Raw genomic sequence first — 48002 nt, forward strand, 5'->3', positions numbered from 1 at the left:
AAACTCAAGAGAAACTATGAAAGCGTCATAGCAATGGCCTGCGCTTTTCTGTGGCTACCAATGTGAAACGGGAACAGACCCTAGGCCTCCATGTGCCTGGCCCAATGAAAAACCCCGCCGAAGCGGGGTTTGGGGTGGGTTCGATTGGTCGGTTGGCGCTGCTGAACAGCCTGCGTTCGGCTGCAGCCCTGAGGCGCAAATCGCATATCGTGGGACATTTTTACCCCCCTCCGGAAAGCCTGGGAAGGGGCAGTTTCGGGGTGGGTCGAGTTTGACCGGAGTTCAACACGAGTTCGACCACAGCTGTGCAATCGACCCGGATAAACGGTGCCGGGCACCGTGTTCATGAGCACTTATCCGGCCTTGCTCGCGGTGGCTTTATTGCTTCTGGAAGCACTGCGCTCGGCAAGAATGGCCAGCACTTGCTGGTGAAGCTTGTTGATCCAGTTGCGATAGGTGCGGTCTGCGCCTTCATTGATGCCCACCAGACGCATCTGCTCGCGCACCGGCAACGACTCGACATAACGCAACGTCGCCAGTTGAGCCAATTCAGGCCCACGGCCTTTCGCAGGGCTGCGGGCCATTTGCGCAATGGCCGCTTCCACTTCGCTGCTTATATAGTCCATGCCGCTGCCATTGCCGATCAGCGCCCGCGAACCCGGTGTACGACGCGGAATGTAAGCGCCCCATTCCATGATCACGGCCATCGGACTGCTCAACCCACCGCCCAGACCTACCCGCATGCGCTGCTCGCCCCAATGCTGCATTACCGCTTCCACTTTCTCGATCATCGTGTGTCTCCTGTCAGACCTTTCTGAAAATGCCGTGCGACTCTTGCGATCGCACCGCTCAAGGCCGAACAATACATTATGTATATTTTCAGCACAACGACGCTTTACATTATGTATATTGATCCACACCCTACAGCCTGTATGATTCGACGCATGAACAGAAAATGGTATGAAGTCGCAAGACAGGTCATGGAAACCCAGGAAATCAGCCAGGAAGAAATGGCTGAGCGCATGGGCGTTACACCCGGCGCGGTGGGGCATTGGCTGAACGGCAAACGTGAACCGAAGATCGAGGTCATCAATCGATTGCTGGGCGAGCTGGGCCTGCCAATCCTCGCGACCTCGATCCCGTCGAGCGAGCCGGGCATGCACAACGTGGCGCCTACGGTGCAGCCTTCGCGTTTCTATCGATACCCGGTAATCAGCTGGGTCGAGGCCGGCGGCTGGAGCGAGGCGGTCGAGCCCTACCCTGCCGGTTATTCCGACACCTTCGAGATCAGCGACTATAAAGCCAAGGGCCGCGCCTTCTGGCTGGTGGTGCGTGGCGACTCGATGACTGCGCCCGCAGGCCAGAGCATTCCTGAAGGCATGCTGATCCTGGTCGACACCGGTATCGAGCCCACGGCCGGCAAGCTGGTGATCGCCAAACTCCCGGAAAGCAACGAGGCCACCTTCAAAAAACTGGTCGAAGACGCCGGGCGCTATTTTCTCAAGCCGCTGAATCCGGCTTATCCGACCCTCCCGGTGACCGAGGACTGCAAGCTGATCGGCGTCATCAGGCAAATGACGATGCGCTTGTGATGCCCGCCACATCTGCCCAAGCCCCGACCATCGGGGCTTTTTTATGCGTCCTGTCTGAGCAAAGATCCACATACCGGTAGGAAACATTTGTCGCTTGCGTGAGAAACACCCCTCAATTACTGTATGCACACACAGTAAAAAGGAGTTAACGCATGCTCAATCAGTCCCCCGGCAATTCGCAACACGACGCTTACCTCGCTCTGGCACAGCGTATTCAGGACGCCATCGCCAGCGACAAGGCGCAGATCGAGCATCAAGTGCTGCTGATCAGAGAGCCTGGCGAATCCGCTGCCCATTGGGAGCACATCGTGGATCAGATCAGCGAAGCCGAGGGCATCGTCGTGACCCGCAGCCCTGAAAATGGCACCGCGCACGTGTCCTGGTACATCGACTCCCTGTAAAGCAAACAAGACAAATTGTATTTAAAATACAAACTGTATTGTAACGCAGCCCTACATATCGTATTGTTTGTCTGCACCTCATCTCGGGAGTGCCTACATGCAAACCACAGGGAGTCATGGAATGAACGAAATACTCGATCAACTTCGCAAAGAATTCGCCACGCCGTGCCCTTCGTTGAGCGCCGTCAGAGAGCGATATTTTTCGCACCTGTCGAATGATCGCAATCTGCTGCGCAAGATCAACGCAGGCCGTATCGCCTTGAAAGTCAGCCGCACAGGCGGCACTCGCCAGGGCCACCCGTTCGTCTATTTGCACGATCTGGCCAATTACCTGAGCGACATCGTGACCAGCAGGGCCGCATGAGTTCAAAAAAGCGCCGCAGCCGAGCAAAAAGTCTCGGCTGACCTTTGCAGTCATGACAAATCTTGGTACGTTTCCGCTACAAAATAACAACAATCAGGACTATTTCATGACCAAGACATCAAGGCGCTGGCCCTTCGCGGCCTGTCTGCTATCGCTGGCCTGTGGCACTGCCACTGCGGGGCCCTATTCGACCATGGTGGTGTTCGGCGACAGCCTGGCAGATGCCGGACAGTTCCCGGACACCGCTGGCCCCAGAGGCTCTACGTTGCGCTTTACCAATCGGGTCGGCCCGACGTATCAGGATGGCAGCGGTGAAGTGTTCAACCTGAACTCATCGACGCTGATCGGCAGAATGCTCAATGTCTCGGCGGGCGATCTGGCAGCCTCCACCTCCCCCGTCAACGCCGCGCTGGGTCTGGCGGATGGCAACAATTGGGCTGTCGGCGGTTACCGAACGGACCAGATCCTTGATTCGATCAACTCGCAATCCACTGTGGTCGATCCGAACTCAGGCACGCTGTTGCGCAGCCGGACCGGATATTTGCCCGCCAACAGCTTTCGCGCCGATCCCAATGCGCTGTATTACCTGACCGGCGGCGGCAACGACTTTCTGCAAGGTCGCGTGTTGAGCGCCAGCAGCGCGGGACAAGCCGCCAACCGCCTGGCTGACAGTGCACTGGCACTGCAACAGGCCGGGGCGCGCTACATCATGGTCTGGCTGTTACCCGACATCGGCCAGACGCCAGCCTTGAGCGGTACGCCTCTGGCGTCAGCGACCTCAGCCCTCAGCGCCGTGTTCAATCAGCAACTGATCAGCCGCCTGGCGCAGATAGATGCACAGGTCATTCCGCTCAACGTGCCACTGCTTATATCTGAAACGCTGGCGGCTCCGGCACGCTTCGGTTTCGACCCCAACGAGAATCTGGTCGCCACGTGCTTCAGTGGCGACAGTTGCAGAGAAAGTGCAGCCAACGGTCGGTCCAGCGCGACGCCTGATCCGAGCCGGGTGTTTTTCAATGACCGCGTCCACCCTACCGAAGCCGGACAGCGACTGCTGGCCGACTACGCCTATTCGCTGCTCTCGGCCCCCTGGGAAATCAGCCTGCTGCCGGAAATGGCCAATGGCACGCTGCGCATGCATCAGGACGAACTGCGCGCGCAATGGCTCAGCGACTGGGGCAACTGGCAGGGCGTCGGCCAATGGCAGAGCATTATTGCGGCGGGTGGTCAGAAAATGGACTTCGACGCGCAGGACAGCTCGGCCGATGCTGACGGCCGGGGCTACAACCTGACCATTGGCGGCAGCTACCGTTTTGCCGAACACTGGCGCACGGGCGTCGTTGCGGGTGCTTATCGACAAAACCTTGAGGCCGGTGCCAGAGACTCGGACTACAAACTCAACAGCTATATCGCTACGGCCTTTCTGCAATATCAGGCCAACCACTGGTGGGGTGACCTTGCGATGTCAGGCGGCAAGCTGGATTACGAAAACGCCGAGCGCAAGTTCGCGCTGGGCGTGAGCGAAGGTCAGGAAAAAGGCGACACCGACGGCAAGATGTGGGCCGTCAGCGGGCGCGTCGGTTTTGATATCGCAGGGGCTGCCAGTCGCTGGCACCTGTCGCCTTTCGTCAGCGCCGACTACGCGCATATCGATGTGGATGGCTACTCGGAAAAAGGCAACCGCTCGACTGCGCTGACGTTCAGTGATCAGACGCGCAAGTCGCGTCGTGCAGGCGTTGGTTTGCAGGGCAAATTCGAGGTGACGCCCGCCACGCAACTGTGGGCAGAAGTGGCACGGGAGCGGGAGTTCGAGACCGATCAGCAGGACGTGACCATGGCCCTCAACAGCGTGCAGTCCGTCGACTTCACACTCGAAGGCTACACCCCGCAACGCGACCTGAACCGGGCGACTTTCGGCGTCAGCCAGAAACTCACCCAAGACTTGACGCTGCGCGGCAACTACAACTGGCGCAAGAACGACGACGTGACTCAGCAAGGGGTCAATGTGGCGTTGAGTATGAGTTTCTAGATAGAAGCGGCGCAGGTTTGTGACTTGTGGGAGTGAGCTTGCTCACGAAAGCAATAGCCCAAACACCCTATTTCCGGGGCTGTGCCTGCCTCTTCGCGAGCAAGCTCCCACAAGACTTACGTATAACGTTCTGCGTCCGCTATGGGACGCAGGGCATCCAACCCGCTCAGTCCTCGGCAGTCTGCGAGGCCAGGGCCACGGCGCGGAACATGGCGCGGCGTTTGTTGAGGGTTTCTTCCCACTCCAGTGCTGGCACCGAGTCAGCGACGATACCGCCGCCAGCCTGCACGTGCAGCTCACCGTTCTTGATCACCGCCGTCCGAATCGCGATGGCGGTGTCCATGTTGCCGTTCCATGCCATGTAGCCCACCGCCCCGCCGTAGACGCCACGCTTGACCGGCTCCAGTTCGTCGATGATTTCCATGGCGCGAATTTTCGGCGCACCGGACAAGGTGCCTGCCGGCAAAATCGCGCGCAGTGCATCCATCGCCGTCAGGCCGTTTTTCAGCTCGCCGGTGACGTTGGAAACGATGTGCATCACGTTGGAATAACGCTCGATAACCATCTTCTCGGTGAGCTTGACCGTACCGATCTCGGACACCCGCCCGACGTCATTGCGACCCAGGTCAATCAGCATCAAGTGCTCGGCGATCTCCTTGTGATCGGACAGCAGATCCTCTTCAAGCGCACGATCCGCTTCTTCAGTGGCCCCGCGCGGACGCGTACCGGCGATTGGCCGAACCGTGATCAGGTTGTCCTCGACGCGCACCAGCACTTCCGGCGAACTACCGACAACGTGGAAGTCGCCGAAGTTGAAGAAGTACATGTAAGGCGTCGGGTTGAAACAGCGCAGCGCACGGTACAGGTCGATGGGCGCGGCAGCAAAATCAATGGACATACGTTGCGATGGCACGACCTGCATCACGTCGCCCGCCAGGATGTACTGCTTGATTGTGTCGACTGCGGCTTCGTAATCATTTTGCGTGAAGCTTGAGCGAAACACCGGGTCGGCAGCCGGAGGCCGGTCCAGATCCAGGCCACGACGCGGTGTGATCGGCTGACGCAGCTTGTGCATCAGCTCATCAAGCAGTGCAGCGCCACTTTCGTAAGCGTCCTGCTGCGCCGGATCGGCCAATACGATGGCGTGCATCTTGCCCGCCAGATTGTCGAATACCACCACGGCATCGGACACCATCAACAGGATATCCGGTACGCCCAGCGGATCAGGGTTTGGGCAGTTGGCCAGACGCTTCTCGACGTAACGTACGCAGTCATAACCGAAGTAACCGACCAGCCCGCCATTGAAACGCGGCAGACCGGCGATGGTCGGCACGTTGTAACGCGCCTTGAAGGTCTCGACGAAGTCCAGCGGGTCTTCTACATCCAGACTTTCGATCTCGACGCCATCGTGGGTCACGCTGACGTGATGGCCATGTACGCGCATCACGGTGCGGCAGGGCAGGCCGATGATCGAATAACGCCCCCATTTCTCGCCGCCCTGCACCGACTCCAGCAAGTAGGAGTTCGGCTGATCGGCAAGCTTGAGGTAGATCGACAGCGGCGTGTCGAAGTCAGCCAGGGTTTCGCGGGCAAGCGGGATGCGGTTGTAGCCATCAGCAGCCAAACGCAGGAATTCTTCACGGTTCATGAGCAACCTCGTGGTTTGAGGGTAAACGGTCAGGTAGGCAAACGTGCCGGCAGGCCGGCCAGAATCAAGTCAGGCGCGCCAACGCCAGCGGGCCAGGGCCTTGATGACTTTCATCCAGAGTTTGCGAGTGACCACCACGATGGATTCTCTTGAGGAGGGACGTTTGATGTCGGGCAACAGTATCTCAGCGTCCAGATCCAGGCAACCGGGAATCAGCCTGCGCAGATCATCTATTACCATCGCCGGATTTTCCTCGGCAATCGGCCTGCCGTGGTTGTAGCCATAACTCAGCGCAACGCAGGCCACACCGGCAGCCTTGGCGGCCTGCACGTCACTGCGCGAGTCACCGACAAACAGCGATTGCGAGGCCGGAACACCGGCCATTTTCATCACGAAAAACAGCGCGGCAGGGTCAGGCTTTTTCTGCGGCATGGTGTCGCCACCGATGATCCAGCGAAAAAAGCGGCCCAGCTTCATTTCATCGAGCAGCGGCGCAACGAAGCGTTCCGGCTTGTTGGTGATGAGGGCCATTTCGACACCCATCTTCTGCAGCCACTTGAGGGTTTCACGCACGCCGGGGTAGACCACGGTGAACTCGTGCTTTTCAGCGTAGGCGCGCATGAAAATGTCCAGCCCCTGCTCGGCAAGGGCTTCATCGACACCGCTGTGGTCGAGGTTGTTGGCCAGCGCACGACGCACCAGCACCGGCGCACCGTTGCCGACCCAGGCGCGGACCGATTCCAGCCCGGCTGCCGGCCGGCCGAGTTCAGCCAGCATGGTGTCCACGGCGACGGCAAGATCGGGGACCGAGTCCACCAGCGTGCCGTCCAGATCGAACATGATCAGCTTGGGCAGCTTGCCGGCAAACAATTGCTCGAAGCCGCTCATGCGCGGGATAACGCCAGTTCTGCGCGCATCTTCTCGATCACTTCACGGTAGTCCGGGGCGTTGAAAATGGCCGAGCCGGCGACGAAGGTGTCAGCCCCAGCGGCGGCGATTTCGCGGATATTGTTGACGTTGACGCCACCGTCGATTTCCAGACGGATATCACGGCCCGAGGCATCAATCAGCGCCCGCGCTTCGCGCAGCTTGTTGAGTGTACCGGGGATGAACTTCTGCCCGCCAAAGCCTGGGTTGACGCTCATGAGCAGGATCATGTCGACCTTGTCCATCACGTATTCCAGCAGGTTCAGGGGCGTGGCCGGGTTAAACACCAGACCCGCCTTGCAGCCGCCCTCACGGATCAACTGCAACGAGCGATCGATGTGCTGGGTTGCTTCGGGGTGGAAGGTGATGTACGTGGCACCGGCCTCAATGAAATCGCCAATAATGCGATCCACCGGGCTGACCATCAGGTGCACATCAATCGGGGCAGTCACGCCGTACTTGCGCAGTGCGCTGCACACCATCGGACCGATGGTCAGGTTCGGGACGTAATGGTTGTCCATCACGTCGAAGTGAACGAAGTCGGTGCCGCTGGACAGCACGTTGTCGACTTCCTCGCCCAGGCGGGCGAAGTCCGCGGAAAGAATCGATGGGGCAATAACGAAGGGCTGCATGACGCACCTGTTTGAGCAGAATCACGGTGGTGCGCATTGTACGCCAAGCTTCGCCTGGAGCGTTAAGGGGCAAGCTTCAAGCTTCAAGCATTTGATCTGCTTGTGCTTGTAGCTTGCCGCTTGAAACTTGCAGCTCTCAGCTCACTGAGCCGTTCTGAGTTTCTCGCTACGCCCTCTCAGCCATTCCAGCACCAGCAGTAACAGCACCGAGAAGCCGATCAGTAGCGTTGCGGCCGCTGCGATGGTCGGGCTGAGGTTTTCGCGGATGCCGCTGAACATCTGCCGAGGCAAGGTTGCCTGTTCCGGGCCGGCGAGAAACAGCGTCACGACCACTTCGTCGAACGACGTCGCAAACGCGAACAGCGCGCCGGATATCACTCCCGGCGCAATCAGCGGCAGGGTCACACGGCGGAACGCGGTCAGCGGCGATGCGCCCAGGCTTGCCGCAGCGCGCACCAGGTTGTGATTGAAGCCCTGCAAGGTCGCCGACACGGTAATGATCACGAACGGCACACCCAGCACGGCATGGACCAGAATCAGCGAGGTGTAGCTGTTACCCAGGCCCAGTGGCGCGAAGAACAGGTAACTGGCCACGCCGACGATCACTACCGGCACCACCATCGGCGAAATCACCAGCGCCATGACCAGCGCCTTGCCGGGGAAGTTGCCACGGGTCAGGCCGATCGCCGCCAGCGTGCCGAAGCCCATTGCCAACAGGGTCGCGGCCGGGGCGACGATCATGCTGTTCTTCAGTGCGCGCATCCACTCGGCGGAATTGAAGAAGTCCTGATACCACTGCAACGAAAAGCCTTGCAGCGGATAAACCAGAAAGCTCCCCGAATTGAACGACAACGGCACGATGACCAGCACCGGCAGCACGAGAAAGAGCAGGATCAGCGCGCAGAGGATGCGCAACGCGTAATACCAGATGCGCTCGATCGGCGATGTGTAGGAATTCAACATGGTGACGCTCCTCAGCTCAGTCGCAGGCGGCTGGCGCCGACCAGCCAGCTATAAATCAGGTACAGCACGATGGTCGCCAACAGCAGCAGCCCGCCGAGCGCCGTTGCCATGCCCCAGTTGATGCTGGTGTTGGTATAGAACGCGACAAAATAGCTGACCATCTGGTCGTTCGGGCTGCCCAGCAACGCCGGGGTGATGTAGTAGCCGATTGACAGAATGAACACCAGCAGACAGCCCGCCCCGATGCCGGCGTAGGTCTGCGGGAAGTACACGCGCCAGAAGCTGGCGAACGGGTGGCAGCCCAGCGAAATGGCGGCGCGCATGTAGGTCGGGGAGATGTTCTTCATCACGCTGTAGATCGGCAGAATCATGAACGGCAGCATGATATGCACCATCGAGATGTACACACCGACCCGGTTGAAGACCAGCTCCAGCGGCTTGTCGATGATGCCCATCGCCAGCAGCGCACTGTTGATCAGGCCGCTCGACTGCAACAGCACGATCCAGGCGGCGACACGTACCAGAATCGAGGTCCAGAACGGCAGCAGCACCAGAATCATCAGCAGGTTGCTCTGCCGTGCCGGCAGGTTGGCCAACAGGTAAGCCAGTGGATACGCCAGCACCAGGCAGACAGCGGTGATCACCAGGCCCATCCAGAAGGTGCGGGCGAAGATATCCAGGTAAATCGCCTGATCCGGCGTTGCAGGGGCAACTTCCCCCAGGTCATCGACGCGATGGTCAACCGCCGCCAACAGGTAATACGGTGTGACACTGCTGGTGTTGCGGCGCACCGCCTGCCAGTAAGCCGGGTCGCCCCAGCGTTCATCCAGCGCTTCGAGCGCTTCTTTATAAGAGGCCGGCTCGGTCTTGAACGGCAGCGCGCGAGCGGTCTTGCTCAGCAGGCTGCGATAACCGGCCAGTTCCATGTTCAAACGCTTGGACAGGTCGCCCAGCGTGGAATTCTTGCGCGTTTCAGCCAGGTCCAGGCTTAACGCCTTATAGACCGACTCGGGCGGCAGCCCTTTACCGTCCCATTTCTGCACTTCGACCACGGTGGTCGGCAGCGCGGTAACAACTTCGGGGTTGCCGACGCTCTTGTAGAGCAGCGCGGCGATGGGCACCAGAAACACCAACAGCAGGAAAATCACCAACGGCGCGATCAATGCCTGAGCCTTCCAGCGGTTGACCCGCTCGGCACGAGCGAGACGTTGCTTCAAGGTAGGGCTGGCGCCTTCAGTCAAGGGCACGGCGATGGCCATAGTGAACTCCGAAATCTTTCAACAAGGGGGCGCTCCCCTACACAGGGAGCGCCCGGATCTGACTCAACGCAAACGGCTTACTTGGCAGCCCAGGCAGTGAAACGCTGCTCCAGGGATTCGCCATTGTCGGTCCAGAACGCCACATCCATCTGCACCTGATCCTTGATGTTTTCAGGCGTGGTCGGCATGTTCTGCAGCGTTTCCTTGTCCAGCAGCTTGACCGCCTGGGTGTTGGCCGGGCCGTAGGCGATGTTCTGCGAGTAGGTCTTCTGTTGCTCGGGGCTCAGCATGAAGGCGATGAATTTCTTCGCCGCATCGGCGTTTTTCGAGCCCTTTGGAATTGCCCAGGCATCGAAGTCATACACGCCGCCGGTCCAGACCACTTTCAGGTTGCTTTCTTTCTGCACGGCAGCGATCCGGCCGTTGTAGGCCGAGCTCATCACCACGTCACCGGAAGCGAGGTACTGCGGCGGCTGTGCGCCGGCTTCCCACCACTGGATGTTTGGCTTGAGTTCATCGAGCTTCTTGAACGCGCGGTCCTGACCCTCTTTGCTGGCCAGCACTTTGTAGACGTCTTTCGGCGCAACGCCGTCGGCCATCAACGCGAATTCCAGGGTGTACTTGGCGCCTTTGCGCAGGCCGCGCTTGCCAGGGAATTTCTTGGTGTCCCAGAAATCGACCCAGCCGCTTGGCGCGCTGGCAACCTTGTCGGCGTTGTAGGCCAGCACGGTGGACCAGACGAAGAAGCCCGCACCGCAGGTGGTGATGGCGCCAGGCACGAAGTCAGCGGCATTGCCGAGCAGTTTCGGGTCCAGCTCTTCGAACATGTCTTCATCGCAGCCGCGAGCCAGCTCTGGCGATTCAACTTCTACCAGATCCCAGGAAACGCTCTTGGTGTCGACCATGGTTTTGACCTTGGCCATTTCACCGTTGTACTCACCGGCAATGATCTTGCCGTTGCCGGCCTTTTCCCACGGCGCATAGAACGCTTTTTCCTGAGCGGCCTTGTTGGCACCGCCGAAGGAAATGACGGTCAGGTCGGTGGCGGCCATGGCTTGCGCGGCGCACATCAGGCCCAACGTGATGGCGGTGAACTTCAAAGACTTCAACATAGATTCTTTTCTCCACGAGCAGTGTTGGTAAGCGATTGGGATGGGCGATCAATTCGCCTCTGTTGTTGCTTTTATGTATAGATCAACGCTCTTGCTGCAGGGGATCGAGCGCACGTACGTGCTCGACTTGCCAACCGATGGGTACAACGTCACCCACGCTCAGCGTCGGGTCCAGTTCGGCAATCGGCTGCTTGACGAAGAAGTCGGTCTTACCGGCAACTTCCAGACGCACACGGACGTGGTCGCCGAGGTAAATGAACTCGGCCACTCGGCCGGAGAAACGGTTCACACAGCTTTCGCTGCGGCCATTTAGGTTGATGCGTTCGGGGCGAATGGACAGCGTCACCGGGCCGCCCGGCTGACCGACGTTGACCGCCAGCGCGTGCACTTTCTCGCCGCGCTCCAGCTCGACCACACAGCGGTCGCCGTCCTGGCTGACCAAGCGTCCGTTGAGCCGATTGTTCTCGCCGATGAAGTTGGCCACGAAGGTGTTCTTTGGCTCTTCATACAGGCTGCGTGGCGGCGCGATCTGCTGGATCTCACCCTGATGGAAGACGGCGACCCGGTCGGACATGGTCAGGGCTTCGCCCTGGTCGTGGGTCACGTAGACCACGGTCACACCCAGGCGCTGGTGCAGGTGTTTGATCTCCATCTGCATGTGTTCGCGCAGTTGTTTGTCGAGCGCGCCGAGCGGCTCATCCATCAGCACCAGTTGTGGCTCGAAGACCAACGCGCGCGCCAGCGCTACACGTTGCTGCTGGCCACCGGACAACTGCGCCGGGTAACGGTGCGCGAAGGTGTCGAGCTGGACCATGCCCAGCGCCTTTTTGACTTTCTCGCCGACGTCGGTTTTGCTCATGCCACGCACCGACAGCGGGAACGCGAGGTTCTCGGCAACCGTCATGTGCGGGAACAAAGCGTAGTTCTGGAACACCATGCCGATGTCACGCTTGTGCGGCGGCACGTTGTTGATGGCGCGACCACCGAGCAGGATTTCGCCAGCGGTCGGTGTTTCGAAGCCGGCCAGCATCATCAGGCTGGTGGTCTTGCCGGAGCCGGAAGGCCCGAGCAGGGTGAGGAATTCGCCTTTGCGAATGTCCAGGTTGAGGTCTTTGACGATCAGTGCTTCGCCGTCGTAGCTCTTCTGCACACCACGAAAGCTGACCAGAACATCACTCGCTCCAGCGCTTGTATCGACGTCGCTCATTACCCACACCCTTGTTTTGTCTGCGTGGGCTCAAGACTAGAGCAGCGTGATTGCCCCGCAAATCGGGGGCCGGGAGAGAATGGCCTAGGCGGGCTGGAAGGCTGGGGGTAGGGATTGCCCTACAGAGATGGCGCGATTGAGTATGTGAGCGAGCCTGATCGTTCCGCACGCTCCAGCGTCGCACGATAGTGATGAGCAGAGTGTCGTTTTCAGACTCAGAGCAGTTTGTGCTCCATCGCGTATTTGACGAGATCGGCCAGTGAGTTGAGTTTCATTTTCTGCATCAACCGCGCTTTGTGGGTGCTGATGGTCTTGCTGCTCAGGGCCAGTTGCTGGGCAATGTCATTGACGTTGGCGCCCTGCGCCAGGCGCTCGAACACCGAGAACTCGCGCTCAGACAGCAATGAGTGCAACGGCCGGCTATCGGTGAGACCTACTTCAAAAACCATGCGGTCGGCCAGGTCCGGGTCGATGTAACGCCCGCCCGCCGCAACCCGACGAATTGCAGTCAGCAGCAGTGCCGGGTCGCTGTCTTTTGTCGCATAGCCCGCCGCCCCGACTTTCAAGGCGCGTGCAGCCATCTGCGCTTCGTTGTGCATCGACAACACCAGAATCGCAGGCGGGTTGGTCAGTGCGCGAATCCGCGGGATCGCCTCAAGGCCATTCACGCCGGGCATGGAAATATCCAGCAACACCACTTCGCAGGCCACATGGCGCAGGGTCTCGAGCAGTTGCTCGCCGTTGCTGGCCTCACCCACCACTTGCAGGTCTCTGGCCAGACCAATCAACTGCTTGATCCCCTCACGCACGATGGTGTGGTCTTCGGCTACCAAAACACGAATCACTGGCGTCGCTCCTGTGCGGTGGGGTCCAACGGAATGTAGGCGCGCAAGGTTGTGCCCTCACCGGCCTCGCTGTCCAGTTCCAGTCTGCCGCCCAGCATCAACACCCGCTCGCGCATTCCGACCAGACCGAATGAAACCGCCCTGCCCGACTCGACGACAAAACCCTGGCCGTCATCGGCGACGGTCATGCACATCATGCCGTCTTGCAGCGTCAGGCTGATCTCTACCGTGTGCGCCTGAGCATGGCGCATGACGTTGGTCAGCGCCTCCTGAAGAATCCGGAACATGCCTGTGGCCCTGGCATCGCTAAGCGCCGGGAGGTTGTCCGGCACCTGCACCAGACAAGGAATCTGCGTACGCGCCTCGAAACGGCGCGCCTGCCACTCGATAGCGGAAGCGATACCAGCGTCGAGAATCGGCGGCCGCAACGCGGTGGCGACGTCTCGCACCAGTTGAAACAATTGAGAAATAAGGCGCTTCATGCTGTCCAGACGTTCACTCAAGCCTGGGTCAAGATCGGCATACGCCAGCTCGCACATCGATGTTTCCAGCTTCAAGACGGTCAGCATCTGACCCAGCTCGTCATGAACTTCCCTGGCAATACGCGCCTTCTCTTCTTCACGCACGCTTTCCAGGTGCGCCGACAGTTCACGCAACTGATCGTGAGCGCGGCGTCGTTCGCTGACATCACTGAGAAACACCACCAGGTATTCCGCCTCACAAAAACGCAGGAAGCTCAGCGAGACATCGGCAGGCAGAAGACTGCCATCGGCGCGCAGGCAGTGGGTCTCGAACACCTGCGCACTGTCCTCACTGGAGCGCGCGTTCTTCCACAGATTAAGCCAACGGTCCATGTGCAGGTCAGGCTCGAAGTCGATCAGTGGACGCTCGACCACTTGCCCCGGCGCATAGCCCAGCATGGACTCCGCCGCCCGGTTGGCATAGCGCACGCGACTGTCCCAATTGACCCAGAGAATACCGACGGTGCTCTGATCAATAGAGAATTGTGCCAGTCGCAGCGCCTCTTCGCTTTCAACGCGACGGGCCAGATCTTCACGCCCGGCCAGCAGTTCCTGCTCCAGCGCCTGCTGCTGACGACGCTGCCAGATCACGATGGCGAAACAGGCCAGCAGCATCACCAACAGTAAAATGCACAGGTTTTTCCAGAGCTTGGTCGACTCGCTGAAGTGCGACGGGGTCAGTGGCATCCAGCGCGCATGCAGTTGCTCCAGTTCCTTGGCAGGAATCGCCCGCAAGGCTTCACTGACGATTGTCGCCAGCTCTGGCGCGTCACGGCGCGAAGCCACCCGTAACAACTGTGGCAGGCCGGTATCACCGACCACCGCCAGGCCTGCAAATTCCGGCTCACGCAGCAAGCGACTGAGTTGTGCTTCATCCACCACGGCATAGCGTGCCTGCTGGCTGATCAGCAATTGCAGCGCCTGACGCTCCAGCGGCACGCCTTGCAGGTTCAGGTGCGGAAAATTGCTGCGCAGGTAATCGGCAGTCGCGCTTGGCATACGCACCGCGACCCGGGAAAGGCTGTCGAGTTTTTCCAGGTCCACGGCGGTGCTGCCGTCACGTTCACCGATCAACAGTTGCGATACGCGCAGATACGGATCGGAAAACAACCACAGGCGCAAACCCGCCGGGGTCTGCATCAAGCCGGGAGCAACGTCGATTTCCCCGTTGCTCAGGGCTTTTTCCAGTGAGGCCTGATCGACAAAGTTTCGCCACAGCAACTCGACCGGCAGCGTTGCCGCCAACGCGTTCATCAGGTCGACGTTAGCGCCGGACAGTTGCTGCAAACGCTGATCGAACTGGGCGTAAGGCGCACGCAACACCAGGCCAACCCGCAACGGCCCATGCTGATCGAGCCAGCCACGCTGTGCCGGGTTCAGTTGTGCAAGCGCGGGCGATTGCGGCTCATCGGCCTGTGTATTCGCCATGTGGGCCATCAAGAGCAAAGCCATGCAGCCGATAAAACCGGTGCGCAGAAGACGAATGATCACTGTGTCGCTCTCGTGTGTTTGCATGGCAGCCATGTGCCACTCAGGCTCAGGACTGACAAAAGCCGATCAACCCATTAGGCTGCCGGTATAGTTTCCGGCTTGGAATATCCGATGTCCTACACCTTTCGCGCAACGTTTCCTGCACTGTTTTTGTCATTGATACTGCCTTGTGCCCTGCCCGCGCTGGCAGCCGACCCGGCGCCGGCCAAGGATGCCGCTGCCCAGGCACCCGTCGAACGGGCACCGCTGCTCAGCCGCTCGCAGGAAGACGCCATAGCACTGGAACGTCATCTGCCTCGCGAGGATCAGCAGCAACTGCAGGCCGGAGACGAAAGCTTTCTCGCGCTCTGGAAGCCGGCAAACACTGACGCGCCACAAGGCGCGGTCATTATCCTGCCGGGCGACGCCGAATCACCGGACTGGCCGGACACCGTTGGCCCGCTGCGCCGCAAGTTTCCCGATGTCGGCTGGTCCAGCCTGAGCATCACCCTGCCGGACGCGCAGGACAACACACTATTGCCCCGCGAACCTGATGCCGCTGCGGGCGATGCGAACGCAGCCAAACCTAAAGAAGCGCCAAAGGACGTCGCCGCAAAAGCGCCAGACCCTGCTGCTGAAGCTGAAGCTCTGGCGGCAGCAGCAACCGCAAAGGCAGCGGCTGACGAAGAGCGCAACAAGGCCCAGGCCGAGCTGATTTTTGCGCGAATTGAAAGCGCGATCAGCTTTGCGCAACAGAACAAGGCACGCAACATTGTGTTGCTCGGCCATAGCAGCGGCGCGTATTGGGCGGCCAGGTTCCTCAATGAACGCCCCTCGCCCGCCGTGCAGAAACTGGTCATGGTCGCTGCCCGCGAGCCCGTCGATGCGGCGCCGTCATTGCTGGCGATGGTGCCCAGCCTGAAAATCAAGACTGCCGACTTCATCTACAAGAATCCGGAGGACCAGGCAGCCAAAGCACGTTTGCAGGCCAGCAAGCGCGCCAAAGGGCCAGGTTTCACGCAGATAGGGCTGATCAACATCGTAGGTAATGAAGAAACCGAACAGGAACAGATGTTTCGCCGCATTCGTGGCTGGGTAGAGGCTAAAGAGGAGAAGTAAGCGCCGGCATGTGGGCCGGCGCGCAGTCAGTCATGCAAAGCCGCGCCGGGCCTTCACCACCAGATAGGCATTGTGCAGCTCGCTGGTTTTCTCGGTCGCCACCCGCACTTGCTGCGCGTTGGCACCCGAGCCTGCGATCTTGTCCGGGTGATGCCGACTGAGCAGCCGCCGATAAGCGCGCTTGATGCTCAACGGGTCGGTGTCCGGTTTTATCCCCAACAAGGCCATCGCCCCTTTGTAGTCATCGCCGCTGCTGATGGGCGCACGCTTCATGGGGTCATGATCGGCCGCCAGCGCTTCAATCTGCTGTTGCGACCAGCCCAGCCACATGCCCCACACCCCGATCAGTTCACGCTTGACCCGCGAGGCCTTGCCATCCGCCCAGGCCATGCGCCAGCAGGCGCGCAACATATCCTCGGCAATGTCCGATTGACCCTGCAAGCCACGCAGGTAACTGCGCAAGCCATCGGCGCCATCCCGGCCTCGCTTGAACGCATTGATGGCGCGCAACTGGTCGGCTTCTTTCAGATTGATGCGGCGCATCTCGGCACGTGCCTGTTGGATATGACTGGCCACAACCCGCCCGTCACTCTTGGCCAGACGACCCAGCAGCACGAACAACAGCTCGTCCTCAGGTATCGCCGCCTGCCCGCCGAGACGTTCGCGCAGGTGCGCCCAGCTCTGCAGCTTGAGCCGCCGATCCAGCGCCTGCCCCAGTAGCGCCCCGAGCATGGCGCCCGGAATACTGGCGATCGCATAACCAACGCCAGCGCCAATCAGTGTGCCGGTCCAGAGCATTCAGCGCGTCTCCGCAAGCAACTGCTCGACTTCTGCCAGGCGTTCGTGGGTGCCGACATCGACCCAGCGCCCTTTGAAGTGCTCACCCGTTACCAACCCTTGGTGCATGGCCTCGCGCAATAACGGCGCAAGCTTGAACGCACCGGGTTCGCAGTCGGCAAACAGTTGCGGATGCAGGATGGCGATGCCGCTGTAGGTCAGGCGCAGGCCAGCCGAATCGTCATCGCGCACCTGGCCGTCGACCAGCGAAAAATCGCCGGTAGGGTGGTGTGCAGGGTTGTCGATCAGCACCAGATGCGCCAGGCCGGCAAGCGGCATGCGCAATGCGCCGAAATCGTAATCGGTCCAGACATCACCGTTGACCACCACAAAAGGCTCGGTGCCCAGCAGTGGCAGCGCCCGCTGGATACCGCCGCCGGTTTCCAGCGGCTGACCTTCGGCGGAATAGCGGATGCTCAGGTCGAAACGCTGACCGTCCCCCAGGTAATCCTCGATCTGCTGGCCCAGCCACGCATGGTTGATCACCAATTGGTGAAACCCTGCTGCACGCAAGGCGTTCAGATGGTATTCGATCAACGGAATGCCGCCCGCACGCACCAACGGCTTGGGTGTATGCAGGGTCAACGGGCGCATTCGCTCGCCTTTACCGGCGGCGAGAATCATCGCTTTCATGCAGTCCTCTTCAAACAATCAATCTCTCATTCAACCTGACAGTCTTTAAAAGCGGCCGCTTTGCAAAACGGCCAGCCTCTCAGACAGCTGTTTCTGCCGGCTGCTGCAAACTGGTCAGCAATTGACCCAGTTGGGCCAGCTCCGGGCACTTCGACAACACCGCCTCTATATAGGCAAAGAAGCGCGGGACGTCTGCCAGATAGCGGGGCTTGCCGTCTCGATGACAGATCCGCGCAAAAATCCCGATCACCTTCAGATGACGCTGCACACCCATCAGATCACTGGCGCGCTCGAAGGCTGCAAAATCTTCCTGCACCGGGATCCCCAGCGTACGCGCCTGATCCCAGTAAGTCCTGAGCCAGTCGCTGACGCGCTCTTGTGGCCAGCTCAAAAATGCATCTTTGAACAGGCACGTCACGTCGTAGGTGACCGGCCCGTACACAGCGTCCTGAAAATCCAGAACGCCCGGGTTGGGTTCGCTGATCATCAGGTTGCGGGGCATGTAATCACGGTGCACCAGCACTTTGGGCTGCGCCAGGGCGCTGTTGATCAGCAACTGGCTGACCTGCTGCCAGTCGGCCAGCTGCGCCTCGTCCATCTCGACACCCAGATGGCGCTTCACGTACCACTCAGGGAACAGCTCCAGCTCACGGCGCAGCAAGGCTTCGTTGTAGCTGGGCAGTGGCGCATCCATCGGCAATTGCTGGAAAGCCAGCAGCGCCTCGATTGCTTCGGCAAACAACCCATCGGCGTTGTCCGCATCTATCACATCCAGATAGGTCTGACGGCCCAGATCGTTGAGCAGCAAAAAGCCTTGCGTCAGGTCTTCGGCATAAATTTTTGGAACATTAATGCCCGACTTTTCCAATAAATGAGCGATATCCACAAACGGTTTGCAGTTTTCCTGCGGTGGAGGGGCGTCCATGACAATAAAAGTTCGGGCCCCACCCTCCCAGCGAAAATAACGACGAAAACTTGCGTCACTGCTGGCCGCAGTCAACGTGGCCGGGGGCACAGCGCCCCAATTTTGCGCTGCAAACAGCGCTGGCAACTGCTCATCGAGCCAAACTTTCAGGGATTGCAGGCGTATATCTTGATCTGACATTACAAGGGTCTCCGACGGCGCTAGCCGTCAAGCGGGTCATGCTTTATTATCCGGAATCTTCTTCAGCCCATCGAGAGGCGTGCGGCCCCCCCGCGGGCAGATGGCGCGCAGGAAGCCCGGACTAATAAGATGGCATTGAAATCCCCCGCGTTTCGTAAAAAATTTCCGTTGCTCGTAACCGGCAGTCTGCTGGCGATGCAACCTCTGGCCACTCAGTTCGTGGTCGCCGCGGAACAGTATGACTGCTCAGTCTCTGCTTCGGGTGCCTGGAACTGTGCGCCGAAATCCACTGCCGCTGCTGTAGAGCTGCCTCCACGCCCCGTGCACAGCACAGCGTCGGTCAGTTCCAACGGTACGGTGACGTCCGAAAGCAGCTCTTCGGGTGAGCAGGTTGCGGGTACGCAACTGGTTACCGAAGCCAAGGGCAAAGGCTTGAAGTCGCGTAGTGCTGACTACAGCCACCTCGATTGGGTTCCTCGCGAAAAGCTCACCGCAGCGCAACTGGCCGAGACCGGCCCGTATTGCTCGGGTGCCTACGTCGAGCCGATTCGTCCTGGCATGGACGACAAGACGCCGATGAAAGACGCGCCAATGTTCGTGGGAGCCAAGGCTTCGCGTTACGAGCAGGAAGCGCAGGTCGCGACGCTGGCTGGCGATGTGGTACTGCGTCAGGGCAGCATGCAGGTGCAGGCCCAGGAGGCCGCACTGCATCAGGCCGAGAACCGTGGCGAGCTGAACGGCGACGTCCGTCTGCGCGACAACGGTGCGCTGATCGTCGGTGACAAGGCCGAACTGCAACTCGACACCGGTGAAGCCCGTGTCGACAACGCCGAGTACGTCCTGCACAAGTCGAACATTCGCGGTAACGCCCTGTACGCCAAACGTGCAGAAAACGCGATCATCCGGCTCAAGGACGGCACGTACACCACGTGCGAACCGAACAGCAACGCCTGGACGCTCAAAGGCAACAACATCACGCTGAACCCGGCCACCGGTTTCGGCACAGCGACCAACGTTACCCTGCGGGTCAAGGACATTCCGGTCCTTTACACGCCGTATATTTACTTCCCGATCGACGACCGTCGCCAGTCCGGCTTCCTGCCGCCGACCATTGCGGCAGGCGGCGATAACGGTTTCACGCTCGTTACCCCGTACTACTTCAACCTGGCGCCGAACTACGACGCCACGTTGTACCCGCGCTACATGGCTGATCGCGGCTTGCTGATGGAAGGCGAGTTCCGCTACCTGACCAAAGGCAGTGAAGGCCAGTTCGGCGGCGCGTACCTGAACGACGAGAATGACGACCGCAAGCTGCAGTCCGATTATGACAAGACCCGCTGGATGATCAACTGGCAGCACAAGGGCGGCCTGGATACACGCTGGCTGACCCAGGTTGATTACACCGACATCAGCGATCCGTATTACTTCCAGGACCTGGAAACCGATCAGATCGGCGTTAAACGCACTGACTTCCTCAACCAGCAGGGCTCTTTGACCTACCGTGGCGACAGCTACTCGGCAGTGTTCAACGCTCAGGCTTACAAGCTGGCGACGGTTGCGAACGTCACGCCTTATAACCGTCTGCCACAGCTGACGCTCAACGGTACATTGCCTTACAACCCGGGCGGCCTGAAGTTCGATTACCAGACCGAAGCTGTCCGCTTTGAACGTGATCTGCGCAGCGGCTCGTTCATTGATGAAAACGGCAACTCGGAAACACGCCTGGACAACAACATCACGGGCCTTGCCCGGGCAAACGGTGACCGCCTGAACCTGGCGCCCTCCGTGAGTCTGCCGATGAACTGGTCCTATGGTTTCCTGACGCCGAAGCTCAAGTACGTCTACACCCAGTACGCACTGGATCTGGACAGTCAGGGCAAGTCTTCGTTGCTGGCTGGCGAAGAGTACAACAGCAGTCAAAGCCGCAGCGTACCGATCTTCAGCGTCGACAGCGGCCTGTACTTCGACCGTGACACCAACTGGTTCGGCAAGGACTATCGTCAGACCCTGGAACCCCGCCTGTTCTATCTCTATGTTCCCGAGAAAGACCAGACCGACATTCCGGTCTTCGACACCAGCGAGAGCACATTCAGCTACTCGTCGCTGTTCCGCGACAACCGCTTCACCGGCTCCGATCGTATCGGTGACGAGAACAAACTGTCGCTGGGCATCACCAACCGCTGGATCGAAGACAACGGCTTTGAGCGTCAACGCTTCAGCATTGGTCAGGCGCTGTACTTCGAAGACCGCAAGGTGCAACTGCCAGGCGTCGCCTTCGCAGATCGTGATGATGCGCGCGCCAACGTTTCGCCTTATGCACTGGAATACGAGTACCGCTTCAACCGCGACTGGCGCTTCAACTCCGATTTCAACTGGGATCCGGACAGCAAGAGCACCCGTTCGGGCAGCGCGATGTTCCATTACCAGCCTGAAGCCGAACCCAACAAGATCGTTAACTTCGGCTACCGCTATCGCAACGACCAGATTCGTTACGACGAAAGTACCGGTCGCTGGGTCGTGGGTGGTGGTGACTACGGACGTCCGGGCGATGCCAACTACGTGAAGGACTACTACAAGATTCAGCAACACGATTTCTCGGTCATCTGGCCAATCGTGCCGCAGTGGAGCCTGATCAGCCGCTGGCAGTATGACTACAACCGTGAACGCACCATCGAAGCTTTCGGCGGGTTCGAGTACGACAACTGCTGCTGGAAAATGCGTCTGGTCAACCGTTACTGGATCGACTACGACGAATTCAGCCAGGCAGCGCCTCAGAACGAGAAAGGCGACCGCGGCATATTCCTACAAATCGTGTTGAAGGGGCTTGGCGGTGTTACTGGCGCCAAAGTAGACAGCTTCCTCGACAAAGGCATCCAAGGTTATCGTGAACGTGAAGACCAAGCTTTCTGATTGTCTGCGCCCGCTGATGCTGGGCGCGTTACTCCTGAGCGGCGCAGTGCATGCAGCGGTTCAACCTCTGGACAGTGTCGTGGCCATCGTCGACAACGACGTGATCATGAAAAGCCAGATGGACCAGCGTGTTCGTGAAGTTCAGCAAACCATCGCCAAACGTGGTTCTGGCGTGCCTCCTGCAGCCGATCTTCAACCACAGGTTCTGGATCGTCTGATTCTGGAAAACCTGCAGTTGCAGATGGGCGAACGGTCCGGCATTCGTGTCTCCGATGACGAGCTGAACCAGGCGATCGGCACCATTGCCCAGCGTAACAACATGAGCGTGGATCAGTTCCGCGCCGCGCTGGCTCATGACGGCTTGTCCTATAACGATGCGCGCGAGCAGGTTCGCCGGGAAATGATCATCAGCCGGGTGCGTCAGCGCCGGGTGGCCGAACGTATCCAGGTGTCCGAGCAGGAAGTGAAGAACTTCCTCGCGTCCGATCAGGGCAAGGCTCAGTTGTCTGAAGAGTTTCACCTGGCCAATATCCTGATCGCCACGCCTGACAGCGCTTCTTCGGATGCCATTCAGGCCGCAGCCGTCAAGGCCAAGAGCATTTATGACCAACTGAAGAAAGGTGCGGACTTCGCCAAGATCGCCGCCACCACGTCTTCCAGCGAAAACGCACTGGAAGGTGGCGACATGGGCTGGCGTAAAGCGGCTCAACTGCCGCCGCCATTCGGTGACATGCTCAGCTCGATGCCAATCGGTGACGTGACGCCTCCGGCACGCACACCCGGCGGTTTCATTATCCTCAAGCTGCTGGAAAAACGTGGCGGTCAGGGCCAGGCACAGATGCGTGATGAAGTGCATGTGCGTCATATCCTGATCAAGCCAAGTGAAATCCGCAGCGAAGAAGCCACCAAGCTTCTGGCGCAGAAAATCTACGAGCGTATCGAGAATGGCGAAGACTTCGCCACGCTGGCCAAGAGCTTCTCGGAAGATCCTGGCTCCGCGCTCAACGGCGGCGACCTGAACTGGGTTGATCCCAATTCGCTGGTTCCGGAGTTCCGCGACGTCATGAGCAGCACACCGCAGGATGAACTGTCCAAACCGTTCAAGACCGCCTACGGCTGGCATGTTCTGGAAGTCCTTGGCCGTCGTGCCACCGACGCAACCGGTCAGGCCCGCGACCAGCAGGCGTTGAGCGTACTGCGTAACCGCAAGTACGACGAAGAGCTGCAAACCTGGCTGCGTCAGATCCGTGACGAAGCCTACGTTGAAATCAAACTCCCTGGCGCGACCCAGGCTGCACAGTGAAACCAAAGCGTTTCGCACTGACACCCGGCGAGCCGGCCGGCATTGGTCCTGACCTTTGCCTGCTGCTCGCCACGCAGCCTCAGCCCTACCCCCTGATCGCCATCACCAGCCGCGACCTGCTTACCGAGCGGGCCGCGCAACTGGGTGTGGCGGTCAGTCTGCTCGACGTCACGCCCGACACCCTTCCCGATCACCCCGCGCCTGCCGGCAGCCTGTACGTCTGGCACACCCCGCTGGCGGCTCCGGTAGAAACCGGCGTGCTGAACAAGGCCAACGCCGCCTTCGTTCTGCAGACCCTGACGCGCGCCGGGCAAGGCTGCCTGGACGGGCTGTTCAGCGGCATGATCACCGCGCCGGTGCACAAGGGCGTCATCAATGACGGCGGCATCGCCTTTTCCGGGCACACCGAATTCCTCGCCGAGCTGACTCACACCGAACAGGTGGTGATGATGCTGGCCACTGGCGACCTGCGTGTGGCGCTGGTTACCACTCACCTGCCGCTGCGCGAGGTGGCCGACGCCATCACGGCGGATCGACTGGAGCGCGTGACACGCATTCTGCACGCCGATCTTGTGAACAAGTTCGGCATTGCGCACCCACGCATTCTGGTCTGCGGCCTCAACCCTCATGCTGGCGAAAGCGGGCATCTGGGGCGTGAGGAAATCGACATCATCGAACCGACTCTGGAGCGTCTGCGCAGCGAAGGGCTGGATTTACGCGGCCCGCTGCCTGCGGACACTCTGTTTACCCCCAAATATCTGGAGCACTGCGACGCAGTGCTGGCGATGTACCACGATCAGGGCTTGCCCGTGCTGAAATACAAAGGTTTCGGCGCAGCAGTCAATGTGACGCTCGGCCTGCCGATCATCCGCACCTCTGTCGATCACGGCACGGCGCTGGATCTGGCCGGCAGCGCGAACATTGACACCGGCAGCCTGCGCGTCGCACTGCAAACCGCCTACCAGATGGCCGAGACCCATTCATGACCGAGCAATTCCAACACCGGGCGCGCAAGCGTTTCGGGCAGAACTTCCTGCACGATGCAGGCGTTATCGACAAGATCCTGCGCGCCATCCGCGCCAAGCCTGAAGACCGCCTGCTGGAAATCGGACCGGGCCAGGGCGCATTGACCGAAGGGCTGCTCGGCAGCGGCGCGCAGCTGGACGTGGTCGAGCTGGACAAGGACCTTATTCCGATCCTCAACAGCCAATTCGCCAGCAAGCCGAACTTCAACCTGCATCAGGGTGATGCACTGAAATTCGACTTCAACACCTTGGGTGCCGAGCCCCGCAGCCTGCGTGTCGTCGGCAACCTGCCGTATAACATCTCTACCCCGCTGATTTTCCATCTGCTGCAGAACGCCAGCCTGATTCGCGACATGCACTTCATGCTGCAGAAAGAAGTCGTCGAGCGCATGGCCGCAGGGCCTGGTGGTGGTGACTGGGGCCGTCTGTCGATCATGGTTCAGTACCATTGCCGCGTGGAACACCTGTTCAACGTCGGACCAGGAGCGTTCAATCCGCCGCCGAAAGTGGACTCGGCCATCGTGCGGCTTGTGCCTTACGAAACGCTGCCACACCCTGCCAAGGACCACCGCGTGCTTGAGCGGGTGGTACGCGAAGCGTTCAATCAGCGCCGCAAGACCCTGCGCAATACGCTCAAGCTGCTGCTGAGCAGCGACGAAATCACAGCGTCCGGGGTAGACGGCAGCCTGCGTCCCGAGCAGCTCGATCTGGCCGCATTCGTTCGTCTGGCAGACACTCTCAGCGAAAAAGTTGTGACAGAGTGACCCCCTTGGGCAAGTAAACGGCGCGATCAGCCGCCATTTTCCGTTTACTTGTCCTAGACTGATCTACCTGCCGCACACGCCCTTTTTTTGCTACGGATTTCAAGGCCTACTGCATGTCCGATTCTCGTTACAAGGTCGACGTCAGCGTCGTCACGCGCTTCCTCGCAGAACAATCGCAACCCGAGCAGAACCGCTTCGCTTTCGCCTACACCATCACCGTGCACAATAACGGCGAGTTGCCTGCCAAGCTGCTGTCACGGCACTGGGTCATCACCGATGGCGACGGTCATGTCGAAGAAGTGCGTGGCGAAGGGGTGGTCGGCCAACAACCGTTGATCAAGGTCGGGCAAAGCCATACCTACAGCAGCGGTACGGTCATGACCACCCAGGTGGGCAATATGCAGGGCAGCTACCAGATGCTGGCTGAGGACGGCAAACGCTTCGATGCGGTGATAGAACCCTTCCGTCTCGCCGTTCCGGGCTCACTGCACTGATGGCGGTGTACGCCGTCGGTGACCTGCAAGGTTGCCTCGAACCTCTGGAGTGCCTGCTTGAACACGTCCGTTTCGACCCGGCCAAGGATCGACTCTGGCTGGTGGGCGATCTGGTCAACCGGGGTCCGCAGTCATTGCAAACACTTCGTTACCTGTACAGCATCCGCGAGTCCCTGGTGTGCGTGCTCGGCAACCATGACCTGCACCTGTTGGCCGTCGCGCGCAAGAACGAACTGCTCAAGAAAGGCGACACACTGCGCGAAATTCTTGAAGCCCCGGATCGCGACGAACTGTTGCGCTGGGTGCGCCAGCAAAAGCTCATGCATTACGATGCCGAGCGCAACATCGCCATGGTTCATGCGGGCATCGCGCCACAGTGGTCAGTGAAAAAAGCCCTGAAACAGGCTGCTGAAGTTGAACACGCGCTTCAGGACGACTCGTTGTATGGGGATTTCCTCGACGGTATGTATGGCAATGAGCCCGCCAAGTGGAACAACGACCTGCAAGGCGTCACACGCCTGCGGGTCATCACCAACTATTTCACGCGTATGCGCTTCTGCACCAGCGATGGCAAACTCGACCTCAAGAGCAAAGAAGGCGTCGGCACCGCAATACCCGGTTACGCCCCCTGGTTCAGCCACCAGAATCGCAAGGCGCGCGATGTGAAAATCATCTTCGGCCACTGGGCAGCGCTTGAAGGCCGTTGCGACGAGCCGGGGGTGTTTGCGCTGGACAGCGGGTGTGTCTGGGGCGGCGCCATGACGCTGCTCAATGTCGATACGCTTGAACGTCATCAGTGCAATTGCGATGCTGTCGGCAACGCAGCCACCGGGATCATCGCCAGTGCGCAGCCCGGTAGCGCCCATACTCAGCAAACCCCGGCTCAGGAGCCCAAGCAATGACCGAATTCAAACGTATTCCGCCTGAACAGGCTCAGGCATTGCGCACTCAGGGTGCCGTGCTGGTCGATGTTCGTGATGCGCAGGCGTTTCAGAGCAATCACATTCCTGACTCTCAGCACCTGGACAATCACTCGATTGCCGACTTCATCGCCAACGCCGACCTGGACAAGCCGCTGGTGGTGGTCTGCTACCATGGCAACTCCAGCCAGAGCGCTGCCGCCTACCTGGTGGGCCAGGGTTTCTCGGACGTCTACAGCGTGGACGGCGGTTTTGAACTGTGGCGCAGCACTTTTCCGGAAGAAACCGCGCAAGGCTGATAGAAAATATTTTTATGACAGCTGATCCCGCGTTCTACGCGGGCTCGCGCGCGATCTGACGAACGGTCAGCCCCTCTTCTCGCGCAACCCTTCTTTATCTTTCCGAATCCGAACTATCCTAAGACCAGGCCATCCGTATTCAGGGGAGAGCCGGTACACCGGCGCGTGGGTCATCGGTAGTTACTTTTAAGGTGTTCTGGGGGGTAAACAGCAGCCGGGCAATCGGTTGTTGCCAGCATCGACTGAGATCCGCCGCCGGCTCTACGTATCGAGCGAGGTGACGTCATGAGTATATTCAGCCACTTCAAAGACCGCTTTGAAAGCACACGCCAGGAAGAGCTTTCGCTACAGGAGTATCTTGAGCTCTGCAAACAGGATCGCAGCGCCTACGCTTCTGCCGCAGAACGTCTGCTGCTGGCCATTGGTGAACCCGAACTGGTGGACACTTCCGCCAATTCACGGTTGTCGCGAATTTTCTCCAACAAGGTCATACGCCGCTATCCAGCCTTTGCTGATTTCCACGGGATGGAAGAATGCATCGACCAGATCGTTTCGTATTTCCGCCATGCCGCCCAAGGCCTGGAAGAGAAGAAACAAATCCTTTATCTGCTCGGCCCGGTAGGTGGCGGTAAATCGTCTCTGGCGGAAAAACTCAAGCAACTGATTGAAAAAGTACCGTTCTACGCCATCAAGGGCTCACCCGTTTTCGAGTCGCCCCTGGGCCTGTTCAACGCCAGTGAAGACGGTGCGATTCTGGAAGAAGACTTCGGGATCCCGCGGCGCTACCTGAGCACTATCATGTCGCCCTGGGCGACCAAGCGTCTGGCTGAGTTCGGGGGCGACATCAGCCAGTTCAAGGTCGTCAAGCTTTACCCTTCAGTGCTCAACCAGATTGCCGTGGCCAAGACCGAGCCAGGTGACGAGAACAACCAGGATATTTCCGCGCTGGTCGGCAAGGTCGATATCCGCAAGCTGGAAGAATTCCCACAGAACGACGCCGATGCCTACAGCTACTCTGGCGCGCTGTGCCGGGCCAACCAGGGCCTGATGGAATTCGTCGAGATGTTCAAGGCGCCGATCAAGGTTCTTCACCCGTTACTGACCGCCACGCAAGAAGGTAACTACAACAGTACCGAAGGGCTGGGCGCGATTCCGTTCACCGGTATTCTGCTCGCCCACTCCAACGAATCGGAATGGCACAGCTTCCGCAACAACAAGAACAACGAAGCTTTCATCGACCGTATCTACATCGTCAAGGTGCCTTACTGCCTGCGAGTCAGTGACGAGATCAAGATTTACGACAAGCTGTTGTTCAACAGCTCGCTGGCCAAGGCGCATTGCGCCCCCGACACCCTGAAAATGCTCGCGCAGTTCACCACACTGTCGCGCCTCAAAGAGCCGGACAACTCCAACATCTACTCCAAGATGCGTGTGTACGACGGCGAGAACCTGAAGGATACCGATCCAAAGGCCAAGTCGATTCAGGAGTACCGCGACAGCGCAGGCGTCGACGAAGGCATGAACGGCCTGTCCACCCGCTTTGCGTTCAAGATTCTGTCCAAGGTCTTCAACTTCGACCCGCACGAAATCGCTGCCAACCCGGTGCACTTGCTCTATGTGCTTGAGCAGCAGATCGAACAGGAGCAATTCCCTGCTGAAACGCGCGAACGCTATCTGCGCTTCATCAAGGAATACCTGGCACCGCGCTACATCGAGTTCATCGGCAAGGAAATCCAGACCGCGTACCTGGAGTCCTACAGCGAATATGGTCAGAACATCTTCGACCGCTACGTGCTGTATGCAGACTTCTGGATTCAGGACCAGGAATACCGCGACCCTGAAACCGGCGAGATTCTCAATCGCGTCGCCTTGAACGAGGAACTGGAGAAGATCGAAAAACCGGCCGGCATCAGCAACCCGAAAGATTTCCGCAACGAAATCGTCAATTTCGTGCTGCGCGCCCGCGCCAACAACAACGGCAAAAACCCGACCTGGCTCAGCTACGAGAAGCTGCGGGTGGTGATCGAGAAGAAAATGTTCTCCAACACCGAGGACCTGCTGCCGGTCATCAGCTTCAACGCCAAGGCCAGCAAAGAGGATCAGCAGAAGCACAACGACTTCGTCACACGAATGGTCGAGAGGGGCTATACGGACAAGCAGGTACGTCTGCTTTCCGAATGGTATCTGCGCGTGCGGAAATCGCAGTAAAGCAGGTGCAAGCTTCAAGCTATCAGCTGCACGCGAGCAGCGGTCCAGCCTTGGATAACAGGCTGACAGAGCACTCGCATGCAGCTTGAAGCTTTCAACTTGAAGCTCCCCGGAGGGGCCTATGAGTTATGTGATCGACCGACGTCTCAACGGCAAGAACAAGAGCACGGTAAACCGGCAGCGGTTTCTGCGGCGCTACCGTGACCACATCAAGAAGGCAGTGGAGGAAGCCGTCAGCCGGCGCTCCATTACCGACATGGAGCACGGGGAACAGATCAGCATTCCCGGACGCGACATCGACGAGCCGGTGTTGCACCATGGCCGTGGCGGCAAGCAGACGGTGGTTCACCCCGGCAACAAGGAATTCACGCCTGGCGAGCACATTGCCCGTCCTCAAGGCGGTGCGGGCGGTAAAGGGCCTGGCAAGGCGGGCAATTCCGGCGAGGGCATGGACGAGTTCTCGTTTCAGATCACTCAGGAAGAGTTTCTCGAGTTCATGTTCGAAGACCTCGAACTGCCGAATCTGGTCAAACGCAACCTGACAGGTACGGACACCTTCAAAACCGTGCGCGCCGGCATCAGCAACGAAGGTAATCCTTCGCGCATCAACATTATCCGCACCTTGCGCTCCGCCCATGCGCGGCGCATTGCCTTGTCGGGCAGCAGCCGCGCGAAACTCAGGGAAGCGACCGGTGAGCTTGAGCGCATGAAGCGCGAAGAACCCGACAACTTTGGCGACATTCAGGAGCTGGAAGTCGAGATCGACAGGCTCAAAGCACGTATTCGTCGTGTGCCCTACCTCGATACGTTCGACCTCAAGTACAACCTGCTGGTCAAACAGCCCAACCCCAGCTCCAAGGCGGTGATGTTCTGCCTGATGGACGTTTCCGGCTCCATGACCCAGGCAACCAAGGACATCGCCAAGCGTTTCTTCATCCTGTTGTACCTGTTCCTCAAGCGTAACTACGACAAGATCGACGTCGTGTTCATTCGCCACCACACCAGCGCCCGCGAAGTGGACGAAGAAGAGTTCTTTTATTCACGTGAAACCGGCGGCACCATCGTTTCCAGCGCCTTGAAACTGATGCAGGAAATCATGGCTGCGCGCTACCCCAGCAGCGACTGGAACATCTACGCGGCCCAGGCCTCGGACGGTGACAACTGGAATGATGACTCGCCTATCTGCCGGGAAATCCTCACCAAACAAATCATGCCTTTCGTGCAGTACTACACGTACGTGGAAATCACGCCGCGTGAACATCAGGCTCTGTGGTACGAATACGAGCGCATCGGTGATGACTTCGCCGACACGTTCGCCCAGCAGCAGCTGGTCTCTGCCGGTGATATCTATCCGGTATTCCGCAAACTCTTCCAGCGAAGGTTAGTGTCATGACCGCCAGAGAGCAGAAGCGCCAACCCCTTTCCACGGGTTCAGAGTGGACGTTTGAACTGATCCGGGCCTACGACCGCGAAATCGGCAGAATTGCCGAGCGGTACGCTCTGGATACGTACCCCAACCAGATCGAAGTGATCACCGCCGAGCAGATGATGGACGCCTACGCCTCGGTGGGCATGCCACTGGGCTACCACCATTGGTCCTACGGCAAGCACTTCCTCAGCACCGAAAAATCCTACTCGCGAGGTCAGATGGGCCTGGCCTACGAGATCGTCATCAACTCGGACCCTTGCATCGCCTACCTGATGGAAGAAAACACCATCTGCATGCAGGCGCTGGTTGTCGCCCATGCGTGCTATGGGCACAACAGCTTCTTCAAGGGCAACTACCTGTTCCGCACCTGGACCGACGCCAGCTCGATCATCGATTACCTGGTGTTCGCCAAGCAGTACATCATGCAGTGCGAGGAACGCCACGGCATCGATGCCGTGGAAGACTTGCTCGATTCCTGCCATGCGCTGATGAACTATGGCGTGGATCGCTACAAGCGCCCGTATCCGATCTCTGCCGAAGAAGAGCGGCGCAGGCAGAAAGATCGCGAGGAACACCTGCAGCGGCAGATCAACGACCTTTGGCGCACGATTCCGAAGAATGCCGATAAAAGCAGCAAGGAGGACAACGCGCGCTTCCCCGCTGAACCGCAGGAAAACATCCTCTATTTCATCGAAAAACACGCGCCGTTACTGGAACCCTGGCAGCGCGAAGTGGTGCGAATCGTACGCAAGATCGCCCAGTACTTTTATCCACAGCGCCAGACTCAGGTGATGAACGAAGGCTGGGCGACGTTCTGGCACTACACGCTGATGAACGACCTGTATGACGAAGGCCTGGTCACCGACGGCTTCATGATGGAGTTCCTGCAGTCGCACACCAGCGTTATCTATCAGCCTGGCTTCGACAGCCCGTATTACAGCGGCATCAACCCCTACACGCTTGGCTTCGCGATGTATCAGGACATCAGAAGGATGTGCGAACGCCCGACTGATGAGGACCGCCAGTGGTTTCCGGAAATCGCCGGGACCGACTGGCTGACTGCGGTCAAGTTTGCGATGAGCAGCTTCAAGGATGAGAGCTTCATCCTCCAGTACCTGTCGCCCAAGGTCATTCGTGATCTCAAACTGTTCAGCATCATGGACGACGACCAGAAAGAAGACCTGCTGGTACCTGCCATTCATGATGAGAACGGCTACCGGACCATTCGGGAAATTCTGGCTGCGCAGTACAACCTCGGCAATCGGGAGCCCAACGTACAGATCTACAGCATCGACCGCCGTGGGGATCGCTCGCTGACCCTGCGCCACCAACAGCACAACCGCAAACCGCTGGGCGACTCGACCGACGAGGTGCTCAAGCACCTGCACAGGTTGTGGGGTTTTGATATTCATCTGGAAACCTTGCAGGGCGACCAGTTGATCAAGACCCATCACGTCCCTCCCAAAGGCGAGCATGCCGATGGGGAATATCCCCGGCTTGATATGGCGGTCGTCCACCTTTAAGCCCTAGGGGCAAGCGGACCTGAAAGGATGTTCATGCAGTTTTAGCCTCCGCAAGCGCGACGCAAGGTTTATCCTGTCGCGCTTACGGAGGTTTTTTATGCAGATTTATAAAGTTGGTGGCGCTGTACGCGACCGCCTGCTGGGTCAACCTGTCACTGATATCGATTGGGTGGTGGTCGGTGCAAGTACCGAGGACATGCTGGTCAAGGGCTATCGCCCGGTCGGCACAGACTTCCCGGTGTTCCTGCACCCGCTGACCAACGAGGAATACGCGCTGGCGCGCACCGAGCGCAAGAGTGGCGTGGGCTACGGAGGCTTTGTGTTTCATGCAAGCCCAGACGTCACACTGGAGCAGGACCTGATTCGCCGCGACCTGACGATCAATGCCATGGCCGAAGACAAGGACGGTAATCTCACCGATCCCTACAACGGCCAGCAGGATCTTGAAGCACGAATATTACGTCACGTTTCGCCCGCTTTCGCCGAAGATCCGCTCAGGGTTTTACGTGTACCCCGGTTCGCCGCGCGCTATGCCAGCCATGGTTTCACCATCGCGCCCGAAACCCTCGAGCTGATGCGCCAGCTCAGCGAATCCGGCGAACTCAAGGCGCTGACGGCCGAGCGAAGCTGGAAGGAAATCTCTCGTGCCCTGATGGAAGACCAGCCGCAGGTGTTCATTCAAGTGCTGCATGACTGTGGCGCCCTGAGTGAGCTGATGCCCGAGGTCGAAGCGCTGTTTGGCGTGCCGCAGCCGGCTGCACACCACCCGGAAATCGACACCGGCGTGCATGTGCTCAGCGTGCTTGAGCAGTCTGCCGTCCACAAATACCCACTGACCGTGCGCTGGGCCTGCCTGCTGCATGATCTGGGCAAGGGCCTGACGCCAGAATCCGAATGGCCCAGGCACATTGCCCACGAACACACCGGCCTGCGCCTGATAAAAGCGGTCAACGAACGTTTTCGGGCGCCAAGAGACTGCCAGGAACTGGCCCTGCTGGTGGGCCAATACCACACGCATGGCCACCGGGCGCTGGAACTGAAACCATCGACCTTGCTGGAGCTGCTGCACAGTTTCGACGTCTACCGCCGACCGCAACGCTTCGAGGAGTTTCTTGCAGCCTGTGAGATGGACGCACGCGGCCGCAATGGCTTCGAGCAACGCAGTTATCCACAGGCCGACTACCTGCGCGGCGCGGCACACGCCGCCCGAACCGTGCCAGTGCAGCCATTGCTGGAACAGGGCCTGAAGGGCAAGGAACTGGGTGACGCGCTGAAGAACGAGCGCTTGAAGGCACTGAAAACCTACAAGGCGGGGCACGCCGCCTGACAGGCTCGCGCACCAATTATGCTTTTGATTCTGGCCGCAGGCCGTGGGAGCGCAGCTCTGGAAGCTCTGCGCTCGAGCTGAAAGGCGAGGATGATCTCAGCTGCGCAGCAAATCCTCAGGTGTCAGTGCCACCCCACGCCACTCAAAAGCAACCGGCCAAAGCTGTTGGTCAATCTGCGCATCCGCCCACAATTTACTGAACGACACGCCCACCCCCGGATGCAGACGTTCAGGGGCGATCAGCGCCAATGGCCGCAAAACGAAGGCATTCTTGAGAATTTCCGCCCTGGGCAAAATCAGCCCGTCGAAGTTGCCGACCTGCTCGCCATACAGCAGCACATCGATGTCCAGCGGCAGACCGACTCGATCAGGCGCGTAGCGGCCATTGTCCGCTTCGATGAATTTCAGGCGGCGGTCCAGCTCTGTCAGCGGCAGGTCGGTCAGCGCCGAGACCACCAGATTGAAAAACGGCCCGCTCTTGATGCCCACCGCATGGCTTTCAAAAACCGGCGAGCAGCTCATGTCCGTCAGAAAGCCATCCAGCGCATCAAGCCCCGCATTCAGGTGCCGCTCGCGCTCGATATTGCTCCCCAGGCCGAGGAAAATCCGCGTCAGCGACATCCGCGCTCGATCTCCACGCCGACACCGGCAGCGGCGGCCACAGCACCCGGCTTGGTCAGTTTCAGATGCAGCCAGGGGATATTGAATTCGCTCATCAGCACTTCGGCAAGACGCTCGGCAAACGTCTCCACCAACTGAAACTGCGCCTGCTCGGCAAACGCCTGAATACGTGTGGAAACGCTGGCATAGTCAAGCGCCTTGCTCAGGTCATCACCCGCCGCGGCAGGCCGATTGTCCCAGGCAAAACTGAGGTCCAGACGCAGGCACTGGCGAATGCCACGCTCCCAGTCATAGGCGCCGATGACCGTATCGACCTCAAGGCCCTCGATGAAAACTCTGTCCAAGCACTACTCTCCACTGCACGACAAGGGCGCGATGCGCCGTTAGAATCAGGGCATCCTCGCCCGGAATGGTTAGCATGTTTTGGTTACTGGCGACTTTCGCCTACCTGCTCGGCTCGCTGTCCTTCGCCATCCTGCTCAGTCGCCTGAGCGGCAGCCCGGACCCGCGCGCCAGTGGTTCGGGCAATGCCGGTGCGACCAACATGTTGCGTCTGGCCGGAAAGAAACTGGCCGTCCTGACCCTGCTCGGCGACCTCTGCAAAGGCCTTATTCCGGTAGTGCTTGCCGGCGCCTGGGGCCTTGACCCATCGCAACAAGGCTGGATCGGCGTCTGCGCAGTGCTGGGCCATCTGTTTCCGCTGTACTTTCGCTTCCGTGGCGGCAAAGGTGTCGCGACCGCCGCCGGCGTGCTGCTGGGGCTTTACCCGCCCGCAGCGGCCCTGGCGATAGCGGCCTGGCTGCTGACACTCTACCTGACCCGCACCAGCTCGCTCGCCGCCCTGATCGCCACACCCCTGACGCTGCCATTACTGGCCTGGCAGGAACCGCACGCCTTGTTGCCGATGAGCGTGCTGACCCTGCTCATCGTCTGGCGCCATCGCGGCAATCTACGCGACCTGCTGGCCGGGCGCGAACGGCATTTCTGATACACAACCTGAAATCCGCTCAACAGCAGCACAGCCCACACCGCCCCGATAACTAGAGCCCCGACAACTGCTCCATGGGCCAGCGCGCCTGCACGCTGATGCTCAAATCTTCTTTCTGCCCGGCCTGCAAACGCTGGCAACCGGCAAAGGCGATCATCGCGCCGTTGTCAGTACAGAATTCCGGCCGCGCGTAGTAAACGTGCCCGCGCAGCTCTCCGAGCATGCTTTCCAGTGACACCCGCAGCGCCTTGTTGGCGCTGACACCGCCTGCGATGACCAGACTCTTGAGCCCGGTCTGCTTGAGCGCGCGCTTGCACTTGATGGTCAAAGTCTCCACTACCGCCTGCTGGAAGGCCAGAGCGATGTCGCAGCGGGTTTGCTCACTGTCGTCCCCGGCACTCTGGCACTGCTGCCAGGTGTTGAGCGCCGAGGTCTTCAAGCCGCTGAAACTGAACGCCAACCCGGGGCGATCGGTCATCGGCCGAGGAAAGACAAAACGCCCCGGCACGCCCTGCAGGGCCGCTTTCGAGATCTCCGGGCCGCCCGGATACTGCATACCCATCATCTTGGCGGTCTTGTCGAACGCCTCGCCTGCGGCATCATCCAGCGTCTCGCCCAGCAGCTCGTACTGACCAATGCCATCGACGCGCACCAGTTGCGTGTGCCCACCGGATACCAACAAAGCGACGAACGGGAACTGCGGCGGGTTTTCTTCCAGCATCGGGGCCAGCAAATGGCCTTCCATGTGGTGAACACCCAGCGCCGGAATATCCCAGGCAAACGCCAGCGCCTGCGCACACGACGCCCCGACCAGCAACGCACCCACAAGGCCCGGCCCTGCGGTGTAGGCGATGGCGTCGATGTCAGTTGCGACGCAGTCGGCTTCGGCCAGCGTCTGGCGGATCAGGGGCAGCATGCGCTTGACGTGATCACGCGAAGCCAGCTCCGGCACCACACCGCCATACGCGCGGTGCAGGTCGATCTGACTGAATAAAGCGTCCGCCAGCAAACCGCGTTCGCTGTCGTACAACGCGACGCCGGTTTCGTCGCAGGAGGTTTCTAATCCCAGTACTAGCATGGGGTTGCGCCTTGTAGGGGGCAGATTTGAAGGCGCGCATAATAGTCGTCGACCGAGGTGCCGACCAGCGGTTTTCGATCAGAGGCTTTGCATTCCTCTCAATGAGGGGTTAACATCCGCAACCCTTAAAAACCGACGTACTTTGTGCAGTGTTTGTACAGAGCGTTGACCCCGGTAATGAATGAAGGTAGCTCTGGATGCCAGCCGTCAAAGTTAAAGAGAACGAACCCTTCGACGTAGCTCTGCGTCGTTTCAAGCGCTCCTGCGAAAAAGCCGGTGTTCTGGCTGAAGTTCGTAGCCGCGAATTTTACGAGAAGCCGACTTCGGAGCGTAAGCGCAAGGCAGCAGCTGCTGTCAAACGCCACGCCAAGAAAGTCCAGCGCGAACAGCGCCGCGCCGTTCGTCTGTATTAATTTACAGACCTTCGTCGCAAGCTTCTGCCTTGCCCGGCCACACAGCCGGGCTGTCGGCAGTTACAGCTTTGCTGTTTTGCGTTAGCTAGATTGATTGACCTGTCCAAGCCGCAGATGCGACTCAGACAACCAGTCAAGCACGTCCCGCCTGTTTACAGGCAGCGTCTGCCATGCCCACTCGGGCAGCAATTGGTTGATGACAAGACGAGTATGCCTTGATGACTTCGCAAGAAGCTCAGCCAAGGCAGCGTCTCTCGCCCTATTCGAATGAGTATCGTCAACGCCCACGGCCTGATGATCGATTCGCAAAAACCATGCACCCGCTTTTTCAGCTTTCAGCACCGACCTTCGGATGCAAAGACGTGCCCGCTTATTGCTGTCGTCATACCAAAAGACGGCTGACAGGCTGACGGAACGCTCGTAGAGTCACTCGATATTTTCGCGACACGCTTGATGATGAGAACGCCATGGCCGGGCTGATCCCCCAGAGCTTTATCGACGACCTTCTGAACCGCACCGACATTGTCGATGTCGTCAGCTCGCGCGTGCAGCTCAAGAAAGCCGGCAAAAATTACAGCGCGTGCTGCCCGTTCCACAAAGAGAAAACACCCTCTTTCAGCGTCAGCCCGGACAAACAGTTCTATTACTGCTTTGGCTGCGGCGCAGGCGGCAACGCGCTGGGTTTCATCATGGACCACGACAACCTGGATTTCCCCCAGGCCGTCGAGGACCTTGCCAAAGCCGCCGGCATGGAAGTGCCTCGCGAGCAAGGCGTCAAGGGCCAGAAGCCGCGTCAGCCGACCGACTCACCGCTTTACCCGCTGCTGAACGCCGCCTCCGAGTTTTACCGCCAGGCCCTGAAAAGCCATCCGTCGCGCAAAGCCGCAGTGGATTACCTCAAGGGCCGCGGCCTGTCCGGTGAAATCGCCCGGGACTTCGGCCTGGGCTTTGCGCCACCCGGCTGGGACAACCTGTACAAGCACCTGAGCAGCGACTCGCTACAGCAAAAGGTCATGATCGATGCCGGCCTGCTGATCGAAAACGCTGAAACCGGCAAGCGCTACGACCGCTTCCGTGACCGGGTGATGTTTCCGATCCGTGACTCGCGCGGGCGCATCATCGCCTTCGGCGGTCGCGTATTGGGTGACGACAAGCCCAAGTACCTGAACTCGCCGGAAACGCCGGTTTTCCACAAGGGTCAGGAGCTGTACGGGCTGTTCGAAGCGCGCAAATTCAATCGCAACCTCGATGAAATCATCGTCGTTGAAGGCTACATGGACGTCATCGCCCTGGCCCAGCAAGGCTTGCGCAATGCCGTGGCCACGCTGGGTACGGCCACCAGCGAAGAACACTTGAAACGCTTGTTCAGGGTCGTGCCGAACGTGTTGTTCTGCTTCGACGGCGATCAGGCCGGACGCAACGCCGCATGGCGAGCGCTGGAGGCCGCGCTGCCAAACCTGCAGGACGGAAGGCGGGCGCTCTTCCTGTTTCTGCCCGAAGGTGAAGACCCGGACACACTGGTGCGCTCGGAAGGCACCGACGCCTTCAAGGCGCGCATCAATCAGCACGCCCAGCCGCTGGCCGATTATTTTTTCGAGCAACTGACCAAAGAATCCGACCCGCGCTCGCTGGAAGGCAAAGCGCACATGGCCACCCTTGCCGCGCCACTGATCGACAAAGTGCCCGGCGCGAACCTGCGGATTCTGATGCGTCAGCGCCTCAGTGAAATTACCGGGCTCACCGGCGAGGCCGTCAGCCAACTGGTGCAGAGCGCACCCGCGGACGCGCCGCCGAGCTACGACCCGTATGTCGATTACGACGCCATGCCCGACTTCGCCGATTACCAGCCACAAGGCGGGTACGAGGCGCAGCAGGAATGGACGCCAAAGAAAGCCGGCGGTCCGAATCAGAAAAAATGGGACAACACGTTCTCGGGCAAAAAAGGCAAGCGGCAGGATTTCAGACAGCGCGCGCCGCGCATACCGACCGCCGTCGAGCCTCCGATGCAGACTGCACTGAGAACACTGCTGCACCACCCGGAACTGGCCGAAAAGGTCGAAAATGCAAGCAACTTCGCGGCAGAAGACCACCCCAACGCTCAATTATTGATCGCGTTGATTGAAGCCAGGCAAAAGAATCCCAAACTGCGGTCGTTACAGTTGATAGCACGCTGGCACGGGACCGAACAGGGCAATTTGCTGCGAGCCTTGGCCGAAAAGGAATGGCTGATTGAGGCCGACAACCTTGAACAACAGTTTTTCGACACTATAACTAAGCTATCGGCAGGCCAAAGCTTGCGAAAAATTGATGAGCTGGTCAGAAAAAGCAGTGAAACCGGCCTGACGGCCGAAGAGAAAGCGCAGTTGGTAAAGCTGCACAGCCTTAATCATTCTGCACAAAACCCGACCTCAACTGGCGCGTGAGGTCATAGCTCGGGTATAATCCTCGGCTTGTTTTTTGCCCGCCAAGACCTTCAGTGGATAGGGTGTTATGTCCGGAAAAGCGCAACAGCAGTCTCGTATCAAAGAGTTGATCACCCTGGGTCGTGAGCAGAAGTATCTGACTTACGCAGAGGTCAACGACCACCTGCCCGAGGATATTTCAGATCCCGAGCAGGTGGAAGACATCATCCGCATGATCAACGACATGGGGATCCCGGTACACGAGAGTGCTCCGGATGCGGACGCCTTGATGCTGGCCGACGCCGATACCGACGAGGCAGCCGCAGAAGAAGCGGCTGCAGCGTTGGCAGCGGTCGAGACCGATATCGGGCGTACCACCGATCCCGTTCGTATGTACATGCGTGAAATGGGCACCGTTGAACTTCTGACCCGTGAAGGCGAAATCGAAATCGCCAAACGTATCGAAGAAGGCATCCGTGAAGTGATGGGCGCAATTGCGCACTTCCCAGGCACGGTTGACCATATTCTCTCCGAATACACACGTGTCACCAGCGAAGGCGGTCGTCTCTCCGACGTTCTCAGCGGCTATATCGACCCGGACGACGGCATCGCGCCGCCTGCCGAAGTCCCTCCGCCCGTCGATCCCAAAGCCGTCAAGGCCGAAGGTGCTGACGATGATGAGGAAGAGTCAGCAGACTCGAGCGACGAAGAAGACGAAGTCGAAAGCGGTCCGGATCCGGTCATCGCCCAGCAGCGTTTCGGCGCGGTTTCCGATCAAATGGAAATCACCCGCAAGGCGCTGAAGAAGTTCGGTCGCGACGACAAGCACGCCATCGCTGAACTGGTTGCCCTTGCCGAATTGTTCATGCCGATCAAACTGGTTCCAAAGCAGTTTGAAGGTCTGGTCGAGCGCGTCCGTGGTGCCCTCGAGCGTCTTCGTGCTCAGGAACGCGCCATCATGCAGTTGTGCGTACGTGATGCACGTATGCCGCGCGCCGACTTCCTGCGCCAGTTCCCCGGCCACGAAGTTGACGAAAGCTGGACCGATGGGCTCGCCAAAGGCAAAGGCAAATACGCCGAAGCCATTGGTCGCCTGCAGCCTGACATCCAGCGTTGCCAGCAGAAGCTGTCTGCACTGGAAGAAGAGACCGGCCTGAAAATCGCCGAGATCAAGGACATCAACCGTCGCATGTCGATCGGTGAGGCCAAGGCCCGCCGCGCGAAGAAAGAGATGGTTGAAGCCAACTTGCGTCTGGTGATCTCCATCGCCAAGAAGTACACCAACCGTGGCCTGCAATTCCTCGATCTGATCCAGGAAGGCAACATCGGCTTGATGAAGGCTGTGGACAAGTTCGAATACCGTCGTGGCTACAAGTTCTCGACGTATGCGACCTGGTGGATCCGTCAGGCGATCACTCGCTCGATTGCCGACCAGGCCCGCACCATTCGTATTCCGGTGCACATGATCGAGACGATCAACAAGCTCAACCGTATTTCCCGGCAGATGTTGCAGGAAATGGGTCGCGAACCGACCCCGGAAGAGCTGGGCGAGCGCATGGAAATGCCTGAGGATAAAATCCGCAAGGTATTGAAGATCGCCAAAGAGCCGATCTCCATGGAAACCCCGATCGGTGACGACGAAGATTCGCACCTGGGTGACTTCATCGAAGACTCGACCATGCAGTCGCCAATCGATGTCGCCACTGTTGAAAGCCTGAAAGAAGCGACACGCGAAGTGCTGTCGGGCCTCACCGCCCGTGAAGCCAAGGTTCTGCGCATGCGTTTCGGTATCGACATGAATACCGACCACACGCTTGAAGAAGTCGGTAAACAGTTTGACGTAACCCGCGAGCGGATTCGTCAGATCGAAGCCAAGGCACTTCGCAAGCTGCGTCACCCGACAAGAAGCGAGCACTTGCGCTCGTTCCTCGACGAGTAATCGCACCCGCGAGTCAACAAAACCCCCGGCCTGCCGGGGGTTTTGCGTTTCCGGCCCGGCAAAACCGAGACCTGCACCGAAAACGTGAAGCAGATCAAGTTACAAACTTTCAGACATTGGTCTGGTTGCGGCCACCCGCTAATTGACCTACACCTATGTATCACCCCCGGACACACGTTGTCGGGGCAAACCTTGGCTCGGCATGTGTTACCAAGGTCATATCAGCAGCAGCGGTCAAACACGGACGTGAGCCACTTATGACTGGATTAATGATCGATATCAGCGACCGGGAAGCGTTGCGACTGTCAGATGGCCGGTTCGCCTCGGTCTTCGCGCAATGCCCGGACGCCATGATCATAGCCAGCCTTATTGATGGGCACATCATGGATGCCAATCAGGCATTTGTTGAACACACCGGACTCTCCATCGAAGAAGTCATTGGCAAAACACCCACCGAGCTGGACCTATGGGCGGTGCCGGGCATTGGCCCGAAAGTGCTGAAGCAGTTACAAACAGGCAACATCCATAATCTCGAGATCCCCTTCCGCCGCAAGAACGGGCAAACCTTTTCAGGGCTGATGTCCGCCCAGCCTTTCGAGCAAGGTTCTACGCCAGCAGTGCTGGTCATAGTGCGTGACATTACCCGGCTCAAACTGGCACAGCAGCAACTGCAACTTTCAGAGGAGAAATTCGCCAAAGCCTTTCATGCCACGCCTGACGGGCTCGCCATTACTCGCCAACAGGACGGCATGCTTCTGGAGGTCAACGAAGGGTTCTGCCGGATTACGGGATACAGCGAACTGCACTGCCTTGAACATTCCACGTTCGACTTGGGCATCTGGGCTGATTTAAGCGAGCGCTCCAGACTTATCGAGCAGTTGAAGCAGCACGGCGTTGTGCATGGTTTCCGGGCACGACTTCGCAATGTCAACGGCAGCATCCGGGTATGCGAACTGTCTTCGCACCCGCTTCTCATCTCGGGTGACGCGTGCCTGCTGACGATTTCGCGGGACATAACCGAAAGCCAGTTGATGCAGGAAAAACTGCACCTGGCCGCCACCGTCTTCGAGAGCACCGCCGAGGGCGTGCTTATCACCGACACTGACCAACGTATCAGCGCTGTAAACCGCGCGTTCACTGAAATTACCGGCTACAGCGAGAGCGAAGCCATAGGCCAGACACCTCGCCTGCTCGCCTCCGGCCAGCATGACAGCGCGTTCTACGCCTCAATGTGGCATCAACTGACAGCCGAAGGCCACTGGCAAGGCGAGATCAGCAACCGACGCAAGAACGGCGAGCTTTATCCGAGCTGGCTGACCGTCAGCGCCGTACGCAACAAAGAGAACCTTCTGACGCACTTTGTCGCGGTATTCGCAGACATCTCCAGCCTCAAACACGCTCAGGCGCGTCTCGACTACCAGGCCCACCACGACCCGCTGACCGGCCTGCCCAATCGCACCCTGTTCGAGAGCCGCTTGCAGTCCGCCTTGCTGCACAGCGAAGAGTCCGGCAGCCTTGGCGCAGTGCTGTTTCTTGATCTGGATCGCTTCAAGCACATCAACGACAGCCTGGGCCATCCGATCGGCGATTTGCTGCTCAAGGGGATTGCTCACCGCCTCAAGGAAACCCTGCGCGACATCGACACTGTGGCGCGCCTCGGCGGTGACGAGTTCATCGTCCTGCTGCCCGGCCTGCTGCAGCCCAGCGATGCCAAAGCCATCGCCAACAAACTGCTGGCCTGCTTCAGTACGCCGTTTGAAGCCGGCGAGCACGAGCTGTACATAAGCCCCAGCATCGGAAGCTGCGTGTTCCCCACCGACGGCACCGACGTGGCAACGCTGGTCAAAAATGCCGACGCCGCCATGTACCGCTCCAAGGCTCAGGGCCGCAATCGGGTTGAAAGTTACACCCGCGACCTGACCGAGCAGGCCAGCGAGCGCATTGCGCTTGAGCAGGAGCTGAGAAGAGCACTGGACCGCAACCAGTTGAGCCTGGCTTACCAGCCCAAGATCAGCATTCTGACCCACACGCTGGTCGGCGCAGAGGCGCTGATACGCTGGAGCCACACGACCTTTGGCGAAGTGCCGCCTGAACACTTCATCCCCTTGGCAGAAGAAAACGGCATGATCCTGCAGATCGGCGAATGGGTGCTGGAACAGGCCTGCCGCCAAATGGGCGCATGGCGGAAAACCTGCACGCCATTCGGGCCGATGTCAGTCAACCTGGCCGGCGCCCAACTGCGCCAGCCCAATCTGGTCGAGCGCATCGAACATCTGCTCACCGACAACGGCCTGGTGCCTGATTGCCTGCAACTGGAGATCACTGAAAACTTCATCATGAGCCAGACACAGGATGCGCTGGCCGTGCTGCACAAGCTGAAGCAACTCGGCGTACAACTGGCCATCGACGACTTTGGAACGGGCTATTCCTCACTGAGCTACCTCAAGCGCCTGCCACTGGACATCCTCAAGATCGACCAGTCCTTCATCCGCGGCCTGCCCGAAGACACCCACGACGCCGCCATCGTCCGCGCCATCATCGCACTGGGCCGCAGCATGCAACTGACCGTGATCGCCGAAGGCGTCGAGACCCGCGAACAGCAGCAATTCCTCAGCGAAGAAGGCTGCGAACAGATCCAGGGCTACATCATCAGCCTGCCCCTCCAGCCCGATGAATTCAGCGAGAGATTCCTTCTTACGAATCTTTCGGACGTTTCGGATAGCACAGCCGCGAAACCGCCGTTATAATCCGCAGCCTACTGAGGGCCCATAGCTCAGTTGGTTAGAGCAGAGGACTCATAATCCTTTGGTCCACGGTTCTTATGTGGTATGGATCACAGTGTGGTATTTGAACTGTGGATTTGATAGCTTTACGCGGCAAATTCGGGCCTCTAGCTCATGTTGGTTAGAGCAGCGGACTTAACGGCTCAGAACCTCCCCCCTTCGCAGGGCACGGTGATGAGCAAATGGGTTGCCCTGGGATAAGTTGACTCTGTCCCTTGGTAGAATCGCTCAAATTCGGGGAAGCCTCTGCGTCAGCGTGGTAATCCCGAGCCAAGCCTTGAGATTTCAAGGAAGGTGTAGAGACTGTACGGGCGAGCCGAAAGGTAAGAGACAGTCCAGACCACGAACTCGAAAGAGGCAGTGAAAACTGAAGTGGTACGCATAATCCGTTGGTGCCCGGTTCGACTCCGGGGGGGCCCACCAATTCAAAAGCCGCATTCCATGAGTGCGGCTTTTCATTCAAAAATTCCCTTTCTATCCCACGCTCCCTAGGCTAGTGCTCGCTCATCGGTGAACGGCGCCATTAGGGCTGCGGTCAGTTCGCATCATTCTCGTCCGAGGCTGTTTTGGAGCGATCTCTTATCTAGTTGAGGTTCTTGCCTCAACGGCATCCAGGCTCCCGGTTGTCGTCTCTACTCGGCTACGCCACATTTCGCCAAGCCCTCGCGGATAACGGGCGATTTGAGACTCTCACACCGCGATGTTTGCGAAAGCAACAGGAAGAATCTTGCATGGCGTAAATGTTTTAGGCGCGCGATCCTCCCACTGCATTGAAGGGTATGCGCGACGCGAGCTCCCTGATGGGATAGACACCTCATCGCCGATACACTTCTCACAATCCTTCACCTGCCTAGAGTGCCCACGCCCAGGTACGTCCAAGCCCATATAAATACCAGAAACTTTTTCTCCGCTAATAGCAAGCGAAGCTAAGTCCTATCAAAACCACCCTTAATCTAAAAAGAATGATCACTGAGAACCGACTGCAGAGAATAAGATACACCTGCAACTTATTGGAAGGGTCAAGACTTTCGCGCTGCGCTCGAACCTCTATTACTCCTGCAAGGAGACCGATTTCGTATCTGAAAGCCGAGTTAGTTGCGAGCAAAGAAAAAGCCGAATGTGAACTATCCTGCACAATCCAGACGCCATGAGAACTACGGCCCGGCAAGCTCTGGGATCTAAAGGCCGCGTCAATATGAGCGAAGCGTCAAGTTGCAATATACGTTATAATCGATCATACATACGATAAGTATTTGATTTATAACGATATTTCATATCCATACCGTTGATAATAATGAGCGAATTTCACCTGTGATAAATAGTCCTTGAAACTAATTGGCCCATGATTTAGCTTCAATAGAAATTATTCACGTCTGGAACGGTGGAAATGAAAAACTTCATTTTGGTCGAGGCTCCCCTGACGACCGAGGAAAACTATCTTCTGCTTCAGCTCGACCCATACTTGCCGGATGAGTGCAGGGAATTCAAACCGTTTTCCCACTACAGCCTATGGCTAGCACGGAGGGGTTACGCTCCGAACACTGTGAAACTATACGCAGAGCACGTTGGCCGGTTTATTGACTATGTGTACGAAGCAGCACACACCCAATTCCCGGTTGATGTCGAGCTCACGACTGAGACCATCATTTACAGCTACCAGGCTTACCTCCTATTCGGCAAAGGAGCCTCAAACCCCATTGCCAGCACGCTGGCTGAGAGCCTTAGAAAAGAGAAACTCACCAGCCATAACTCCCTCGCACAGACTGTCGAATCATCGATCTACTGGTTCCTCAAAGTGTTAGAGGCCAAGAACAACATTGCTCCCGACCAATTATTCAGCCCGTTCTATCTCAATCGTGCCGAATACCGAAGCCAATTGGAAGTTTCTGCCCACAAGGCCAAATCTTGGCTGGCTGCAGTCATCAGTGACTCACTCAAATCCGTCCTGCCAAAGGAAAAAAAAGGCAGACTATTTCCGCAGGCGAAGCGCAGGGACAGGAAGAACGACAAGCAGGGATTCAAGACTATCGCCTACCCCATTGAGCGATCCGTTGATTTGGTTAAGCAGGCGAAGCCAAGGAGGTCGAAAACTTTTTATCGAGATATGACTTGCTACGCCCTGCTCGCTGCGACCGGTGCTCGTACCAGCGAGGCGCTCCAGATCAGAATGCCCGACATCGATGCTGATACGTTTGCAGTCTTCCTTCGAGACCCATTTGCCAGGAAGACCCCCGGCATTACTGAAAGCGAATATAAGCTTCTCTCATGGAAAGGCCGTGACACGGAGCTGACTTACATGATTGAACCATTCGCCAAGATCTTTTGGGAAAGTTTGGAAAAGTATTTGGCTCTGGAATACAACTCTAGCGTAGACCATGATTTTGTGTTTCAGAATTCTGACGCCAGGCCTTTTTTCGCTAGCGATAGAAGCAGCCGCGACAAAACCTTCAAGAAATACGCCCAGAGAGCAGGTTTGATGGACGTGTCTGGTATCAGTCCCCATTCACTTAGGCATATGTACGGAACGTACACCCTTAACTACATGCCAGTACCGGGCCAGAGCACTCCAGGCTTCCCACTTACATATGTGAAAATTCTCATGGGGCACTCCAGCGTCACCTCTACAATGAAGTATGCCAAACATGACACCGACATTATCGAGGCTTACTTGCAGCACGCAAACCAGTATGTAACTCAGCGGGGGGAGGACTCCCTTAGAACAATCCGCGAAGAGTTTCATGCTCGTCAGTTAGAGCTATTGAGAGACGAAGCACAACGTATCAAAGGAACCACAAATGATTAATCTTACCAAGGACATTATCATCGTTCAATCGGGAGATGACCTGGCGAGATCAATCAAGTCAGCTATCACTAAGGCTAAGGAATGCATCTGCCGAGAGCTTTTCCAAGCTAAGCATGTACCTCCTAGCAAGGTTACAAGCTCGCCTCGCAACGAGTTCTATACCGCGTCTACCATGCGATTGTTCGATGGCCATCTCAGCACGGTAAACGTCCCAGTATACGACGAAACTTGGGTACAGAATGCCTATACATGCTCAAAGAAAACACCCGAGCCTGAAATTGCAAAGGAAGTAATTCCAAAAGCCTCTCATAACTGGCTAACCAAAGCTTCGCTGGAAAGGCTGAGCAGAGACTGTGTGCTAATTCTTCACTTCCTCTGGCAGGAAAAAGCGGTACTTCTCCCGGTGGACATGAAGAAACCTATCGTTGGCAACCCTAGAACTGGGAAAAACCATTTCGAGGTCGCAGCAGCTTATTATCCTGAAGTGCTAGCACTAGTTAGGTTGCCTTTTGTGTCTCACGTTTCTTACACAGGCATACCAGACATTACCCTCGTAATGAACCCCACTGCCGTGAGCAATTTCGAATGGAATGCGTGGAGGATGATTCGCTCCACAGACTGGCACCGGATCGAGGATATCGATCCTGTCGACATTTCGGCCTTGGTGGGTCACTTGGTTTCATCACGAAATGGTGGTGTGAGCTGGTTCAAGTACCCTATCGCCCCTGCCGCATTTTGGGGCTATATACAACGTCTGTATCCTGATCGCTGCAGGCAGGGCGACTTAGAGAGACCAATCAAGAATTCAAGTCATGCAAACAGAAAGGCTCTCATTTCTGGTGAGTTCGCATATCCTCCGGCGCACAAAATGGTGGTTGAAACATGGTTAAAGCACCAGGACAAATTCATCAACCTGCTTAAGACTCGCGGGTTGAAAAAATATGGTGAGTATGCGAAGAGCTTTTCTATCCTCAATACATATTTGTTTAGCGAATTGTACGAATCGACAAAAAAAGCTCCACCAGCTCCGAAGGATTTTACTCGTCGGCATATTGAAGGTGACGGATTCGAGGGCTTAATTTCTTATCTGCATCGGGGGAGGACGAAGGGAACAGTTAAGAACACCCTGTACAGAATAGACGCACTTTTTAATTACTTCGTAGTAAACTCCAACATCGACAACGACCTTAACGGGTTCATAAATCCGATTTCCGACATTGACTACCCGGTAGTCAAAAGGAAAGCCGCATCCACCAAGCCGGCTTTCGGATCTGAACATTTCCCATACCTGCTGCAGTATTGCTATGCGATTGAATCCTTTTCAACATACCTTTCCGACAAAGTTTTTGAAGAGAAAGAAAGCTTGTATGATCCAAAATACAGGGCAGACATCGAAACAAAAAACTGGAACGATGCCCATAGGGTGGTACAAACTGAAAAACATGGCTACGTCCCACTAGTTTTTTATCGCAATCCTAATTTTGACACTTCGCAGCCAAAATCGGTATCAAACTCGCCGATTATGTACGAAGCCCTACGCCTTCTCCCCAGAGTCCTATTTCCACATGTTGAGCGCAATGACGACTGGACTCACTATCCCCAGTTAAACCATATTCGGCACAACATAGTTGCTCTGGAAACAGGCGTCCGAAGCTTACACATTCGTTGGCTGGATAAACGCACATATGATAAGCATATAGATCGGTCAAGGCCGCTGCCCCCACTGTGCAAGTTACATATCAACACAGATAAGGCCAACGGGCCATGGGATGCTACTGTTTCACGAAATGTCATTGAGGTGCTAGATCGGCAGAAAAAGATGATACTGCAAATCGGCGACGCCTCAATGGAAAGTGCCGTATGGTATGACAATCACGAGGACAGCCCATTTGAAAAAGTCGTTAGCATTTTCTCAAAAGGTGGCACCCCTGGAGTACTGGCTGCAGACTCGTATGCGAAATATTTCAGGAGACTCATTTACTCCTTCGACTTGTTCTGCAGATTCCAGCTAGTGTACTGTTTTCGAAATAAGTTACCCATAACCTGCAAGCTAAGCTATTGATAAGATTTGAATTTTCCGTTAGTTGGTGGCTGATTTTTTCGAAAACA

At 58.1% G+C, this 48002-nt stretch carries 39 protein-coding genes; 23 read left to right on the top strand and 16 right to left on the bottom strand.

From position 1 onward, the window contains the following. Positions 1 to 353 precede the first annotated feature (353 nt). A complete protein-coding gene (locus DW49_RS0114440; RefSeq protein ID WP_005614152.1) occupies positions 354 to 791 on the bottom strand; it encodes a hypothetical protein in 438 nt (145 codons plus the stop codon). 189 nt (positions 792 to 980) lie between these two features. On the opposite strand from DW49_RS0114440, the gene DW49_RS0114445 reads away from it, so the two are divergent. From DW49_RS0114445 to estP, 4 genes are all read left to right on the top strand, one after another. Beyond that, a complete protein-coding gene (locus tag DW49_RS0114445) occupies positions 981 to 1592 on the top strand; it encodes a LexA family protein (protein WP_003377329.1) in 612 nt (203 codons plus the stop codon). 152 nt (positions 1593 to 1744) lie between these two features. Next, the gene (locus DW49_RS0114450; protein ID WP_003377328.1) at positions 1745 to 1993 is read left to right on the top strand and encodes a DUF1654 domain-containing protein; all 249 of its coding nucleotides are present in this window, start codon (positions 1745 to 1747) and stop codon (positions 1991 to 1993) included. Positions 1994 to 2114: 121 nt separating this feature from the next. Next, positions 2115 to 2357 carry a pyocin activator PrtN family protein gene (locus DW49_RS0114455; protein ID WP_003377326.1) on the top strand — a complete coding sequence of 81 codons (243 nt, stop codon included), beginning with the start codon at positions 2115 to 2117 and terminating at the stop codon, positions 2355 to 2357. Positions 2358 to 2463: 106 nt separating this feature from the next. Then, on the top strand, positions 2464 to 4386 hold the full coding sequence (gene estP / locus DW49_RS0114460) for an esterase EstP (protein ID WP_005614150.1): 1923 nt from the start codon (positions 2464 to 2466) through the stop codon (positions 4384 to 4386). A gap of 166 nt (positions 4387 to 4552) precedes the next feature. Here estP and trpE read toward each other — a convergent pair whose 3' ends face one another. From trpE to DW49_RS0114505, 9 genes are all read right to left on the bottom strand, one after another. Continuing rightward, complete coding sequence (gene trpE / locus DW49_RS0114465) at positions 4553 to 6034, bottom strand: anthranilate synthase component I (protein ID WP_005614149.1); 1482 nt, start codon at positions 6032 to 6034, stop codon at positions 4553 to 4555. Between the two features lie 69 nt (positions 6035 to 6103). Then, on the bottom strand, positions 6104 to 6922 hold the full coding sequence (locus DW49_RS0114470; RefSeq protein WP_005614148.1) for a phosphoglycolate phosphatase: 819 nt from the start codon (positions 6920 to 6922) through the stop codon (positions 6104 to 6106). After that, the gene (rpe, locus tag DW49_RS0114475; RefSeq protein ID WP_024421300.1) at positions 6919 to 7593 is read right to left on the bottom strand and encodes a ribulose-phosphate 3-epimerase; all 675 of its coding nucleotides are present in this window, start codon (positions 7591 to 7593) and stop codon (positions 6919 to 6921) included. Before rpe ends, DW49_RS0114470 begins: the two co-directional genes overlap by 4 nt. A 141-nt stretch (positions 7594 to 7734) precedes the next feature. After that, positions 7735 to 8556, bottom strand: coding sequence for an ABC transporter permease (locus tag DW49_RS0114480; RefSeq protein ID WP_003377317.1), 822 nt, complete (start codon positions 8554 to 8556; stop codon positions 7735 to 7737). 11 nt (positions 8557 to 8567) lie between these two features. Next, entirely contained in the window at positions 8568 to 9815 is a 1248-nt protein-coding gene (locus DW49_RS0114485; RefSeq protein ID WP_005614147.1) for an ABC transporter permease, read from the bottom strand. A 77-nt stretch (positions 9816 to 9892) separates the two neighbouring features. Further along, on the bottom strand, positions 9893 to 10927 hold the full coding sequence (locus DW49_RS0114490; RefSeq protein WP_005614146.1) for a polyamine ABC transporter substrate-binding protein: 1035 nt from the start codon (positions 10925 to 10927) through the stop codon (positions 9893 to 9895). An 82-nt stretch (positions 10928 to 11009) separates the two neighbouring features. Continuing rightward, positions 11010 to 12134, bottom strand: a complete 1125-nt coding sequence (locus DW49_RS0114495) for an ABC transporter ATP-binding protein (RefSeq protein WP_005614145.1) — start codon at positions 12132 to 12134, stop codon at positions 11010 to 11012. A gap of 215 nt (positions 12135 to 12349) precedes the next feature. Beyond that, positions 12350 to 12979, bottom strand: a complete 630-nt coding sequence (locus tag DW49_RS0114500) for a response regulator (RefSeq protein WP_003377309.1) — start codon at positions 12977 to 12979, stop codon at positions 12350 to 12352. Continuing rightward, on the bottom strand, positions 12976 to 15024 hold the full coding sequence (locus tag DW49_RS0114505) for a sensor histidine kinase (protein WP_005614143.1): 2049 nt from the start codon (positions 15022 to 15024) through the stop codon (positions 12976 to 12978). The genes DW49_RS0114500 and DW49_RS0114505 overlap by 4 nt, the downstream gene beginning before the upstream one ends. 78 nt (positions 15025 to 15102) lie before the next feature. Here DW49_RS0114505 and DW49_RS0114510 point away from each other — a divergent pair, with 78 nt between their 5' ends. After that, positions 15103 to 16089: an alpha/beta hydrolase family protein gene (locus DW49_RS0114510; protein ID WP_005614142.1), complete on the top strand. Its 987-nt coding sequence runs from the start codon at positions 15103 to 15105 to the stop codon at positions 16087 to 16089. 30 nt (positions 16090 to 16119) lie between these two features. On the opposite strand, the gene DW49_RS0114515 is transcribed toward DW49_RS0114510, so the two are convergent. The 3 genes from DW49_RS0114515 to DW49_RS0114525 all read right to left on the bottom strand — a co-directional run bounded on the left by DW49_RS0114515 (position 16120) and on the right by DW49_RS0114525 (position 18664). Continuing rightward, a complete protein-coding gene (locus DW49_RS0114515; RefSeq protein WP_005614141.1) occupies positions 16120 to 16887 on the bottom strand; it encodes a TerB family tellurite resistance protein in 768 nt (255 codons plus the stop codon). After that, positions 16888 to 17559: an N-acetylmuramate alpha-1-phosphate uridylyltransferase MurU gene (gene murU, locus DW49_RS0114520; RefSeq protein WP_003377300.1), complete on the bottom strand. Its 672-nt coding sequence runs from the start codon at positions 17557 to 17559 to the stop codon at positions 16888 to 16890. 79 nt (positions 17560 to 17638) lie between these two features. After that, positions 17639 to 18664 (bottom strand): aminoglycoside phosphotransferase family protein, encoded by a 1026-nt coding sequence (locus tag DW49_RS0114525; protein ID WP_005614139.1) that lies wholly within the window; start codon positions 18662 to 18664, stop codon positions 17639 to 17641. Positions 18665 to 18793: 129 nt separating this feature from the next. Between DW49_RS0114525 and DW49_RS0114530 the strand changes: the two genes are divergently transcribed. From DW49_RS0114530 to DW49_RS0114580, 11 genes are all read left to right on the top strand, one after another. Continuing rightward, a complete protein-coding gene (locus DW49_RS0114530; protein ID WP_017700774.1) occupies positions 18794 to 21574 on the top strand; it encodes an LPS-assembly protein LptD in 2781 nt (926 codons plus the stop codon). Further along, entirely contained in the window at positions 21555 to 22877 is a 1323-nt protein-coding gene (locus DW49_RS0114535; RefSeq protein ID WP_024419755.1) for a peptidylprolyl isomerase, read from the top strand. Before DW49_RS0114530 ends, DW49_RS0114535 begins: the two co-directional genes overlap by 20 nt. Beyond that, positions 22874 to 23863, top strand: a complete 990-nt coding sequence (pdxA, locus tag DW49_RS0114540) for a 4-hydroxythreonine-4-phosphate dehydrogenase PdxA (protein ID WP_003377292.1) — start codon at positions 22874 to 22876, stop codon at positions 23861 to 23863. Before DW49_RS0114535 ends, pdxA begins: the two co-directional genes overlap by 4 nt. After that, positions 23860 to 24666, top strand: a complete 807-nt coding sequence (gene rsmA, locus DW49_RS0114545; protein WP_005614135.1) for a 16S rRNA (adenine(1518)-N(6)/adenine(1519)-N(6))-dimethyltransferase RsmA — start codon at positions 23860 to 23862, stop codon at positions 24664 to 24666. The genes pdxA and rsmA overlap by 4 nt, the downstream gene beginning before the upstream one ends. 113 nt (positions 24667 to 24779) lie before the next feature. Then, entirely contained in the window at positions 24780 to 25160 is a 381-nt protein-coding gene (gene apaG, locus DW49_RS0114550) for a Co2+/Mg2+ efflux protein ApaG (RefSeq protein WP_003377289.1), read from the top strand. Beyond that, positions 25160 to 26062, top strand: coding sequence for a symmetrical bis(5'-nucleosyl)-tetraphosphatase (locus DW49_RS0114555; protein ID WP_005614134.1), 903 nt, complete (start codon positions 25160 to 25162; stop codon positions 26060 to 26062). Before apaG ends, DW49_RS0114555 begins: the two co-directional genes overlap by 1 nt. Continuing rightward, positions 26059 to 26379 (top strand): thiosulfate sulfurtransferase GlpE, encoded by a 321-nt coding sequence (gene glpE, locus DW49_RS0114560; protein ID WP_003377284.1) that lies wholly within the window; start codon positions 26059 to 26061, stop codon positions 26377 to 26379. Before DW49_RS0114555 ends, glpE begins: the two co-directional genes overlap by 4 nt. Before the next feature lie 285 nt (positions 26380 to 26664). Continuing rightward, entirely contained in the window at positions 26665 to 28587 is a 1923-nt protein-coding gene (locus DW49_RS0114565; protein WP_005614133.1) for a PrkA family serine protein kinase, read from the top strand. Between the two features lie 121 nt (positions 28588 to 28708). Next, a complete protein-coding gene (locus DW49_RS0114570; protein WP_005614132.1) occupies positions 28709 to 29980 on the top strand; it encodes a YeaH/YhbH family protein in 1272 nt (423 codons plus the stop codon). Next, the gene (locus DW49_RS0114575) at positions 29977 to 31539 is read left to right on the top strand and encodes a SpoVR family protein (RefSeq protein ID WP_003377278.1); all 1563 of its coding nucleotides are present in this window, start codon (positions 29977 to 29979) and stop codon (positions 31537 to 31539) included. Before DW49_RS0114570 ends, DW49_RS0114575 begins: the two co-directional genes overlap by 4 nt. A 97-nt stretch (positions 31540 to 31636) precedes the next feature. Next, positions 31637 to 32866, top strand: a complete 1230-nt coding sequence (locus tag DW49_RS0114580) for a multifunctional CCA addition/repair protein (protein ID WP_005614131.1) — start codon at positions 31637 to 31639, stop codon at positions 32864 to 32866. Positions 32867 to 32962: 96 nt separating this feature from the next. On the opposite strand, the gene folK is transcribed toward DW49_RS0114580, so the two are convergent. Both folK and folB read right to left on the bottom strand, forming a co-directional pair. Further along, positions 32963 to 33487, bottom strand: a complete 525-nt coding sequence (gene folK, locus DW49_RS0114585; RefSeq protein ID WP_005614130.1) for a 2-amino-4-hydroxy-6-hydroxymethyldihydropteridine diphosphokinase — start codon at positions 33485 to 33487, stop codon at positions 32963 to 32965. After that, positions 33478 to 33831 carry a dihydroneopterin aldolase gene (folB, locus tag DW49_RS0114590; RefSeq protein ID WP_003377271.1) on the bottom strand — a complete coding sequence of 118 codons (354 nt, stop codon included), beginning with the start codon at positions 33829 to 33831 and terminating at the stop codon, positions 33478 to 33480. The genes folK and folB overlap by 10 nt, the downstream gene beginning before the upstream one ends. Positions 33832 to 33905: 74 nt before the next feature. Here folB and plsY point away from each other — a divergent pair, with 74 nt between their 5' ends. Next, on the top strand, positions 33906 to 34475 hold the full coding sequence (plsY, locus tag DW49_RS0114595; RefSeq protein WP_005614129.1) for a glycerol-3-phosphate 1-O-acyltransferase PlsY: 570 nt from the start codon (positions 33906 to 33908) through the stop codon (positions 34473 to 34475). A 52-nt stretch (positions 34476 to 34527) separates the two neighbouring features. On the opposite strand, the gene tsaD is transcribed toward plsY, so the two are convergent. Continuing rightward, on the bottom strand, positions 34528 to 35553 hold the full coding sequence (tsaD, locus tag DW49_RS0114600) for a tRNA (adenosine(37)-N6)-threonylcarbamoyltransferase complex transferase subunit TsaD (RefSeq protein ID WP_005614128.1): 1026 nt from the start codon (positions 35551 to 35553) through the stop codon (positions 34528 to 34530). A gap of 197 nt (positions 35554 to 35750) precedes the next feature. On the opposite strand from tsaD, the gene rpsU reads away from it, so the two are divergent. The 6 genes from rpsU to DW49_RS0114635 all read left to right on the top strand — a co-directional run bounded on the left by rpsU (position 35751) and on the right by DW49_RS0114635 (position 47955). Beyond that, positions 35751 to 35966 carry a 30S ribosomal protein S21 gene (rpsU, locus tag DW49_RS0114605; RefSeq protein WP_002551877.1) on the top strand — a complete coding sequence of 72 codons (216 nt, stop codon included), beginning with the start codon at positions 35751 to 35753 and terminating at the stop codon, positions 35964 to 35966. Positions 35967 to 36433: 467 nt separating this feature from the next. Beyond that, entirely contained in the window at positions 36434 to 38389 is a 1956-nt protein-coding gene (dnaG, locus tag DW49_RS0114615) for a DNA primase (RefSeq protein WP_005614113.1), read from the top strand. A gap of 67 nt (positions 38390 to 38456) precedes the next feature. After that, positions 38457 to 40307, top strand: coding sequence for an RNA polymerase sigma factor RpoD (gene rpoD / locus DW49_RS0114620; protein ID WP_005614111.1), 1851 nt, complete (start codon positions 38457 to 38459; stop codon positions 40305 to 40307). A 269-nt stretch (positions 40308 to 40576) separates the two neighbouring features. Next, positions 40577 to 43054: a sensor domain-containing protein gene (locus DW49_RS0114625; protein ID WP_005614108.1), complete on the top strand. Its 2478-nt coding sequence runs from the start codon at positions 40577 to 40579 to the stop codon at positions 43052 to 43054. 1423 nt (positions 43055 to 44477) lie between these two features. Beyond that, complete coding sequence (locus DW49_RS0114630) at positions 44478 to 45893, top strand: tyrosine-type recombinase/integrase (RefSeq protein WP_005614106.1); 1416 nt, start codon at positions 44478 to 44480, stop codon at positions 45891 to 45893. After that, on the top strand, positions 45886 to 47955 hold the full coding sequence (locus DW49_RS0114635; protein ID WP_024421301.1) for a hypothetical protein: 2070 nt from the start codon (positions 45886 to 45888) through the stop codon (positions 47953 to 47955). The genes DW49_RS0114630 and DW49_RS0114635 overlap by 8 nt, the downstream gene beginning before the upstream one ends. Positions 47956 to 48002 lie beyond the last annotated feature (47 nt).

It is taken from the genome of Pseudomonas avellanae BPIC 631, assembly GCF_000444135.1.
GTDB classification, from domain to species: Bacteria; Pseudomonadota; Gammaproteobacteria; order Pseudomonadales; family Pseudomonadaceae; genus Aquipseudomonas; species Aquipseudomonas avellanae.

Bases quoted from the DNA above. Each gene is read 5' to 3' on its own strand.
- DW49_RS0114530 (WP_017700774.1), top strand. From the start codon at position 18,794: ATGGCATTGAAATCCCCCGCGTTTCGTAAAAAATTTCCGTTGCTCGTA.
- rpe (WP_024421300.1), bottom strand. From the start codon at position 7,593: ATGCAGCCCTTCGTTATTGCCCCATCGATTCTTTCCGCGGACTTCGCC.
- DW49_RS0114450 (WP_003377328.1), top strand. From the start codon at position 1,745: ATGCTCAATCAGTCCCCCGGCAATTCGCAACACGACGCTTACCTCGCT.
- DW49_RS0114565 (WP_005614133.1), top strand. From the start codon at position 26,665: ATGAGTATATTCAGCCACTTCAAAGACCGCTTTGAAAGCACACGCCAG.
- DW49_RS0114580 (WP_005614131.1), top strand. From the start codon at position 31,637: ATGCAGATTTATAAAGTTGGTGGCGCTGTACGCGACCGCCTGCTGGGT.
- DW49_RS0114445 (WP_003377329.1), top strand. From the start codon at position 981: ATGGAAACCCAGGAAATCAGCCAGGAAGAAATGGCTGAGCGCATGGGC.
- DW49_RS0114440 (WP_005614152.1), bottom strand. From the start codon at position 791: ATGATCGAGAAAGTGGAAGCGGTAATGCAGCATTGGGGCGAGCAGCGC.
- DW49_RS0114480 (WP_003377317.1), bottom strand. From the start codon at position 8,556: ATGTTGAATTCCTACACATCGCCGATCGAGCGCATCTGGTATTACGCG.
- rpoD (WP_005614111.1), top strand. From the start codon at position 38,457: ATGTCCGGAAAAGCGCAACAGCAGTCTCGTATCAAAGAGTTGATCACC.
- DW49_RS0114490 (WP_005614146.1), bottom strand. From the start codon at position 10,927: ATGTTGAAGTCTTTGAAGTTCACCGCCATCACGTTGGGCCTGATGTGC.
- glpE (WP_003377284.1), top strand. From the start codon at position 26,059: ATGACCGAATTCAAACGTATTCCGCCTGAACAGGCTCAGGCATTGCGC.
- apaG (WP_003377289.1), top strand. From the start codon at position 24,780: ATGTCCGATTCTCGTTACAAGGTCGACGTCAGCGTCGTCACGCGCTTC.
- tsaD (WP_005614128.1), bottom strand. From the start codon at position 35,553: ATGCTAGTACTGGGATTAGAAACCTCCTGCGACGAAACCGGCGTCGCG.
- dnaG (WP_005614113.1), top strand. From the start codon at position 36,434: ATGGCCGGGCTGATCCCCCAGAGCTTTATCGACGACCTTCTGAACCGC.
- DW49_RS0114505 (WP_005614143.1), bottom strand. From the start codon at position 15,024: ATGGCTGCCATGCAAACACACGAGAGCGACACAGTGATCATTCGTCTT.
- DW49_RS0114495 (WP_005614145.1), bottom strand. From the start codon at position 12,134: ATGAGCGACGTCGATACAAGCGCTGGAGCGAGTGATGTTCTGGTCAGC.
- DW49_RS0114510 (WP_005614142.1), top strand. From the start codon at position 15,103: ATGTCCTACACCTTTCGCGCAACGTTTCCTGCACTGTTTTTGTCATTG.
- folK (WP_005614130.1), bottom strand. From the start codon at position 33,487: ATGTCGCTGACGCGGATTTTCCTCGGCCTGGGGAGCAATATCGAGCGC.
- DW49_RS0114470 (WP_005614148.1), bottom strand. From the start codon at position 6,922: ATGAGCGGCTTCGAGCAATTGTTTGCCGGCAAGCTGCCCAAGCTGATC.
- murU (WP_003377300.1), bottom strand. From the start codon at position 17,559: ATGAAAGCGATGATTCTCGCCGCCGGTAAAGGCGAGCGAATGCGCCCG.
- DW49_RS0114525 (WP_005614139.1), bottom strand. From the start codon at position 18,664: ATGTCAGATCAAGATATACGCCTGCAATCCCTGAAAGTTTGGCTCGAT.
- DW49_RS0114575 (WP_003377278.1), top strand. From the start codon at position 29,977: ATGACCGCCAGAGAGCAGAAGCGCCAACCCCTTTCCACGGGTTCAGAG.
- DW49_RS0114630 (WP_005614106.1), top strand. From the start codon at position 44,478: ATGAAAAACTTCATTTTGGTCGAGGCTCCCCTGACGACCGAGGAAAAC.
- DW49_RS0114455 (WP_003377326.1), top strand. From the start codon at position 2,115: ATGAACGAAATACTCGATCAACTTCGCAAAGAATTCGCCACGCCGTGC.
- DW49_RS0114635 (WP_024421301.1), top strand. From the start codon at position 45,886: ATGATTAATCTTACCAAGGACATTATCATCGTTCAATCGGGAGATGAC.
- plsY (WP_005614129.1), top strand. From the start codon at position 33,906: ATGTTTTGGTTACTGGCGACTTTCGCCTACCTGCTCGGCTCGCTGTCC.
- DW49_RS0114625 (WP_005614108.1), top strand. From the start codon at position 40,577: ATGATCGATATCAGCGACCGGGAAGCGTTGCGACTGTCAGATGGCCGG.
- estP (WP_005614150.1), top strand. From the start codon at position 2,464: ATGACCAAGACATCAAGGCGCTGGCCCTTCGCGGCCTGTCTGCTATCG.
- trpE (WP_005614149.1), bottom strand. From the start codon at position 6,034: ATGAACCGTGAAGAATTCCTGCGTTTGGCTGCTGATGGCTACAACCGC.
- DW49_RS0114555 (WP_005614134.1), top strand. From the start codon at position 25,160: ATGGCGGTGTACGCCGTCGGTGACCTGCAAGGTTGCCTCGAACCTCTG.
- DW49_RS0114515 (WP_005614141.1), bottom strand. From the start codon at position 16,887: ATGCTCTGGACCGGCACACTGATTGGCGCTGGCGTTGGTTATGCGATC.
- DW49_RS0114570 (WP_005614132.1), top strand. From the start codon at position 28,709: ATGAGTTATGTGATCGACCGACGTCTCAACGGCAAGAACAAGAGCACG.
- DW49_RS0114485 (WP_005614147.1), bottom strand. From the start codon at position 9,815: ATGGCCATCGCCGTGCCCTTGACTGAAGGCGCCAGCCCTACCTTGAAG.
- rpsU (WP_002551877.1), top strand. From the start codon at position 35,751: ATGCCAGCCGTCAAAGTTAAAGAGAACGAACCCTTCGACGTAGCTCTG.
- rsmA (WP_005614135.1), top strand. From the start codon at position 23,860: ATGACCGAGCAATTCCAACACCGGGCGCGCAAGCGTTTCGGGCAGAAC.